The sequence below is a fragment of the Fructobacillus fructosus KCTC 3544 genome (genome assembly GCF_001438695.1).
Taxonomy (GTDB): domain Bacteria; phylum Bacillota; class Bacilli; order Lactobacillales; family Lactobacillaceae; genus Fructobacillus; species Fructobacillus fructosus.
This window is the reverse complement of sequence record NZ_JQBH01000010.1, coordinates 3,074-50,007: the sequence shown is the minus strand read 5'-3', so window position 1 is coordinate 50,007 and position 46,934 is coordinate 3,074. Positions and strand designations below refer to the sequence as shown.

Below are 46,934 nucleotides of genomic sequence, written 5' to 3'. Positions count from 1 at the left end.
GGTAGAACACCGCACTGTTAATGCGAAGGTCGCTGGTTCGAGCCCAGCCGGGACAGTCTGCGTCGCTCCATACGAGGAGGGGCTTTTTTTATTTTCTTCAAAATATTCGGCCTCGTTATAAAAGTTAACAAAAAAGGACCATTTATTCCTACAAGGGTTATAATGGCTATAATACATTGATTCTAAAAAAAGACATGGGGGAAAGAAAACAGATGTCCATGATTGAGTTCAAAGACGTAGAAAAGTACTATGGCGACTTTCACGCACTAAAAGACATTAACCTGAAAATTGATGCGGGCGAAACCGTTGTGTTGATTGGTCCATCTGGTTCTGGTAAATCAACGTTAATTCGAACGGTGAACGGGTTGGAAGAAATCCAAGAGGGTCAGCTCATTGTTGATGGTTTTGACCTTCATGATCCCAAGACGGATATGAATAAGATTCGTAAGAACGTTGGAATGGTCTTTCAGCATTTTAACCTCTATAACAATAAAACCGTGATTGAAAACATTATGTTGGCCCCCCGTTTGGTCTTGAAACGGGATGAAGCGGAAAACAAGCGCATTGCAATGGAGCTGTTGGAGCGTGTCGGTTTGGCTGACAAGGCGAATAACATGCCATCGGCATTGTCTGGTGGACAAAAGCAGCGCGTGGCCATTGCCCGTTCTTTGGCGATGAAGCCTAAGTGCCTGCTCTTTGATGAGCCAACTTCTGCCTTGGATCCCGAAATGATTGGGGATGTTTTGAAGGTTATGAGGGAAATTGCTGAAGATAGTGATATGACGATGTTGGTCGTGACCCACGAAATGGGCTTTGCAAAGGCCGTGGCCGATCGTGTAATCTTCATGGCGGATGGTCAGATTTTGGAAGATTCCTCAACGGAGCAGTTCTTTAAGGACCCAAGTAACGAACGAGCAAAGAAGTTCTTGAGTCAAGTGGCAAACCACTAAGGGAGGAGGCAAGATGGAAAAGAATAAAAAACGTCTTTTTGGGATTACTGCCTCCATTCTGTTAGTGCTGATTTTGATTGTTGCTGGTTTTTGGGCTGCAAACCGTGCTCATGAAAACCGCATGCATCAAGATACACTGGCCCGTGTTGAAAAGACCAAGACCATTAATTGGGGGGTTAAGACAGACACGAAACTCTTTGGTCTGGTAAATACCAAAACTGGGCAGTCGGAGGGCTTCGACGTTGATTTGGCAAAGGCGCTTACAAAGCAAATTGGTAAGCAATTGAACATGAAGCTGACCGCGACTTTTACACCCGTTAACGCCTCTTCAAAGGTTCAATTATTGAAGAACACGAACATTGATGGGGTGGCCGCGGTCATGACCATCACGAAGGAACGTGCCAAAATCGTTGATTTCACTGATCCGTATTTCCCAGCCGGAAATTCGCTTTTGGTTAAAAAGGATTCGGGTATCCAGTCGATTAAGGATTTGAATGATCCATCCAAGACCATCTTGATTGCCCTGGGAACAACGGCCGCGGATACTGTCAAAAAGGAAGCGCCAAAGGCTAAGGTTTTGGCCTTGCAAGATTATGCTTCGGCTATGCAGGCTCTGAAGGCCGGCCAAGGTCAGGCAATTGTGACAGATAACGCCATTTTGTATGGTTTGGTAACCGAAAACCCAGACTATCACGTGGTTGGTGGCATCATGGGCTACGCTCCTTATGGTATTGCCTTTGACCACAACCAGCCTGGTATGGTGAAAGAAAGTAATGAAGCGTTGGCCGCCCTCAAGAAAAATGGAACGTACAACGCCTTAATTAGAAAGTGGTTTGGTCAGGTACAGGGATTAGACGTTAGTCAATTGGAGGTGACACAATGACAATCTTTAATCATTATAGTTCCCTCTTTTACTCTGGATTTGGTTACACCCTTCTCGCTTCGCTCATCGCTTTGGTTGCTTCTCTCGTATTAGGGACGCTCTTTGCCTTGCTTCAGTTGTCGAAAAAACGCCTCTGGTCAGGTTTAGGGAACGCCTATGTGCAGTTCTTTCGAAACGTACCGTTGCTGATTATTACGCTCTTTTTCTACTTAGCAGTTGCCAAAGTCATTAAGATGACCGGCTTTGTTGCGGGAACTGTTGCCTTATCACTTTATACGTCGGCTTTTATCGCTGAGTCGGTTCGTGCCGGGATTTTGTCGATTGATAAGGGACAGATGGAAGGTGCCTTAGCCAATGGTTTATCCTATGGTCAAGCCATGCGGGTAATTGTCTTACCACAGGCATTCAAGGTTGCCATTCCATCTTTAGGAAATCAATTCATTAATTTGGTCAAGAATTCTTCCATTTTGGCCTTTGTTGGTGGCTTAGACTTGATGTATCAGGGAAACTTAGTGGCAGCTAGTTCGTTTGATACGTTCACGTCTTATATCATCGTTGGTATTTTCTACCTCGTCTTAACGTTGCCACTTAGTTATGGTATGCAGTACTTGGAAGAACGTCTGCAGGGAAATCGATAGGAGGGGATGACCAATGAATGACTTTTTAAATGCGTTAACACCCGATAACTTGGGTTATCTCATGCAGGGCCTATGGATTACCGTTGCGGTTTCTGTTCTTTCAATTGTGGTTTCCTTCATTCTTGGTTCCGTTATTGGAATTGTCATGTTTGAAAAGATTCCTTACTTTTCATCGTTAGTTGGTACTCTAAACAACATCGTGCGAAACTTACCACTGTTGTTGATTATCTTCTTCACTTACTTTGCTTTGCCTCAGATTGGGATTCGCCTACCGGTTTTCTGGTCGACGGTTGTCGCCATGTCCTTTTTCGAAGCGGCCATGCTGTCTGAAATTATTCGTGGTGGCTTGGACTCGATTGACAAGGGACAGTTCGAAGGTGCTCGTTCGACTGGTATGTCCAACCGACAGACCATGATGTACATCATCTTGCCCCAGGCATACAAGAAGATGATTCCGCCATTGATTTCGCAGTTGATTTCTTTGGTAAAGGATACCTCTTTGGCCTCTGGGATTGTGCTTGCTGATTTGACCTTTCGTGGTCAGGTTGTCTATGCACAAAACAGTCACTATATTGTACCCATTCTGGTCTTTATGACTTTCTGCTACTTTATCGCGAACTACCTCTTATCTTTGTTGGCCAAGCGTCTTGATCGCCGTTTAGCATAATCGAATCAATGAAAAAGTCCCGCTCTCACTAGTCGAGAACGGGACTTTTATAATGAATTAGTTTTTTCGATTATACCAGTACCAAGCACCGTAGAGGGCGTTTGCCAGCATGACGATTTGAAGCACCAGCATGGAAATCGCATAGGAGCCGTCGAGGACGAAAATGTTTTGGGCCCAGACGAGCACCTGAACGATGTCAACGGTAATCCAGGCGAACCACTGGGAGCGGTAACCATAGGTCATGAGTAACTGACCGATGATGTTCAGCGGGAGCACCGCGGAATCCAAGTAAACTTGCAGTCCGTTCAAGTGCTTTGAAATGGCTAAAACCACTAAGTAGGTCAGGATGGTCAAAGTTAAGACCGACCAAGCCAAGGTTTTGGACATCTTCTTGAAGACCAGCTCACCCTTTTCGCTGTTTCGTGCCCGAGCCCAGAAGTAAATCCCGGAAAACTGCATCAAAAAGGCGAATCCCTGGGCAAAAACGTCCCCGAAAGTTCGAGAGTGTAGAGCAACCATCAACCAGGCGGCCGTACAAATTAGGCCCCAAAAGAAGTTGGATTGCTTGCCCTGGTCAACTAAGGCCAGGTTAATCACCGCGGCCAAACCGGTCCAAAGGGTCAACCAGGCGAGACCGGATCGGTCGGACGAGAGCAGAAAGGTCAAAAGCTGGGCGAAGACCATTACGGAAAGCATTGCCTTTGTTGCCTTATTCAGTGAGATGAGGTCCGACCAAATCGCCTTGGGCGAAAAAGTCAGGGCCAGTGTGCTTGATTTTTGATTCATGATGAATCCTCCTATTGTTTTTTAGGTGCCGTCATCGGAAGCAACGCACCGTGTGTTTAGCGCTCACCGGAATTGGTAAACGTGTTGATTATAGCATTTTTGTGGGGATTTTCTTTTTAAAAGAGAAGCATCTGAATGGGTATAATGGAGGAAATTCTAATAAAACGAACGATTAGATAAATTTAATCAAAATGTTCGTTAAAACAAGGAAAGAAAGAGAGAGAAACTTAATTTGTTTACTTTTCACCGTGTATAATTGAGTTGTTATGCGAAACTGTCGGAATTACAGGGGGAAACGACATGTTCTATTTGTTGGTAAATGCGGTGGGACTACTGGTCTTTATCGGACTGGCTGTGCTGTTTTCAAAGAACCGTTCGAAGATTAACTGGCGCTCGATTGCCATCATGGTGGTGGTTAACTTAGTATTAGCTTGGTTCTTCACATCGTTCTCAATCGGTCGTGACATGATTGATGCGGCCGCTGGTGGCTTTAACGAACTAATTTCAGTGGCCAGTGTTGGAATTGACTTTGCTTTGAAGCCAACCGGCGCTAAGTTGCAGGGCACTTTCTTTACGTCCGTTTTGTTGCCAATTCTGTTGGTTGTGCCACTTTTCGATATTTTAACTTACTTTGGGATTTTGCCATTCGTCATTAAGTGGCTTGGAAAGGGGCTTTCAAAGCTCTTTGGCCAACCAAAGTTTGAATCATTCTTCTCAATTGAAATGATGTTTCTAGGAAACACGGAAGCCTTGGCCGTTTCTGCCTTGCAATTGAAGAAGATGAAGGCGGACCGGATGTTGACTTTGGCCATGATGTCCATGTCTTGTGTGACGGCCTCGGTTCTGGGTTCTTATACGTTGATGATGCCTGCTCGTTACATCTTGACGGCTGTTCCCATTAACGTTATTAACGCACTAATTGTGACGGCTATCTTGAATCCTGTTGAAGTGTCACCAGAAGAAGATACGATTGCAAAGATGGGACCTGCTCCGGCAGCAGCCGAGGATATCGACTCCGGATCAGAAGTCTTGGCTGAGTCCGAGGTGAAGGAAGCCGTTGTTGCCAAACGTGAGCCGTTCTTCTCATTCTTAGGTGATTCCATTCTTGGTGCCGGGAAGTTGATTTTGATCATTGCGGCCAACGTGATTGCCTTCGTTGCTTTGGCAGCGATGGTGGATAAGCTGTTGGGTCTTATCAACCCCTGGCTATCCCTCGAACATATCTTGGGAATCGTGATGTATCCATTTGCTTGGTTGCTCGGTGTGGGAGCACACTCCTTCGACTTGGCCCAGTTCATGGGAACAAAGTTGATTACGAACGAATTCGTTGTGATGGGGTCTGTGACTAACAAGATTAGCCACTTCCCAGAACACTATGCGGCAGTTTTGACGGTGTTCTTAACGTCATTTGCCAACTTCTCAACAATCGGAATGATTGTTGGTTGCTTCAAGGGAATGGTTTCAGACGATAAGAGCAAGGTCATTGCCAAGAACGTTGGCTACCTCCTCTTGTCTGGTATCCTGGTTTCGCTTTGTTCAGCGGCCATGGTGGGACTATTTGTTTGGTAAGCAGTTGATTAAAAAACGACCTGCGGGTCGTTTTTCTCTTTTGTAAAGTCAGTCGATCCCCTCGACTGACTTTTTTAATGATATTGGCTCTTTTGTTTCATTCCTGCTAGAATGAAAGTTGACAATAAACTTGATTGAAAGGAAATCGCTTATGGCAGAAGAGAAAAAGACGCCAAAAACAAAAAAGGATGTGGAACAAAACACATCTGAAGCGCAGCCGGTTGATTCAAAGAAAGAAAACACGGGTAACAACCGCATGGAAGAAGCGGCGGAAGCTGCACAAAAAGGTGCCCAAGCGGCGACGGATTCTGCTAAGCAGGCCTTTGTCAAAGTCAAAGAACGCTCCGAGTGGTCTAACCCCTTTGTTGTGGTGATTACGGCCATTGTTTTGCTCGTAGCCGTTCGTGTTCTTTTTGGTACTATCTTCGATAAGTTTTTCGGGTTCGTGGGTGAGTTGTTACTCGCAGCCGTTAAGCAAGGTGCTTGGCCCATTGTCTTTGCTGGTTTCATTATTTACTACCGCAAGGAAATTCGTGAACTTCTAAACCGTTTGGGTCGTAAGGACTAAACGCGAGAAAGGAATTTACATATGCTATCACGTTCAAAGCGTCGGAAAACCGACAAGCGCGGGATGACCTTTTATAAAAAATGGTGGTTTTGGCTCATCGTTGTGTTAATTGGTGGTGCCTTTGCCTTCTACATGGTTGGCGCGGCCTCATCGTCTTCTGACAATGATGATTCATCAACGCCGGATATTTCATACTCTTCAAAGAAGCATTCATCCTCAAAGAGCTCATCAACGTCAGATGATGACGATGATGCGAACACAGCATCGGCCAATGCAGCCGCAGCCGCAAGAGCTAGCTCCGAAGCGGCGGCCGATCGTGAAGCGATTGCAAGACAAAACGCACAATCAGCCGCAGCGGCAGCCTCATCACAAGCTGCAGCCGCCTCTGCAAAGGCAGCGGCAGCGGCTGATTCTTCAGCAAAGGCAGCCGCAGATTCCGCTTCCTCAAAGGCAGCGGCCGACTCTGCTTCAAGTGCAGCAGCCCAATCTTCATCTGCTGCAGCAGCCGCAGCTCAAAATCAGAACCAGAATCAAAACCATTAAGATGGTCAAGATTAGGTGGAAAGCAGACGATTTGATCGTCTGCTTTTTTATTCTAATTTAAAAGAAGCGTATAATGGGGGACATTAAGGAAAGAAATCAGGTTGAAAGATGAAACGAACAAAGTGGATTTGGCTAGTGGTTGTTCTGCTCGTGGCTGGGCTATCCGGGACGTTCGTCTGGCAAAAACACCAGTTGAATAAGAATGACCAAAAGCAGGAGACGGTAAGTAGTGTTCGCTCGTCAACAAGTAATGGTATACTCGCCCTAACTTCGGGGCAGTCTGGCACTATTAAGGGGTTAAAAATCAACGTTTTGTCCCTTAAAAAAACGGATTACAAGGCTTTCCATAGTCGAAGTGTTGTGAAAATCAAGTTGCAACTAAAGAACACGACTAAATCGAACCTGTACGTCGTTGCATCAGCGCCCAATGGGGCCTTTGATACGGGCTTTAAGAATACAGATAGTCGTAACATGACGGGCCTTGCCACCGATGACATCACGGCCACGGCCTGGACTTCCAGCGTGAAGTATTTTGAAAATGGTGCTGGTCAATTAAAAGATGATCAATTGATTAGTAACAAATTGCAAAAGAAGGGAGATGTCATCCTCGGCCAGTCCGGTAAGTACCGCTACCTTTGTTGGAAGCTAGCCCCAGGGCAGACGGTGTCCGGAAATGCTTATGGGCTTTATACAGAGAACAATGACCATCCGAAGGAATTACCGGTTTTGAAAGTCAATACTGAACAAATTGGCGTTTTGAAAGAGCAAATTGACCAATACCAGTCAACCTATGAAGAACAAGCTGGGAATAGTCAGTCTTGAGGATTAAGAAAGGCTTGACTAACCCCAAAAGACTTTGTACACTAAAGAGAACTTAGAGGAGTACGCAAGCGCTACTGATATAGAGAACCGTTGGTTGCTGGAAAACGGGCGAGTTAATGCGGAAGGTTGCTAAGGGTAAATAATTAATTTGAATGAAGTGGTGTTTTTCTGGCTTTTGCTAGGAAAACGCAATTTAGGTGGTACCACGTGCAAGCGTCCTAATCTTTTGATTAGGACGCTTTTTTAATATCATCTTAAAAAAAGCCATTTTGTAAAGTAAAGTGAGGACAGTCGATGCGTGATGTAAACATGTCAACCAAGTATGATCCAACCGCGGTCGAAGCGGGTCGCTACCAAGATTGGTTGGACAACAAGCTGTTCGCTCCCGAAGCGAACAAGGCGATTCAGGGAAACGAACCAGAACCTTATTCTGTCGTGATTCCGCCACCAAACGTGACGGGAAAGTTGCACTTGGGTCATGCCTGGGACACGACTTTGCAAGATATGTTGATTCGTCAAAAGCGGATGCAAGGCTTTGATACGCTCTGGTTGCCAGGAATGGACCATGCCGGTATCGCCACACAGGCCAAAGTGGAACAACGCTTGCGTGCCGAAGGCATCTCCCGTTACGATCTTGGTCGTGAAAAGTTCATCGAACAGGTCTGGGATTGGAAGAACGAATACGCTTCAACAATCAAAAAGCAGTGGGGAAAGATGGGCTTGGCCCTGGATTATTCCCGCGAACGTTTTACCTTGGATAAGGGGTTGAATGAAGCGGTTAACAAAGTCTTCATCGACCTTTACAACAAGGGTCTAATCTACCGTGGTGAATACATCATTAACTGGGATCCACAGGCTCGAACAGCTTTGTCTGATATCGAAGTCATTTATCAAGATGACGAAGGGGCCTTTTACCACGTTAAGTACCCATTCACGGATGGGACGACTTTGGATGGCAAGGACTACATCGAGATTGCCACAACTCGTCCTGAAACAATCTTTGGTGACGTTGCCGTTGCCGTCAACCCAACGGATGAACGTTACAAAGACATCATTGGAAAGACGGTTAAGGTTCCGCTCGTCGGTCGCGAAATTCCAATCATCGCCGACGAATACGTTGAAAAGGACTTTGGAACGGGAATGGTGAAGATTACGCCAGCCCACGATCCAAACGATTTCCAAGTTGGTAACCGTCATAACTTGGAACGCATCAACACGATGACCGAAGACGCTCACATGAATGCCAATGCCGGTAAGTACGAGGGCTTGGATCGCTTCGAAGCTCGTAAGGCCATGGTGGCCGACATGGAAGCCGCCGGTGACATGTTGAAGATTGAGCCATACACGCACTCCGTTGGTCATTCAGAACGTACTGGTGTTGCTATCGAATCACGCTTGTCAACGCAGTGGTTCGTTAAGATGGAGCCATTGGCTAAGCAAATCCTAGCGATGCAAGAAAACGCTGACGAAAAAGTCAACTTCGTCCCAGGTCGTTTTGAAGATACCTTCACCCGTTGGATGGAAAACATCCGTGACTGGGTTATCTCACGTCAGCTCTGGTGGGGACACCAAATTCCTGCCTGGTACAAGAACAAGGGGACGGATCAAGAAGAAATCTACGTTGGTGAAAAGGCGCCGGGGGATGATTGGGAACGTGATCCAGACGTTTTGGATACTTGGTTCTCCTCTGCTCTTTGGCCATTTTCAACGATGGGTTGGCCAAACAACTTGGACGAAGACTTTGCTCGCTACTACCCAACAAATACCTTGGTTACGGGTTATGACATCATCTTCTTCTGGGTTGCTCGAATGATGTTCCAAGGAAAAGAATTCACTGGTGAGCGACCATTCAAGAACGTGTTGATTCACGGTTTGATTCGTGATGGGGAAGGCCGCAAGATGTCCAAATCACTCGGAAACGGTGTTGATCCAATGGACGTCATCGAAAAGTACGGTGCCGATGCCTTGCGTTGGTTCTTGGCGACGGGATCAACGCCTGGTCAAGACGTCCGCTTTACTTACGAAAAGATGGACGCCGCCTGGAACTTCATCAACAAGATCTGGAACGCTTCCCGCTACGTTATTATGAACTTGGAAGACGATACAGTGGCGCGCATTCCCGATGAAGACAAGTTGTCTCTTGCGGACAAGTGGATTCTGGATCGTTTGAACAAAACGGTCAAGGAAGTTACAGAAAACTTCGATAAGTTCGAATTTGGTGAAGCGGGTCGTGATCTGTACAACTTCATCTGGTCTGACTTTGCCGACTGGTACATCGAAATGACGAAGGAATCGTTGAACGGGGATGGTGACAAGACGGCCGTTCAAGAAACCTTGGCCTATGTCTTGGACCAAACCCTGCGTCTCCTCCAACCAATCATGCCATTCATGGCTGAAGCCATCTGGCAGGAAATGCCAGAACAGGCTGGTAAGGATGCCCACTTAGGCATCCAAGCTTACCCAGTTTATAAGAAAGAATTGGAAAACGACGAAGCCGCTGCTTCCTTCAAGTCTTTGCAAGATTTGATTGTGGCGGTCCGGACGATTCGTGCCGAAGCGAAGGCGCCGATGTCCAAGGAAATCGACGTGTTGATTAAGGTAAAAGATGACCATTTGGTTACGATTTTCAACGACAACGCCGATTACATCCAGCGCTTTGTAAAGCCAAAGTCATTGACGATTGCAGAAGACGTTGATGTTCCTGATTTGGCCATGTCACAGGTGATTACGGGTGCTGAAGTCTACGTACCGCTTGCCGGATTGATTGACATCGATGCCGAAATCGAGCGTTTGGAAGGCGAATTGGCCAAGTTTGATAAGGAAGTCAAGCGTGGTCAAGGAAAACTTGCCAATGAAAAGTTCGTTTCTTCTGCTCCGGAAGCCGTTGTAGCCAAGGAGAAGGAAAAGTTGGCGGACTGGCAAGAAAAGGCCGCTGCCACGAAGAAGCGTCTCGACGACTTGAAGAAGGCCTAAAGAACACCTATAATAAGCATAGTTAGCTCCCTCATCGAAATGATGGTGGGGTTTTTATGTTAATTTAGTATAGACTCGCTACACTTACAGTGAGCCCTTTTTGAAGTAAAAAAGGAAGCTCCAACTTAGTATAGGAATGATTATGATTGGAAGTAAGATTTTGGCCACCGGCCACTATGTGCCAAAAGATATTGTGACCAATGATGATTTAGCCAAAGTCGTGGACACGAGTGATGAATGGATTGTTTCCCATACGGGGATTCGCTCACGCCGTGTTTCGCTTCGGGGTGAAAATACATCAGACCTGGCAACTAAGGCGGCAGAGATTGCGTTAGAACGGGCAGGTATTTCAGCCAAGGAATTAGGCTTCATTATTGTGACGACTTTTACACCAGATGGATTAGCTCCTTCGACAGCAGCGTTGGTTCAACGCAATTTGGGCGCTGATAAAGCCTGGGGCTTTGATTTATCAACGGCCTGTGCGGGCTTTGTCTTTGGCTTGTCAACCGCAGATAAATTCATTAAAAGCGGGGCGTACCAATACGGCTTGGTTATTGCCGCTGAGGTAAACTCCAAGATGATGGACTTTTCGGACCGAACATCGACCGTTTTCTTCGGTGATGGAGCCGGTGCGGCTGTTTTGGCGCCTAGCGAGGTCGGCGTTTTAACTGCTGAGGAAATGCACACCATTGGGGATGCCGAAGTGGTACACTCTGGACGCATTGCGCCTTTGACGAAATTATCAGCTGAGAACTACCCGACCATTGATGCTTTTGCTCAGGAGGGTCGGACGGTTTATAACGAAGTCACGACAAAGATTCCGAACCACATTCAAGACTTTTTGAAGGGGAAGAACCTAACCGTTGATGACGTTGATTACTTTGTCTTGCACCAAGCCAACTTACGGATGATCGAAAAAGTGGCTGCTAGTCTCGGTCAGAGTATGGATAAATTCATTACGAACCTAGAAGAATATGGCAATGCTTCTTCAGCAGGGATTGCCATGGCCTTTGACCAGTTGAACAGCCAAGTTGACCTGACTGGAAAGAAGGTGGTGTTAACTGGATTTGGCGCTGGTTTCACATACGGATCACTCTTATTGGAATTTTGATTTGCAAAAAGAGTTGATTTATTGTAATATGAACGTAACCTATGGGATGTTATGCAGTAATGCTGTTATCTTACAATAGGCATATCGATTGAGTACAGCCACTGAGTTGTACCCACTATCAATAAAAAATAAGTAGAACATAATTGGAGAGTCTCTCATGAAGAATAACGTTACTAAGACAATCTTGGCCACATTAGCTTCTGCTACTGCTTTTGCTGCAGCAGGTGCTCACGCTTCTGCCAACGACGTCACAATCAAGGCCGGTGACACACTGTCACAAATCGCTGAAGATAACAACACAACTGTTGAAGAATTGGTTGCTAAGAACAACATCGCCAACGCTGACTTGATCATCGCTGGTGACACAATCACAACTGACGGTGTTGCTGCTGCCGCTACAACTTCTGCAACGGCAACTGCTGCCACTGCTTCAGTTGCTGCTGCCGCTGATGAAAACGTGACGGCTTCAACGACTGATGATTCAGCCGCAACTGCTAACACACAAGCAACGACGAACACGAACACACAAGCTGCTGCTGCAACGACTGCTGCCGTTTCAAACACGACTTACTCAGCTGGTGCTGATGGTTCAGTTCAAACAATTATCAACGCAATGAACGCAAAGCGTGCAGCTGCCGGTTTGGCACCTGTTTCATACGATGCTTCATTGGCCGCAACGGCTGCTTCACGTGCAGCTAACGCTGTAGCAAACGGTGGATTGCCAACTGGACACTTCCAACAAGTTGCTGGTCCTGAAGTTGTTGCCATCGATTGGTCACCTTCATCAGTTGTTGATGCTTGGTACAACGAAACTGGCATGGTTGCCGCACCTGCACACCGTAACTGGTTGATGAATGCTTCATTCACAAAGGTTGGTTTCGGTATCGTTGACGGCACGATTGTTGGTATCGCTGGCTAATTTAAATTTAATTTTTTCAAAACGACTAGGCGTTGCCTGGTCGTTTTTTGTTTACTCAAAAACAAATATAAAGCTTTTCCTAAGATGTCTTAATTCGCCTGCTTTTAACGCCTGTTTAACATGCTATGTGATAGAATAATAAAAGTTAAGTGATAATTTTAAAAATCGGTAGAAAGCGAAGATCATTCATATGCAACAAGATCCAGATCAATTATCCCGGAAAGTTCGGTATGACGGTGTCCGCCAAAAGCGAAAGAAGCGGAGCCGTATTCGGAAGTGGATTCTTTCCATTCTGACGATTATTCTATTGGCGGTTGCTGGATGGGGAACCTATCTCTATGCCCAGTACAAGGGGTCAATCGATGATATCCAAAAGTCTGCCAAGATCTCAAAGACTCGCAATGTTTCGAATTTAATTGCCCGGGGTAAGCCTTTTTCAGTTTTGGTTATGGGAACCGACGTTGGGGAGTTGAACCGTAACGATCGAGAAGGTCTCACGGATTCCATGATGCTGGTGACGATTAATCCCAAGACTGATAAAGTCACGATGATGTCGATCCCTCGTGATATTATGACGGCCATTCCCGGTTATGAAGATTCCTTCCCTCAGAAGTTGAATGCTGCATATGCTTACGGTGGCGTGGGAGCAACTATGAAAGCCGTGCAGAATTACCTGAATGTTCCAATCGACTCTTATGCATTGGTTAACATGAAGGGGTTGACGACATTGGTCGATAAGGTTGGTGGTGTTTCCGTTAAATCACCAATGGACTTCCAGTATAGCCAAGATACCGCCCACGATTACGGTCCTGACCTGTATCGTTTCCATAAGGGTTCCACGAAGTGGGAGTATTCCGATGATAACGGAGCTACTTGGACATCATCTAAGACGAAGTTGACTGGGGAAGCGGCTTTGGCCTTTTCAAGAATGCGTTATGATGATCCACAGGGAGACTATGGACGTCAGCAACGGCAACGACTCGTTTTGCAGGCGTTGATTAAGAAATCTGTGAATGCAGAGACGCTTTTGAACGCTTCCTTCATCAAGTCTTTGTCGAAGTATGCACAGACAGATTTGTCATTCAACAATATCTTGAAGATTGCTCAAAACTACCGAAACGCAGCTAAGAACCAAGATTCTGATCACATGCAGGGAACCGGTGTCATGTACGATGGGGTTTCTTACCAAGCGGTAACGAACTCTGAAAAGCAACGTGTTACGAACAAGCTACGAAAGCAGCTTGGACTTTCTGAAAAAGAAACCGGAACACAGTTTGGTGGTGACGTACCATCCTCAGGAACAAGTATTGCAAATACGTATTTGTCACAAATCGGCGAGACGTTAGAACAATAGAATAAAAAGCATTAGACAGTCGTCTAATGCTTTTTTCTTTGGAGGAAATGGCTGTGTTATACTGGACAATAATCACTAAATGGGGCCATTATGCAAGAGAAAAACATCGCCATTATCGATTTGGGCAGCAACTCAGCACGACTAGTTGTTGAAAAAATAAAAGAAGACGGCTCGTATGAAGAACTCTATCGTGTGAAAGAAGACACTCGTCTTTCACAGGGGATGGGGGATAGTCTTCTTTTACAAGAAGAGCCAATGGAAAAAACAATCACGGTATTAAAGACCTACATGGCTTCTTTGCAGAATTTTTCGGTTGATGCTGTTTATGGCATTACAACTGCTGCGGTTCGTACAGCCAAAAATCAGTCTGAATTTTTAGCTCGGGTCAAGCAAGCGATTGGATTACAGCTGCGCGTTTTAACGGGTGAAGAAGAGGCTCATTATGACTTTTTAGGAGTCATTGCTTCTCTCCCCAAGGTGCATTCAGCCGTTATACTGGATACCGGAGGGGCTTCGGTTGAGTTAATTCCTTTTCACCATCAAGTGGCAGAAGTGGAGTTATCCCTACCCTTTGGTGCCGTTAATTTATCGGAAAAGTATCAGTTGGCGGATACGGTGGAAAAGTCACAAATTAAGGCGGCTTGTCAAAAGATTCAATCCGCCTACCAAGGTCTTCCCTTCATTAGACAAAATCAGGGTCAACCAATTATTTTGCTAGGTGGGGCCAACCGTTCACTGGCAAAAATGGCGGAAAAGAAGGGCTGGACCAAGCAGAACCAACCGACCTTGCATGGCCTTTATTTAACCAGTGCCCACGTAGAAGAAATCTTTGCAGAAATTGCTGAAATGTCTCGCGCGCAGCGGGAACACTTAGCTGGGCTGGAGAAAAACCGGGCAGATATCATTGTTTCCGGCTTGTTGCTCGTGCTCAATCTGGTCCGCGCCCTACAGGCACCACGGGTAATTTTTTCTGAATCGGGTGTGCGCGAAGGTTTGATTTATGAATTAATGAAAGAGGAATTTGGCCACTCATGACAAAGAAGTTTTACCAACTGTCAGCACGAGAACGGCTCGAAGCCATGGGCTTGACTCCATCTTTAACGGCTTTTTACCGGGAGCGACAATCCGATGAAATGCCCAACCTGATTGAAAATTACTTTGCTGATTTTACGTTACCGGAAGGACTTTTACGCCATCTAGTGGTCGATGGTCGCTCCTATCAGGTTCCCATGGTCACGGAGGAACCTTCTGTTGTCGCTGCGGCTAACAATGGGGCTCGTTTGGTCGGCCAAGCAGGTGGCTTTCAAAGTCACCAAACAAGCCAATCCCTTCTCGGAGGTCAAATTCTTTTTCAAGATGTGGCGATTGATGAGTTGTCAGCCTACGTTTCTGAACAGCGAGAAGCCATTTTTGAAGCTGCTAAGCTGGCTAAGCCTTCCATGGTTGAACGAGGCGATGGCCTCAAAGATGTCCAGATTCGACCGCTAGCAGGACGAAGGGCGTCGCTCGACCTAACCGTCCAAACTGGTGAAGCAATGGGCGCTAACGCCGTTAACACGATTCTAGAAGCCGTTAAAGCTGTTTTTCAGCCGTTTAACAAGAACATTGTTGCGGCTATTTTAACAAATGCCGGTCATGACGCCTTGGTGACCGTAACGGCCCACATGCCAGTGGCGCTGGTAGGCGGTTTAGCGGCTGCCAAAGCCATTGAGTCATTATCGGCTTTTGGAAAAGTCGATCCAGACCGAGCGGTTACTGAAAATAAAGGCATCTTCAACGGCTTGTCCGCTGTTGTCTTGGCCACCGGTAATGATTACCGTGCGGTGGAAGCAGCTGGCCACGCTTATGCGGGAAGTACGGGACGGTACCAGTCGTTGTCAACTTGGAAATTAGATGATACTGGCAAGTTCCTACTGGGCTCCTTAACGATGCCGGTCAACATTGGTCGTTTGGGTGGCGCCATTGCAGCCATGCCGATGGCCCAAAGGAACTTGGAATTGCTGGGAGCGCCTTCCCTAGATGCACTGAAGAAAGTCATCGTGGCCACTGGTTTAGCCAATAATTTGGCTGCCTTAAAGGCGGTGTCTGGTCCTGGCATTCAGGCAGGACATATGCGAATGCAGGCGCGAACACTCGCTGTCCAGGTGGGTGCCGTTGGTGATGAAGTCCTGAAAGTGGCCAATGGATTGGCAGCCGAGGGTGCAGTTGATCAAAATCATGCTAAAAAAATTTTAGGAGAAATACGAAAAAATGACGCCTAAATTACAAAAATTATTAGAACAAGTAAACGAAACCTATCCTGGGACGGTGATGGTTCGGACTGGTCAAGAAAAGTCGGGACGATTGCGACTGGATCAGGTTAAGCAATCCTTTTTAGCCGACCGTTTGTTGATTGAAGTGCCGGATGAAACGGAAGCCGACTTTGCCATTGGGGTCGAACTGATTCAGCTATTGTTGTCCTTGAATGGCATCGTGCCCCAAATTTTCTTTGGTCTTACTTTTGAAGATGAAACCCTTGATCAGCAATTGGTCACCATTGCGAGTCGCTTGCATCGGATGGTCATGCACGCCATTGCCTTCCGCGAAATGGGTAAGCAGGGTTATTTGAACAATTCGACAGCCACTGCTTTCCGCAACGGAATCGCAGACGAATTGTCCGATGAACAGGAAGAAATTGATGGGCAACATCTTTTCCGCCTGTTGTCCTTGGTAGATGCTCAAATTTTTAATGCCGTGTTGAAAGAGCGGGAATTGGCAGAAGAGTCGGCAGAAGCCGAACGTTTTTACCAAAGTCATTACCCAAGGGCAAATGCTGACGCCAAGGCGCTGGCTGAGCCAATCATGAGTGCTGATTTGACGGATTCACGAACGATTCGTAAAACCATTGTTCATTTATTTGCCGGCCTCGATGAACTGTTGGCAAAGGAAAACTTGCCAACTGTTAATGCCCAACAATACGTGACATTGGCTCCGGTTTTGTCCGAACGGCAACTGAATGGTCCCGTGAAAAATCTGTATGAAATTTTCCATTCTGAGATGACCGATTATGCTTCAAAGGAAAAGGCATACGTTGGGTTGGGTAAGCAAGATAAGCAGAACACCTTTGTGATTGCCGCGCCTAAAAACCCTGCCGATCGACCTAAGTTCTTTACGGAACTCTACGCACTATCTGTTCGAGAATTGCTGGAGAAGTTGGCGTTGCCTTATATTTTGCGAAAGTAAAAGAAGGAGGAGTCGTTCATGAAGATGGTAACTGAGGGCGTTCAACGAGCCTTTGATCAAGCAAAGAAAATCGTGTTTTTGACGGGAGCTGGTGTTTCGACGTTGTCGGGTATTCCGGACTACCGTTCTAAAAATGGGGTTTACCAAGGACTCGACTATTCGCCGGAGTACTTATTGTCGGACCAGGCCTTTGCTGAAATTCCAGACATTCAGTACGATTTCATGCAGCAAAATCTGTATTTTCCAAAGGCACAACCCAACGTGATTCATCAAAAAATGGCTGAATTTGTTACTGAGGGACGGGCAAAAGTCATTACACAAAACATTGATGATTTGGACGTTAAGGCTGGTTTATCTGATCAACAATTGATTCGCTTTCACGGTTCACTTTATGATTTATACAGTCCCAAAGACGGGCAAAAAGCCCGCTTAGAGGATTATCAGTGTTCGCTCTATCGACCAGAAGATGGGGCTAAGATTCGACCACGAATCACCTTTTATGGCGAGATCCCTTTTCGGGTAGAAGAGGCGGCTACCTGGGTTGCCCAGGCGGATCTGATTTGTTTAGTGGGGACCTCCTTTAAAGTCTATCCCTTCGCTGGGTTGCTAAGTTATGCCCAGCCCAATGTGCCAATTTTTGCCGTTAACTTGACACCGTTGCCAGCCATGGCTGGTGTGCAACAAATTATCGGAAATGCCGCTGACTTTTTCGGTGAATTAAAAAACTAAGTCCATATTTGGGCTTTTTTTTATTTAGAAAAAAGGTATGATACAAAAAGGAGGAAGAAAACTATGTCAACACAAGAAGAAGCGCCAAGACAAACGGCGGCTTCCCATGGAACTGTTCAACAAAAGGAAAATCATCTTCATCATCATGGCCATACACAGGGTGGGCAGCCCTCGCAAAAGCCGTATTTAATTGGGATTAGTCTGAACTTGATTTTCGTTTTGTCTGAATTAATTTTTGCCAAGTTAGCTCATTCAACCGCCTTATTCGCTGATGCCTTTCACAACCTTTCGGATGTGCTCGCGCTTGTTATCGCGTGGCTGGCCGTTTTGGTTTTTGGTATTAAGGCAACGCGTAGTAAGACATATGGCTGGCACAATGTTTCAATTCTGGCTTCGATTTTTAACACGGTTTTGCTGCTCTTTGCGGTGGGGACCATCCTAGTCGAGGGGGTTAACGACCTCTTGAATCCTTCCGGCATTCATACGAATGGTTTGATGATTACGGTTGTTGCGGCCATCGGAATCGTCGTTAATGTCTCAACAGCTCTGCTTTTTAAAGCTTCAGACGTGCCGGACGAGCACGGTCACAGTCATCATCATGACCAAGACTTAAATGCCAAGACAGCCTATATTCATCTGCTATCCGATGCTGGTGTTTCAATTGGTGTTATTTTAGCTGGATGGCTAATTAACCTAACCGGTTGGCAAATAATTGACCCCATTGTTTCGCTTTTGATTGGTTTGATTATCTTGCTAACGGCTTGGCCTGTCATGAAAGAAACCGTTAACTTAGCGATTAATGGGGTGCCAGATACCATTGATGAAGATGCCATCTATGACTATCTAGCAAAAAAAGAGGGCGTGGTGTCACTACACGATCTGCATATTTGGCCATTATCGACGACGGAAACGGCGTTGACGGTTCACTTGGCGTTGTCAGACGAAGCGTTACGAGGGGATCATGGACAAAAAGAGCTCCATGACATTGAAACTGCCTTAAAAGAAACTTTTGGTGTTAGCCACGTAACCATCCAGATTGAAGGGCAACAACACGAAGAAAACTGCAATACAATTTAATGACAAAATGTTTAAAAATCGCAAAAAATCCTTTTAAATAAGAATTATTCTCATTTAAAAGACCGTGTTACAGAATATAATTAAATTAAGATTAAATCATAAAAAGGGGTTGAGGCTTGTTCCAATGCCTTTTTTTATTTTTTTGTTCAAAAAAACCTGAAATAAATCAAAAAATTATGCTTGACCCGGACGCTGCATCGTGTAATATTAAGTCTAGACTTAGGTAAAAGTCATTGAGTTAAGTACCTTTCATAAGCTTTCAACAACCAAGTTGAATGAAATCCTTTATGAAAATTATTTAGCGCAAAATTGTGAAAATCTAGCTATTCTGCTACTTGAGAATAATTAAATGTCAAGCAAGGGGTTCTTGCGGTCTTTTTGCTTGAAATCATTTTTCTGCGTCGTTCAATGGCCTTCCTAAGGAGAAATCCAAAGGAGACAATTATGGACAATTCCGTAAATAAAAAGACTCATCATTCATTGATTGAGCACACCGGTGATAAGTCACTGGCTGAAGTAAACGGCTCCATTGAAGTTCCAAAGAATGGTTCTTTCTGGCGTCGATTGTGGGCTTTCTCAGGGCCTGGTGCCTTGGTTGCCGTTGGTTACATGGATCCAGGTAACTGGGTGACATCAATCAAGGGTGGAGCTGCATACCACTACTTGCTTTTGTCTGTTATCTTGATTTCATCATTGATTGCGATGCTTTTGCAGTACATGGCTGGAAAGCTTGGAATCGTTAAGCAAGAAGATTTGGCCCAGGCTACTGGTAACCGTACCAACAAGTTTGGCCGTTACGCACTCTGGATTATGACCGAATTGGCCTTAGTTGCAACGGATATCGCCGAAGTTGTTGGTGGTGCCATTGCCATGTCCTTGCTATTTGGTTGGCCACTGTTGGTTACCATCTTCTTGACGGCCTTCGATGTTGTGATCCTGCTTCTCTTGATGAAGTTCGGATTCCGTAAGATTGAAGCGATTGTTATGACGTTGATTTTGACCATCTTGGTTGTCTTCGTTTACCTAACTATTTTGTCAAAGCCAGACTGGATGGCCATCATGGGAAACTATGTGCCTCGTCCACAGACTTTGTCAACTGAAGCATTACATGGATTGGATAGCCCAATTACGTTGACTGCTGGTATCATTGGTGCCACGGTTATGCCGCACAACCTTTACTTGCACTCATCAATCTCACAAACGCGTAAGGTTAACCACGATGACCCTGCTGAAGTGAAGGATGCCATCAAGTTGATGACTTGGGATTCTAACATCCAGTTGACTTTGGCCTTCTTCATTAACTCAATGTTGTTGATTGTTGGTGCCGCCTTGTTCTTTGGTCACGCAACTGAATTGGATGGTTTCCACCAATTGTATGATGCTTTGAACAACCACAACATTGCCGGTGCGATTGCTTCACCAGTGTTGTCAACTTTGTTCGCCTTGGCCCTCTTGGCTTCAGGTCAGAACTCAACCATTACTGGTACGTTGACTGGTGAAATTATCATGGAAGGTTTCTTGCACTTCCGAATCCCAATGTGGCTTCGTCGTGTGATTACCCGTGGTATCGCCATCACGCCTGTATTGATCATTGCGATTATGTACGGTGGTAACGAATCACAAATGGATGCCTTGATTGAGTCGACTCAGGTCTTCTTGTCAATCGCCTTGCCATTCTCAATGGCCCCATTGATTTACTTTACTTCTTCAAAGAAGATCATGGGTGACTACGCTAACTCTGCTTGGGTAAAGTGGGTTGGTTGGCTCTGCTTCATTGGTTTGACGATTATTAACATCGTTCTTATTTACCAAATGTTTGCTGGCTAATTGAATAGGAGGCTATCATGACTGAATTAACAATGAATATTGAACCAAAGCAATTTAAGACGGTTTTGGTTGGTGTTGATGAATCAGAACAAGGCTACAAGGCCTTGGCTAACGCGATTCACCAAGCACGCGAAGATGATGCGCACTTGATTATCGCTTCCATTTTGGAAATGGGTGACTTATCAGCCATTGCCGCGCTACACCTTGATGTGATTAAGGAAAAGCGTGAAGAAATTGAAAAGAACTTGGAAAAGTACCGTCAATTCGCTGAAAGCCAAGGCATCAAGCAAGTTGATACTGTCTTTGATGATGGTGTGAAGGCTGGACAAATTCTTGCCGATGAAATTGCGCCACGTGTTAAGGCCGACTTGATTGTTGTCGGTGCACACTCTCGTGAAGGCTTCTGGGGATCAATTGGTTCACAGGCAGCTTACATTGCACGTAACTCACGGATTTCTGTTTTGATTGTTCAAGGCTAAAAATTAAAAGACCTTTGAAGTGATTCAAAGGTCTTTTTTGTTGACTTTTATCGGAAACAACTGAGGGGTAATTTGTTATAATAGCGCTATGCAAAAAGAAATTCAACTTGAACTAAGCCATATTTTTAAGTTATTAGCAGGCGAAAAACGTTTGGCCATTTTAATGCTATTGCAAGAGCGTTCTTATTCGGTGAATGAGATTGTTGAGGCACTGGGGATGGAACAGTCCGCCGTGTCACATCAACTGCGGAAACTGCGAGAGGATCAGGTTGTCACGGTCGAAAAAGTCGGCAGGACGGTCTATTACCGCTTAACGGACTCACACATTTTAGACCTGCTTGCGAATGCTGAACGGCACGTTGAGCACGTTGTGAATCATGAAAGTCATGCTGAATGGGAAGCTCAACATAAAGAGGATAAAAATGACTAAATTCGCTCTTTTTTATTGACAAGGTTTGCTAGCCTTGATAAACTAATAAAGTTGTAAAAGAGCAACGCCCTTGTGGCGGAATTGGCAGACGCGCTGGACTCAAAATCCAGTGGTGGCAACACCGTGTGGGTTCGACTCCCACCGAGGGCATGATTAAAAGGAAGTAACGAAGGTTACTTCCTTTTTTTGTACACAAAAAATCGGTTCCGCCTTAACGAAACCGATTGATTAACTGACTTTATTGAATGGTTGACGCGCCGGTGCTGTAATCGATCGTCACACCAGGCTGAACGTTAAATATCCAGTAATTAAAATCAAGCGAAGCACCATTGTCCTGGACAGATTTGGCCATGTAGTGGACACCACGAGGAACAAGCTCGTTACCAGAATAAATCGGTGTCACCTGACCGCGGATGGTGATGTTTGGATGTTGCTTGATTGCGTAGCGGATGTCATCCTCTGGTACAAGCTGTCCCGGGAAGGCGTTTTCCACGCGTGTCCCTGTCGTCATATTTTCAGTTACCATCGTGGGCATTCCAAAGAATTGATAACCGACAATATGCGATTTATTCCAGAGAGCCTGTTTGCTGCCACCAAGCGTGACCTGGGGGTTATGATGGGTACCGCCGACCCAAGACGTCCCGTTAAAATAATCATTTTGATTCCAACCAGATGGTCGGACTGACTTTGGTATTTGGGAAGGGCGCTTGGTAACCTGATCCATGGATGCTTTCGAAGCGATGAAGTTGCCTTGGCCGGAACGCCCCAATGAATCGAGTGGTGAAAGCGCTAATCCGTTGACGGGATTTAATTTAGATCCGTCAGCTGGGAAAGTCTGTGCTAGTTCAGTGGCGGTGAAAGTGGCCTTGTTACCATTGAGGTGAACAATGTCACCATCAAGGGTGCCATCCCACTGGATGGCTAAGAGATCCTGGTTGCCCTGTTCACCACTTTGGACTGTCGCGGAGTGCTTTGAGTTTTTGGCAGACTTGATTACCTTGGACTGCTGTTGGCTATTGTTCGGAGCGGTCTTTTCTTTTTGAAACGCTTGGTAGGACAAAACCGCCACCATGGCGATAACGATGGCGACGGTTTGTGAGAAGCGTTTTTTTGATTGTTTGCGACGTTTAACCATTAGAAAGACATTGCTCCCAAGAACTGCTTAATCCGTTTCTCGTTTGAATGGAAGAAGCCGTCGGTTGGTCCAGCGTAGCCAACGTGACCATCGTCAATAAAGACCACTTGGTCAGCTACTTGTTCTGCAAAGGACATGTTATGGGTGACAATGACCATGGAGACTTCTTTTTTCGCTAATTCCTTCAGTACCCGAAGCACTTGTGCCTCCAACTCTGGATCGAGGGCCGACGTTGGTTCGTCCAACAGTAGATACTTAGGGGACATGGCTAGGGCGCGTAGAATAGCCACACGCTGTTGTTGACCCCCGGAAAGTTGGTAAGGATAGCGATTAGCTAGTTCCGTCATGTTAAACTGCTTTAATAGTTCTTTGGCGGACGATTCGGCCTCTTCCTTACTTTTCTTCTGGACCTTAATGGGACCTTCCGTCAGGTTTTTTAGCACCGTGAGGTGGGTAAAGAGCGCCTTTTCCTGGAAGACCATGGCCGTCTTTTGACGAATTTGTAAAATTTGGCCGTTCGTTAATGGTTTGGCCAAATCCAAGATTAATTGGTCAATTTGCAGTGTACCAGTATCTGGGCGATCCAATAAATTAAGCGAACGTAGTAGCGTGGACTTACCAGAGCCCGATGGACCCACGATGGCTGTTGTGTGATCAGCCGGGAAAGTCAGGTTGATGTCTTCCAAGGCGACCTTGTCGGGATAGTGTTTACTGAGATTTTTAACTTGAATCATTGGGCAAACCTCGATGTGTACTTTTCTAGGTAGTGCTGACCAATTGAAAGAATTGATGTGAAGAAGGCGTAAACCATGGCGACCAGAATGTACATTGACAGAACCTTATAGTTTGCTGCCGCGATTTGTTGCGACAAATAGAAGATTTCCACAATGGTAATGACGGAAGCCAATGAGGTGTCCTTCAGCAGACCAATTAGTGAATTGGAAAGCGGTGGAATAGAGATTCGGGCAGCCTGTGGCAAAACCACGTAAAGGTAAACTTGTGCGCGGGTCATCCCCAACGATTCCGCTGCTTGCTTTTGAACTTCTGGAACGGAGGAAATCGATGCACGAATCGTCTCTGATGCATAGGCGCCGGTGTTCAGTGAGAAAACCGTGATAGCCGAAACCCAGGCAGACTGGAAGAGGGCGATGTGTGCGTTTGGCAAGCCGTAGAAGACGATGAAAAGTTGAACAATCAGTGGCGTTGACCGGAAGAACCAAACATATGCATTGGCAATCCACTTAACGATTTGGAGCAGGGCGGCTGCCCACTCGTTTTGAGGTAGCTTAGCCACTCGAACCAGTGCCGTTAGCGAGGCAAAAATCAACCCGAAAAAGAAGGAGATGGCTGTGAGTGGGAGTGTGTATTTGAGCGCTGTGAGAAAGAGCTCGGGCAGATATTGAACTGCCAGATTAAAAAAGTCTATCATACTTTCTTCCTATTTAGTGTAGCCGGATGGCTTATTCTTTGGTTAGGTCCTTGTTGAAGTACTTCTTTGATAACTTGGTCAAGGTTCCGTCTTCACGCAGTTCCTTGAGTGCCTTGTTGACCTTTTCTTGCAGCTTCTTGCTATCCTTGTTCATCAAGACACCATCGGGAGTGGAGCCCATTTGCTTTGAAATGTCGACGGCTTCAACGTCTGCATCAGGATTCGACTGCTTCCAGTTTTCAAAGGCGCCCATATCGTTCAACGAACCATCGGCACGGTTGGTTGTAATCAAGTTCATCGCTTCAATAATGCCGGCAACAGCCTTAATGTTGGCGCCTTCTTCCTTCGCCTTCTTACCATAGTTGGATGTGACGGACTGAGCCATTGTCTTCCCGTTAATATCCGAAAGGCTGTTCAATGATGTATCACCAGTGCGACGAATCAAAGCGGCCTTTGGATAGAGGTAAGCAGTTGACATGCGGTAGTTTTCCTTGCGCTGATCGGTGATTCCGATGTTGTTAATGACAGCATCGTAACGCTTAGCATTCAAGCCAGCGATAAGGGAATCCCACTTTGATTGGACAAAATTGACTTTCATGTCCATTTTCTTGGCCAAAGCGCGCGCAATTTCAACTTCGAATCCGGTTAATTGCCCCTTATCGTCGTGGTAAGAAAAGGGGGCGTAGGTTCCTTCTAGTCCGACCGTGAAGGTGCCGGCCTTGATGGTTGTGTTGTCCTTGCTAGACGAGGTCATCTTACTAATGCCGAACACAGCACCGATAATAATAACGAGACCAGCGATGATAATTGCAATTTTCTTGTTCATGTTTTTGTACTCCTAAATTTACTCAAAAGAAAAAACCACCCCGGGGCAGGATAGATGTCGCCCTAGGGTGGTTTTTAGCCTATAAACGCCACCCTAAAAAAGCGGTGCGCAACAGCAAACCGTTTGAGTCATCGTGTTTTGTTGTGAGTTTCGAATGTTCGCGTTCATAGGTTCCTCCTTATAATCTGTATTTAGTGTAACGGTGGGGCTATTCTTTGTCAATAATGATTCAATGGTTAGAATTGTTTTTTTAATAAATTGGTCTGAAAATTGTTAATCGATAAAGTCTTATGGTAAAGGCGTTTGTGCTAAGAGAATCGAAACTGGTTTATTAGGACTTTGTAAGTTGAAAGTCCTGACGCTGCTGGTTTGCCTCGTTTGATTTTGGTATACTAATGAAGAGAACAGGCACCATTTGCCAGGAAAGGGACTCATATGTCAGACAAAAAAAACTTCTATATTACGACCCCGATTTACTATCCATCTGGAAAGTTGCAATTGGGAAACACTTACACGACGGTTTTAGCCGATGCGGCTGCGCGTTACCACCGCTTGCTTGGTGAAGACGTTTTCTTCTTAACTGGAACCGACGAACACGGTGAAAAGATTCAGAAGAAGGCTGCCGCGGCCGGCACGACGGAAAAGGAATACTTGGACAAAATGGCCAAGGACATCAAGGAACTCTGGTCTTTGATGCACATTTCTTATGACAAGTTTATTCGAACGACCGACGTGGACCACGAAAAAGCCGTGCAAAAGATTTTCCAACAGCTGCTCGATCAGGGTGATATTTATAAGGGACAGTACGAAGGTTGGTACTCTGTTTCGGACGAAGAATACTTTACGGAATCACAACTGGCTGAAGTTTACCGTGATGAAAACGGTAAGATGATTGGTGGGAAGGCTCCATCAGGTCACGAAGTGGAAAAGATTCAAGAAGAAACCTACTTCTTCAAGATGTCGAAGTACGCCGACTGGCTGGTGGACTACTACAAGAACCACCCAGACTTCGTTCAACCAGAATCTCGAATGAATGAGATGCTACAGAACTTCATTCTTCCTGGCTTGGAAGATTTGGCCGTTACCCGTACTTCCTTTGATTGGGGGGTACCGGTTCCTGGTGACGAGAAGCACGTGATTTACGTTTGGATCGATGCCTTGGCCAACTACATTACGGCACTCGGCTATGATTCGGCCAATGACGAACTATTTAAGAAGTTCTGGCCTGCCAATATCCAATTGGTTGGAAAGGAAATTGTCCGTTTCCACATTATCTACTGGCCAATTATGCTCCACGCACTTGGCTTGGAGTTACCAAAGGAAATCATCGGCCACGGTTGGTTGGTGATGAAGGATGGTAAGATGTCCAAGTCGAAGGGAAACGTCATTTACCCTGAAGACTTGACGGAACGCTACAGTTTGGATGCGGTCCGTTACTACTTGCTGCGCGCCATGCCATTTGGAAATGACGGGGTCTTCTCACCGGAAGACTTTGTTGACCGCGTGAACTTCGACTTGGCCAACGATTTGGGCAACTTGTTGAACCGAACGGTTGCCATGATTAATAAGTACGAAGGTGGCGTTTTGCCAGAATTCGTTTCGGATAAGACCGACTTTGATGCTGACTTTGAAGAACTAGTGGCCGAAAAAATTGCGTCCTTCAACGATCAGATGCAAGCTGTCCACACGGCCGATGCTCTCGAGTCAGTGTGGGCCATTGTTCGTCGGGCCAATAAGTATATTGATGAGACAGAACCATGGGTTTTGGCTAAAAAAGCTGGGGAAGATGCAACCGCTAAGGAAACGTTGTCCGCTGTGATGGCGCATCTAGCCGCCAGTCTGCGTGTTGTGGCGGCCATGTTGCAACCAATCATGGTCAATGTGCCAAAGCAAATCTTTGCACAACTTGGTTTGACTTTGCCAGCTGAAGGATTGTCTTTGGTTGATTTGGCCATGGTGGACTTGCCAGCAGGTGCTCAGGTCGTCGAGAAGGGACAGCCAATCTTCCCACGCTTGGATGTGGAACAAGAAGTAGCCTTCATTGCCGGCTTAGTATCGAAGGATACCAAGGGCAAGGGTCGTGCAGTCAAGGAAGCGGCCAAGCAGGCTGAACAAGAAAAGGAAGCAGCGGCCGTGGAACACAAGGCAGCCATTGAATATGATGACTTTGATAAGGTTGAGATCTTAGCTGCTAAAATTACAGCGGCAGAAATTTTACCAAAGTCAAAGAAGTTAATTAAATTTACTTTGGATGACGGTTCGGAAAAGCCACGTCAAATTCTTTCGGGAATTCGTCAGTGGTATCCAGAACCAGAAGAATTGGTTGGTAAGACAGTGGCGATTGTTGCGAACATGAAGCCCCGTAAGATGGCCGGCGAATTGTCTGAAGGAATGGTACTTTCTGCTGAAAAGAACGGTATCGTAACGGTGACCGTTTTGCCCGATTCAATCGAAGCGGGATCAGGAATTGAATAATTAAAAAAAAGCCTCGTTCCATGGAACGAGGTTCTTTTTGCTTTAAAAACAGTAATGAATTTTAGCCTAAGTAGCCCAAAGCTGAGTAACCAATGGTTGGGAAAATGGTCACGAGGCGCTTGAGTTGCTCGGCTGTATAACCGAATTCAATGGCGGGCAAGAGTGCGTTGACCACGTCATCAGCCTTGTCAGAAATTTCAATCACTCCGACCAACTGCTTGTTCTTGTTATAAATCAAGGTACGTTGGCCGGCACTTTCAAAGTCGACCAGACGGTACCAGTCATCTGCCACTTGTTGTTGGACAATGTCGTATTTGTCGGGTGCGGCTTTTGCTTCGGCAATTGTAACACCGGCCTTTGCCAAGCGTGGTGTGGCAAAAACGTTTTCAGCGATGGCTGGGTAGTTGATGGCCTCCGTCTCTTCACCAAGAATGTGGGCGACGATGTATTGTGATTCAAAGGTAGCCGTTGGCGTGAGCTTTGGCTGTTCTTTTTTAATCACATCACCCGAAGCATAAATGTTTGGCTGGCTGGTTTGGAGGAATTCGTTCACTTCGATTCCCTTCTCGTCATAGTTGATGCCGAGGGTGTCGAGGTTGAGCCCGTCAGTGTTTGGTATCCGTCCCGTCGCATCCAAGATATAGTCAGCCGGGTATGAACCAGTTGAGGTTGACACCGTGTAAGCGGAGCCGTTTTCTTCCACGGATTGCACTTGGCTATTCTTGATGAAGACGACACCTTGGGCAGCCAAATGCTTCATTAGTTGGTCACTGTATGCTTTATCAAAGGCAGGGAGTGCTTCAGAGCCACGCATGATAACGGTGACTTGTGATCCAGCAGTTTGCATGATGGAAGCGGCTTCCAAACCAATGAAACCAGCCCCAATAATGACCATTTTGCCAGGTACATCCGGAATACTCAAAAAGTCCTTTGAGTCATGGAGGAATTCTTTTCCTGGAATGGCCAGGCGGTGTGAATGCTGCCCCGTGGCAATCACAATTTTATCCGCTGTGACTTGGCGATCGCCGACAGACACTGTGTGCTCATCCACAAAGGAAGCATGGCCAAAGATAAAGTCGATACCGGCCGATTCCATGCCAGCTTGAATGGCGGGTGCAAAGCCATCGACAATCTTTTGTTTGCGTTGCATGGCTTTTGGCCAATCAATTTTAGCAGTATCGGTAATGACACCGTCCGACTGCTTAATGGTCTGTAAGACTTTGGCAGGGGCTTCTAGAATAATTTTGGCATTGCAGCCCCAGTTTGGGCAGGTACCACCAACACGATCTTCTTCTACAAAGGCCACTCGCTTGCCTGCGGCAGTGAGGGCGGGTGCGCCATCAAAAGAACCGTGTCCGGCTCCGATGAAAAGAACGTCATAATCAAATGTGTGTGACATGAATTTCCTCCTTCTTAGTTCTTTCTATTATCCCACGCTTTATTTGGAAATAAAAATATTAAAGGAAAGTAAAAAGCCTGACCGGTTAAGATCAGACTTTTTTGGACATGGTTAGCGTGACGCTAGTTGCTTCTTTAGGACGGGTAGAATGGCAAGGGCGACAATGGCACCAAAGAGGCATTGGCCGAAGTTACCAAAGATTGACGCCCAACCGGCTGCCCAATTGTATAGGAAGGAACCGGCCAAAACATACCCAATAATCATCACAATCGATGCCAAAATTAAAGCAATGGCTTGTACAAGTCCTGACCGCTTAATGGCTAGGCCAGCAATGTAACCTTCTAGTCCATGAATAACGAAGGAAAAAAGCAACCACTGTGGGTAACCAGCAAAAAGGTCAAGTAGGGCACCGGAAAAGGCCCCGACTAGAAGACCGGCCCCTGGTCCCATTGATAGGGCCGCGATAAAGATACCGGCTTCGACTAAGTTAACGAAACCAGAAGTGGCGGGAATTGGAATGTGCACCACGTATGACAGCGCGACGTTTAAAGCAATGATGGCAGCAAGAATGGCAATCCGTTTACTCGACCATTTTGACATAAGACTCTCCTCCAAATAAAAAACTCTCGAATGTTAAATATTCCTTTTATTTTACCATGTTATCTTGGTAATAGGCCAAATATACACAAATGGTATGGCTTACCTTGTGAGAAAATGGCTAAAGGAGTTGCACTGCTGGGAGGCCATTGTGTTATAATGTTTGTGTTGACACAGGTCAAAAATTTATTTGGAGGTCTACACACATGACTGTGAAGATTGGTATTAACGGATTCGGACGCATCGGTCGTTTGGCATTCCGCCGCATTATGGAATTGGGTGACACAGCTGCTGATGTTGAAGTTGCCGCAATTAACGACTTGACGAGCCCATCAATGTTGGCATACTTGTTGAAGTATGACTCAACTCACGGCACATTGGATGCTGAAGTTTCAGCTGATGAAACTGGTATCATCGTTAACGGTAAGCACTACACGGTTTACTCAGAACGCGATGCTAAGAACATTCCTTGGGTTAAGAACGATGGTGTTGAATATGTTATGGAAGCTACTGGTTTCTATACTTCAGCCGAAAAGGCACAAGCTCACTTGGATGCCGGTGCTAAGAAGGTCTTGATCACTGCTCCAGCTGGTGACGTACCAACTGTTGTTTATGGTGTAAACCAAGACATCTTGAAGCCAGAAGACAAGATTGTTTCTGCTGGTTCATGTACAACACAATCATTGGCACCAATGGGTAAGGTATTGGTTGACAACTTCGGTGTTGAAATTGGTACGATGACAACGATTCACGCCTTCACTTCAACTCAAATGATTTTGGACGGTCCAAAGTCAAAGAAGTTCCGTTCAAACCGTACGGCTTCAGTTAACACAATCCCTCACTCAACGGGTGCTGCTAAGGCCATCGGTCTTGTTGTTCCTGAATTGAAGGGTAAGGTTGACGGTCACGCACAACGTGTTTCAGTTGTTGATGGATCAGTTACTGAATTGACTTCTGTTTTGTCAAAGAAGGTTACTGCTGAAGAAATCAACGCTGCCATGAAGGCTGCTGCTTCTGATTCATTCGGTTACAACGAAGACGAAATCGTTTCATCTGACATCATTGGTGACACACACGGAACGACTTTCGATGCAACGCAAACACAAATCATCGAAGCAGGCGACAAGCAATTGGTTAAGACTGTTTCATGGTATGACAACGAATACGGTTTCACTTCAAACATGATCCGTACGTTGTTGCACTTTGCACACATCGGTTAATCACTCAAAAATTAACTTTTTCAAAGATCCGCTTCGGCGGGTCTTTTTTTGTGTACAAACAATCAACGGAAAAGAGTGGTCGTTCGTTGACAGTTAATTAGAATCAGACTAAGATGAAGGTGTTCAGATAATTGACATAATTGATTATTCTGCATCGATAAATAATATAGAGAGAAGGTTGTTCAAGTGAAGAAGAGAATGAATGGTAGTGGGAAACGAACCGAAAGGCGTTTGCTAACGATTTGTGTGGCTGCAGGTCTCATGGTTGGACTAACTGGAACTGCGACTGTTTTATGGCAGAAGACGGTCAGTGGACCGGCAGTGGCAACCGCTGCTGAGACTGGGGCGACTTATCAATATGGTCAGTTAGCAAAGCGGGGGGATGTTTCCAATACGACTGTGTCCTGGCAGCATCAAGATGGCGACCAATTACCAACTGGTTCGATGGATTACCTTCAGAATCAACAGAATGGTCAAACCAGTGTGTCTTTTCAATTAAAGGCGAACTGCCTGCTAAAGGCTGGGGATGTGATTAAAGTGCCGGTATCAACCAATCTTGCTAACCAGGCCTTTACGCAGGGATTTAACATCAGCAACTTGAACAATGAATTGTATGATAACGGCACCCATGAACAGCTTTCGAAAAACGTCCACTATGACGCCAGTCAGCAAGCCATTCTAGTTCCGCTGGACGGTCGCGACTTTTCAGTTAAGCAAAGTCGTAACGTGACCCTGACTTTTAATACCGCAGGCGGAATGGTCTTCCCAAAGACGGCTTCCAATGGTGGTGACTTGTCCTTCTCCGAAACGGTTGCGGATCAAACGCACAATTACCACTGGGCGCCAAAAGCAACGGTGGCGAATTTTAAGGAGAATAATCAAGTCGGGAAAATGCAGTCCTTCTTGACGGACAATAAACCGGAAGGATTATCCGTGCGAACGCGGATTAACAACGTGGATAACGCAGCCTTTACGAAAGCGGTTAACTTAAACGATGGTCAGGACTACGTGCAAACCATTGATATCAAGGCTAGCACGCAACGCAATTGTGGCATGGTGCCGGTTTATATTGAAGCGAAGGACTTTGCTCCTTACGTTGTTGCCGCAACAAACATCGGACCCGCAACTAATTCAGTCGGCTGGACTGATCAAGCGGCTAATAATTGGGGCGGTACTTCCAACGCAACGAAGCGAATCAGTAGCTGGTTCACGCAGAGTCAGGGAACACCAGCTGCCAATCAGTATCAGGTCATCCGTGTATCGGCTAGTGAGTTGAAGCTAGTGATTAACTTTGGAAAACAGCAGGCCTTAGAAATTCCAATGACCCAATTTGAGACGTTGATGAAGTCGCAGTATGCCCATGTTTCTGACGTCCTTATTCAGCAGATGGAGGCCCGCTACATGGCTGAAGACGGTAATGTCGTGCTACCATATACGGTCATGGCCAACATGTCGATTGTCAATCCAAATAACGTCAATGATAAAGTCCAGTACAATACGACCTTCTCTGATAACCGTGGCGTTGTGAGTCAGCAAAGCGCAACGAATACTAAACGCAATTACAATTTTGCTGACGTGTCGTGGGATTAATTTGATAGTGGTTACCATCATCGATTTTTAAAGATTCGCCTTGGCGGGTCTTTTTTATTGAGGGAGAAGCTCGCCTTTTTTCGCCGATTACTGGCTATGCTATACTACAGGCAGTGAAACAGGAGGAATTGTCATGCGTCTAGCGGTTATTTCGGACTTACATTTAGATATCAATCGATTAGATGTACCCGAAGTGGCACACAAAATGGCCGACTATCTGCTAAAAGAACAAATCGCTGTCTACGTCTTGGCGGGCGACAGTTTCAATTCCCTAGTTAAGACTAGGGAGTTTGTCAGACAATTGAACGCCTTACTGTCTGGTAAAGTACGGGTATTTTACTTGGCGGGTAACCATGAAATGGGGGATGGCCTTTCATTTGAGAAATACGAGGAGCACCTTTCTGACGGCTACTTGCACAATCAAAGCATTGACCTTGGCGCCTATCGGATTATCGGCAACAACGGTTGGTATGACTATTCCTTCGACCATGGGCAGCATGATGCGGCCACCATTGGGCGGTTTAAAAAGTCATTTTGGTATGACAGGCGGATTAAGCAAACGATGACGGATCAGAAACGAGCCGTTCTTAGTCAGCAACAAGTCAAACGAGCAGTGAACGAGGCGCGACGGGCTGGGCAAAAGCCACTAATCATCACCCACTTTTCCCCAGATGGGCAGTTGGTTGAGACGATTCCCTTTTCAAAGTCGAAACTCGCCATTTTAAAGGCTTATCTTGGTTCAGAGGCTTTTGGAGAACAGCTGGTGGCCGCCCACGTTCCCGTTGTGGTTTCAGGTCATATCCATTGGCGGATGCCAAAGCATCGGATCGCTGAGACCACTTTTTACAATGCCTCGCTTGGATACGAAACAAAACGAATCCATGAATGGTCACAAAAAGACTTTATGACCGAGTGGAAGAAGCGGTTATTGATTTTAGACTTATAGATATAGTTTGTTTAAAAATTCCTTCTGTAATGAGATAGTTTGACTATCGAAGTATTTCTTGTTAGACTAACCATATCGTGAAAAAATCTTTATTGTAGGCCTTTTAGGTCTTAGAAAGGACAACTAATGCCAGTGTTAACAACGACGGAAATCATGGATTTGATTCCGAACCGTTATCCAATTCTTTACATGGACTACGTCGAGGAGATGGTGCCCGATGAATCGATCGTTGCCGTCAAGAACGTGACGATTAACGAACAATTTTTCCAAGGACATTTTCCGGGTAACCCTGTGATGCCTGGCGTTTTGATTATTGAATCATTGGCACAAGCTGCTTCAATCTTGATTTTGTCTTCACCCCAGTTTAAGGGAAAGACGGCCTACATGACTGGTATCAACGATGCCAAGTTTAAGAAAATGGTCGTTCCTGGTGATGTTTTGAAGTTGCACGTAACCTTTGGTAAGGTTCGTGAAAACATGGGGACGGTCGAAGTTGTGGCCAAGGTTGACGGAAAAGTCGCCACAAAGGCGGAGCTGATGTTTGTGGTGGCTCCCGATGAAAAAGAATAGCGAAACGGCTCCGGCCGTTCATTATAGGACGGCGAGTCAAACGCTGATCGACCTATTGGCTAATGCGGTCTGGGTTGAGGAAGGTGCGTTGAAACGCGGTCCTTTCGCTGCCCTGACAGTGCGTGATGTGCACACGATTTATGCCATTTCGATGTATGAGGAAAAAACAGCCTCGCAATTGGCACGAATGGTACATCTTTCACCGTCCGCCATGACAACGGCGATTGATCGTCTTGTGCAAAAGGGCTATGTTGAACGTCGGCGCTCCAAAAGTGATCGGCGGGTGGTTAAGTTAGGACTCACCCACCAGGGCCGGATTCTTTACCGTGCCCACCAAGCCTTTCATTTGAAAATGACCCAGGCCATGTTTCATGGCTTTTCTGACGATGCAGCGGGTATTTTGGAAAAGGCATTGGATAATTTAAAGAACTACCTTCAGGACTTACTGAAAGAGTAAGCAAAAGGATGAATGATGGAAAAGATGAAAATTGTAGCCACCGCTCGGCAGGTGCCTGAACGAGTGGTAACAAATGATGAGTTGACGGATTTGATGGACACGTCGGATGAATGGATTTACCCAAGAACGGGTATCCATAACCGGCACGTTGTGACGAATGAAAATACGTCGGATTTAGCAACGAGTGTCGCCGAAAAACTGTTGGCGGAGAGTGGTTGGTCAGCAAATGACCTCGACTTTATCATCGTCTCGACCATGTCACCGGACGCTTTGTCACCGCACACGGCGGCCATTGTTCAGGGAAACATCGAGGCGACCAACGCTTTTGCCTTCGATGTGAACGCGGCTTGTTCTGGCTTTGTTTACGGACTGTCCGTCGCTTCTGCTTTCCTTTCATCTGGTCGCTACCAGAAGGGGATGTTTATCGGGGCCGAAGTGTTGTCGAAACTAGTCGACTGGAAGGACCGCACGGTTTCCGTACTCTTTGGTGATGGTGCTGGTGGTGTTTTGCTCGAGAAGACTGAAGAGCCAAAGGGCTTGTTAGCAGAAGAGCTTCAAGCTTATGGTGATCGTGGTGAAGCGATTTTGACCGGTCGCTTTGCGAACAAAAACGCCTTTGCTGGTGAAATTTCGCCACTCGATCCGTACTTCCATCAGGACGGTCGGGGTGTTTATTCCTTTGCTACTCGTGAAGTACCGAAGGTACTGAACAAGGCACTTGAAAAAGCCGGTTTGACGGCTGATGATGTGGACCTCTACTTAGCCCATCAGGCGAACCATCGGATTATTGAATCCATGGCGAAAAACTTTGGTCAACCGATGGAAAAGTTCCCAACGAACATGGTGGAGTACGGGAACACTTCGGCTGCTTCGACGGCTATTTTGCTAGACGAACTGCAAAAAACTGGCAAAATCAAACCAGATATGACGGTCGCTTTCGTTGGCTTCGGTGGTGGTTTAGCCATTGGGGCTCAAATTTGGCAGTTTTAAGGGCTGTCGACTTTTATCATTAAAGTAGAATACGGTGTAGTAGGCTGCACCGTAAAAATCAAACGTATTGCAATACGAAACCTATAGGAGAATGTGCTCATGACACAAGAAGAGATTTTTGACAAGGTAAAGGACATCTTGGTTGACCAATTTGATTTGGACGACTCAGAAGTAACGATGACAACGAACATGACGGATGACATCGATGCCGATTCATTGGACTTGTTTGAAGTTTTGAACCAAGTTGAAGACGAATTTGACATTAAGTTGGAAGATACTGAAGAAGTATCAACGGTTGCTGACTTGGTAAACAAGATCAAGGAACAAACTGACAAGAAGTAATTGCAATACTTCTTATTAGGCGGCGCTTGTCGCCGCATACATAACATTTAAAGGGTAAGGCGGATTTTATGACTGTTAAAGTGGGAAACGAAATTTTTGATAAGCTTGGGATGAAGTACCCAATCGTTGAAGGTGGGATGACTTGGGCCGGAACGGGTGCCTTGGCTGCTGCCATTTCTGAAGCAGGGGGACTTGGTTTCATCGGAACTGGTTACTGGCACGGTGATGATGTTCGCAAGGAAGTTCGTCGCGCTAAGGCTTTGACCGATAAGTCTTTTGGTGTGAACGTCATGTTGATGTCTCGTCACATTCGTGAAGTCTTCGACGTCATTTTAGAAGAAGGTGTTAAAGTCGTGGCCACTGGTGCCGGCGATCCTTCCCCATTCTTGGATGAATTGCACGCCGCTGGTATCGTTGTGATGCCTGTTGTGCCATCCGTTTCATTAGCTAAGATGATGGAACGAAAGGGTGTTGATGCCGTGATTGCCGAAGGAATGGAATCTGGTGGCCACATTGGTCAGATGACGACGATGGCTTTGGTTCCACAGGTTGTCGATGCCGTGAACATTCCGGTTATCGCTGCCGGTGGAATCGCTGATGGTCGTGGGGCCGCCGCCGCCTTTGCTCTTGGAGCTTCTGGTGTTCAGATGGGAACACGATTCCTTGCCTCACCGGAATCAGAAGTGCACGAAAACTTCAAGAAGAAGATTTTGAAGGCTCGTGACATCGATACGATTGTGACTGGAAACATTGCTGGTTCCCGTGCCCGTGTCTTGAAGAACAAGATGGCCAAGGAATACGTGAAGAAGGAAATCGAAGAAGCGCAAAAGCCTGCTCCTGATTACGAAACGGTTGAAAAGCTGGAATCTGGAACACTTCGTGCCGCCGTACAACAGGGCGACAAGGATGGTGGGGCCTTCATGGCCGGTCAGATTTCTGGAATGATCAAGGAAGAAAAGCCAGTTGCTGATATCTTGGCCGATACATGGGCCCAGGCAACAGACATTCTTGGTATTCCAAACACAACGAAGTAAGGTAGGAAGTTTCTATGCGCATCGGATTGTTATTTAACGGTCAAGGTTCACAAAAAGCTGGCATGGGTCAGGATTTGTATGAGCACTTGCCCGCGTTTAAAGAACGAATCGACCGAGCATCCACTGTTTTAGGCTATAATCTTGTGGATGTTTGGAATGACGAAGAAAAGATTAGCCAAACAAAGTGGGCGCAGCCTGCCATTGTTGCCTTTGATGCTGCATTAGCCGCTTGCTTAGTCGAAGCGGGTGTGCAAAACGTCGTTGCTGGCTTGGGTCTTTCCCTTGGGGAATACCCAGCATTGGTTGCCAACGGCATGCTGACTTTTGACCAGGCGATTGCCTTGGTCAAGGATCGTGGCGCTTACATGCAAGCGGTTGGAGATGAAAATCCCGGTAAGATGGTCGCGGTTTTGGATGATAACCAGGACATGATTGTGGCTACCATTGAAAAGATGCAGCGAGAAGGATTGGAAGTATACGCAGCTAATTTTAATACCTTCAACCAGCTGGTTATTGGTGGAAAGGAATTGGCTGTTGATCAGGCCGTTCAGGTTTTGACGATTGATGGTGTCAAGAAAATCGTACCGCTACCTGTTTCTGGTGCGTTTCATACGCCACTTTTGAAGGAAGCGGCCGATAAAATGGCCGTTCGTTTAGCAGACGAACCAATTCACGAAGCTCAGTATCCGGTTTATTCAAATACCACGAAGCGTGTCTTTGAACCGGAGTCGTTGAAGGAAACGTTAACAAAGCAAATCGTGTCACCAACCTACTTCGCCCAGTGTTTAGACGAAATGGTGACGGACAATCAGGTGGACACTTTGATTGAAATTGGTCCGGGTGTTACGTTGTCGAAGTTTGCTCGTAAAATTGTTTCCAAAGAAATTACCCGTTATTCCGTAACGGACTGGGAAAGCTTTGAAAAAGTCATTGCCCAAGTGAAGGAAGAAGGATAAAAATGGATTTTAGTAACCAAACCGTTCTTGTAACTGGTTCCTCACGTGGAATCGGTTTAGCCGTGGCCCACGCTTTTGATCAGGCTGGAGCGAACTTGATTTTGCACGGTCGTTCGCCTTTGAAGGAAGAAGTGATTAACTCTTTCTCAAAGAAGCCAAGGACTTTGCAGTTTGACATCGCCGATGGCGAAGCAGCGGAAGCGGCTTTGAAGGCCTTGTACAAGGAAGAAGACTTTGACGGCATTGATATCCTAGTGAACAACGCCGGAATCACAAAAGATCAGTTGGCGATGGGTATGAAGTTGGAAGACTTCGCGGCCGTGGTCAACACGAATCTGACGGGCACTTTCAACGTGACTCAGCCGGTCTTTAAAAAAATGATTCGCCAAAAGCACGGTGTCATCATTAACATGGCTTCTGTTGTTGGGCAGATGGGCAACATTGGTCAGGCTAACTACGCCGCTTCAAAGGCGGGTGTGATTGGCTTGACCAAGTCGCTGGCAAAGGAAGGTGCCCGCCGTAACATTCGTGTGAATGCCATTGCGCCCGGCATGATTGTTTCAGACATGACGGATGCCTTGTCAGATAAGGCCAAGGAAGCCATTCTGAACGAAATTCCGCTTTCCCGTTTCGGAACGGTGGAAGACGTGGCGGACGTTGCCCTCTTCTTAGCGGGTAACGATTACATCACTGGCCAAACCATTACGGTCGATGGCGGACTTTATATCTAAACAAACGGATAAACTGAGCTCTTGAAAGGAAATAACATGACACGAGTTGTAGTGACTGGAATGGGTGCAATTGCCCCAAACGGAAATGACACAAAGGCATTTTTGGATGCCATCTTTGCAGGACAAAGTGGTATCAAGCCAATTACAAAGTTCGATGCAACCGAAACAGGAATCTCGGTTGCTGGACAAGTTGACGGCTTCGATGCCAACGAACGCGTTGGTAAGCGTGCTGCTCGTAAGTTGGATTTGTTCTCACAGTACGCCATTGATGCTGCAACGCAGGCAATGGAACAGGCTGGTTTGATGCCAGATGAAGACTCCGAAGAACGCTCAAAGGTGAAAAACCCAAACCGTTTTGGGGTTATCTTGGGTAACGGAATCGGTGGGTTGACGACCATCCAAGAACAAGTGATTAAGATGCACGACAAGGGACCACAGCGTGTCTCACCACTTTTCGTGCCAGAATCAATTCCGAACATGGTTTCTGGAAACGTTTCATTGCGCTTCGGTGCTAAGGGAACGAACATGACCATCGTCACGGCCTGTGCCTCTGCAACAAACGCCATTGGGGAAGCTTTTTGGCGCATTGAATCCGGTCGCGAAGACGTTGTCTTGACTGGTGGATCTGAAGCAACGGTTAACGAAATTGGAATTGCTGGTTTCGCTGCCCTAACTGCTTTGTCAAAGGAAAAGGATCCAAAGGAAGCTTCCAAGCCGTTCGATAAGAACCGTCATGGTTTCGTTCTTGGCGAAGGTTCTGGTGTGTTGGTGCTTGAATCATTGGAACACGCACAGGCGCGTGGCGCTAAGATTTTAGCTGAAGTTGTTGGTTATGGTGCCACTGCTGATGCATACCACATGACGTCTCCAGCCCCAGATGGTGAGGGAGTTATCCGCGCCTTTGAAGAGGCCTTGGCTGATGCCAAGATTAAGCCTGAGCAGATTTCATACATCAACGCTCACGGAACGGCAACGGGGGCCAACGATTCTGGTGAAGCCGAAGCCATTGCTGCTGTCTTTGGTGAAAACACCGTGCCCGTCTCATCAACGAAGGGAATGACTGGCCACTTGCTTGGTGCCGCCGGTGCCATCGAAGCCGTTGCTTCAGTCGGCGCCATTGACCGTGGTATTTTGCCAGAAAACATTGGGTTTGACGAACCTGATGAGCACACAAAGAAGGTTAACTTGGTTAACAAGAATAACCAGAACGTGGCACCAGAATACGTGATGTCAGCCAACTATGGATTCGGTGGTCACAATGCCGCCGTCATCTTCAAGAAGTTTTAAGGGGAACGCTCCAATGAATTTAAATGTCCAAGAAATCCGTGAATTGATGGCTGATTTAGAAAAGTCATCCCTGCGCGATATCGCCATTTCAGATGGTGACTTTTCATTACACCTTTCAAAGAATGAACAAGTGGCTACGCCAGCAGCTCCTGTGGCTGCTCCCGCTGCCGCACCAGCTGCACCAAGTGTGACGAACAATGTTTCGGCCGCACCGGTTGCAAGCGAACCTGCCGCACCCGCCGCACCAGCTGCCGGTAAGGAAATCAAGGCACCGATGGTTGGAACGGTTTACTTGAAGCCAAAGCCTGACGAACCCGACTTTAAGTCCGTTGGGGACAAAGTCGAAAAGGGTGAAACAGTTGCCATCATCGAAGCGATGAAGTTGATGACGGAAATTAAGGCCGATGTTTCTGGAACAATTTCAGAAATTTTGGTTGAAAACGAAGAAGTTGTCGATTACGACAAGCCACTTTATCGCGTAACGGTTGATTAAGAACCGAAACGTTGATTTAGTCATAAGCCTGCTCGGTTGTCGAAGACCGTTCAGGCATACATAGGCACAAAAGGAGAATAAAAATGTCTTTAATGAACGCGCAAGAGATTCAAGAAATCCTGCCACATCGCTACCCAATGCTCATGTTGGACACGGTGGAAGAACTGGTTCCTGGTGAAAAATGTGTAGCCATCAAGAACATTTCAATCAACGAAGAAATCTTCCAAGGCCACTTTCCCGGTAACCCGACTTTTCCAGGTGCTTTGACTGTTGAAGCACTGGCACAGTGTGGCGCCGTTGCCTTACTTTCCATGCCTGAATTTAAGGGTAAGACTGCTTACTTTGGCGGCATCAAGAAGGCCCGTTACCGTAAGATGGTGCGTCCTGGTGACCAAGTAAAGCTCGAAGTCGTTTTGGATCGCTTGCGTGGCCCCGTTGGTTCTGGAAAAGGGATTGCCTGGGTAAACGGAAAGAAGGCGACGACGGCTGAACTAACCTTTATTATTGGAGACTAAAATGTTCAAAAAAGTATTGGTAGCAAACCGTGGTGAAGTCGCGGTTCGAATCATTCGTACCCTGAAAGAAATGGGAATCAAGGCCGTTGCCATCTATTCGACGGCGGATAAGAATTCCTTGCACGTTCAGATTGCGGATGAAGCAATCTGTGTCGGAGGACCGAAGCCGGCCGACTCCTATATCAACATGAAAAACGTGATTTCGGCTGCTGTTTTAACAGGGTCTGAGGCCATTCACCCGGGTTACGGTTTTTTGTCTGAAAACGCGCTTTTTGCTGAAATGGTCGGGGATGTCGGGATTAAGTGGATTGGTCCCCGCCCTGAAACCATCGATTTGATGGGAAACAAAGAACACGCACGAAATGAAATGCGTCAAGCCGATGTTCCCGTCATTCCCGGTTCATTAGGCTACATTCACAACGTGGATGAAGCTCGCGAAGTGGCCAACGAAATTGGGTACCCAGTCTTGCTGAAGGCCGCTGCCGGTGGTGGTGGTAAGGGAATGCGTTTCATTTACGCTGACGATGAGTTGCAAGAAAACTTTACCAATGCCCAGGCCGAAGCCAAGTTGAACTATGGCGACGAACACATGTACATTGAAAAAGTCATGCTTAACTGCCGCCACATTGAGATGCAAGTGATTCGTGATCAACAGGGTAACGTCGTTTGTTTCCCAGAACGTAACTGTTCCCTGCAGCGTCGTAACCAAAAGGTGATGGAAGAGTCGCCGGCGGCTTCAATGACGACTGATATGCGTGAAGACATGATTGATGTCGTTACCAAAGCCGTGAACGCCATCGATTACGAAAACACCGGAACGATTGAATTCTTGCAAGATCAATCTGGTCAGTTCTACTTCATGGAGATGAACACGCGTATCCAGGTGGAGCACCCCGTAACTGAAATGGTGACGGGCCTTGACTTGGTTCGCCTGCAGGTTCAAGTGGCCGCCGGTGAAACTTTGCCATTGAAGCAAGAGGACGTCAAGATTCAAGGTCATGCTGTCGAAATGCGTTTGACCGCCGAGAAACCTGAAGCCAACTTTGCCCCATCAGCTGGAAAAGTCGACTTTGTCTTTCTGCCAACCGGTGGACCCGGTGTTCGAATCGATTCCGCACTGTATAACGGCGACATGATTCAACCCTTCTACGACTCAATGATTGCCAAGCTGATTGCTCACGATGAAACGCGTGAAGAAGCCATCGCCAAGTTGGCTCGAATGATTGATGAAACGTCAATCGTCGGTGTGTCGACTTCTAAGAATTTTCAAGAAGCCTTGTTAAAAGATGAGGGTGTGCTAACTGACCAGTTCACGACCAAGTACTTAGAAGAGCATTTCTTGCCGGAATGGGAAGCTAGTCTGGCAACTGACGTATAAGGTCTTTTCAACGGTTAGGTTGTAACTAACCAATTGAGAAAGGAGCGGGCTTTGCCCACATAATATGGATTTGTTTTCTTCCGACAATAAAGTCGATAATAATAAGTTTAAGGTAACGGACGAAGTTCGTGACCGAATCCCAGATGGTTTGTTTTTAGCATGCCCCTACTGTGGTACGCAGATTTACAACAAGCAATTGGGTGATTACCGTGTTTGCCCGAACTGTAACTATGGTTTCCGTTTGCAGGCGCGCGAACGTGTGGCCCTCTTTGCCACGGATTTCGTTGAAATGAACGCGGATTTGACGATTGATCAGACCGACTTTCCGGGGTACCAAGGGAAGCTCGATCGGGCCAAGAAACAAACGGACATGAATGAGTCGGTTTTGACTGGAACCGGAAAGATTGATGGTCAGGAAGTGGCCCTTGGCATCATGGATTCTTATTTCATGATGGGGTCCCTCGGTTCACAAACGGGTGAAAAAATTACCCGCCTCTTCGAACACGCAACGGCTCATCGTCTACCAGTCGTACTTTTCACTGCGTCTGGTGGTGCCCGGATGCAAGAAGGGATTAACTCCCTCATGCAGATGGCGAAGATTTCGGGTGCTGTAGCTGCTCATCAAGAAGCTGGCTTACTGTACTTAGTTGTGTTGACTGACCCAACAACTGGTGGTGTTACCGCTTCTTTCGCCATGCAGGGTGACGTGACTTTGGCTGAACCACACGCTCTTGTTGGTTTTGCCGGTGCCCGTGTCATTGAATCAACCATTCACGAAAAGTTACCAAAGGATTTCCAACGGGTAGAAACGCTCCTGGAAAACGGCTTTGTTGACAAAATTGTGCCAAGACAAGAATTGGCTGGCATCATTGGTCAGATTGTTGCCATGCACCAGCAGGAGGTTGCCGATGTTTGAGTTCGTTAAAACAATCTTCAAAAAAGATGTCAATCCGGCTGAAGTTGTGAAAAAGTCTCGTGAAGACCGTTTCCTGGCCCGCGAGTTAATCAACGGTTTGGTTTCTGACTTTATCGAGTTTCACGGGGACCGCCTGTCTGCTGACGATACATCAGTCATTGGGGGAATTGGTCGCTTGAAAGGGCGTCCGGTTACCATCATTGCCATCGATAAGGGTGTTGATATTCACGATAAGTTGTCAAAGCGGAATGGTTCCCCACAGCCATGGGGCTACCGAAAGGCCCAGCGCCTGATGAAGCAGGCCGCCAAGTTTAACCGTCCGATTATTACACTGATTAACACTCCGGGTGCTTTTCCCGGAATGGAAGCGGAAGCGCAAGGGCAGGGAGAAGCCATTGCACAGTCCATCCTTGAATCCATGAAGTTGACCGTGCCAATGATCGCCATCATTTATGGTGAAGGTGGTTCTGGTGGGGCTTTGGCATTGGCCACAGCCGACCAAGTGTGGATGTTTGAAAACGCCACCTACTCAATCCTTTCACCCGAAGGTTTCGCCTCTATCCTCTGGAAAGATGCCAAGCGTTCGGAAGAAGCGGCTGCCATTATGGGTATTACTCCTGCAGACTTGTTAGAGAAGCATGTCATTGACCAGATAATCCCTGAGGGCCGCCACCATGCCAAGATTTTTGAAGGCATGCAGGAAAAGTTAGTTGAGGAATTCGATGCCATGCAGGCGCTGCCAAAGCGTGAACTCATCGAAAGCCGTCGAGCACGTTACCGTGCTTTCTAATTTGAATCGAGTGGTTCTTTCCAAAGAAGAACTTTGCTATAATAGTGCTGAGGAACTTTTTCTCAGCGCTTTTTATTTGGGCTCGTCCCGGAATTCGACAGGCTATTACGAGCGCTAGCTGCATTCCGCCATCTGGGCGTTAAGCAGGCAGACTATTTAACTGCAAAAAACAATAACTCTTACGCTGTCGCTGCCTAAAAACCAGTGACACGTGGGTATACTCGTTAGGCTAACATGGTGAGTATACTCTTATAAATGGTTAGCTCGGTTGCATGACGATGTCGGCGCGATGTAACTTAAATCAATTCGATCCCAGCCAAAGTCAAGTTCTGGACAATGGCTGCTTTGGTTGCGGTAACAATGATTGCCCTATGAATGTAGACGCTAGCGTGGCGGATGGTTTGGACAGGGGTTCGACTCCCCTCGGGTCCATTGGTAACATCAGGAGACGTCAAGAGGCGTCAAAAATCCCACTCTTAAGCTATTTTGATTTTTTGACCGTCACTGAACGTCACTGACAATCAACAAAAGTAGCGGAAAAAGTAGCGGATAAAATAAAGGTTGCACCCCAGCAATGTAACGGCTTTTATAGCCGTTTTTATTTTGCCTAAATAGCAGAAAAGTAGCGGAAAAAGACGGATAAAAGCGGAAAAATTGTTATTAGCGCGCTAAAGTACAAGGATCAGTACCGCAGTAAGGAACAACAACACGGCTTGAAATTGTAGCGGAAAAAGTAGCGGATATTTTTATATTGCCATAACTCAACGATAAAACGCCTTCCAGCAGTAACGAATATTTTTGTATTGTCCAGTAGTGGACAACTAACAACCGTACCTGAAAGTACGCTTGTTTGATTTTCAGGGTGTGGTTACATCCACGCACCTATTGACCTCCGTGTCTGCAAGCGCGCTGGTGCACCGAATTAGTGCGTCGGGTCTTCTTGTATAATTGTCTTAAAAGTCTTTGTGGGGGATGACATGAACAAAAGGGAAATACTTAGCCAATACTTTACAGGTTGCAATGGTTGGACGTTGGAGAACATCGAACAATTAAAAAGGGCAGGTTTTAATAATCGTTTCGCAGAAGAAAACTGTAACTTGTGGGAAGAAATACATCGGACGCTTGACCCATATGTGGCTACGCTACCGCCTGAAATCGTGCAAATGCAACATGATCACTACAAACACCGTAAACCATTTGGTGAGTATTACAACATAGTAGCGCCTACTGCCGTTATACAAGAGGTCAATAATGAGCTAAACAGGCTAGCCAAGTCAATTAAGTTATCAGAAAGAGCCAAGGGCAGCAAATTAATTATAATGAAGCAATATTAGAGTTAATAGGCCTTAAATAAATACGCCATATAAAGCCCGTATAGGCTTTTTAATTTGTTCTAGTATGATTGGACGTAAACAGAACTAAAACAAAAAAGCCCCTGCCCCTTGTCTGTTTGATGACAATATGTGTGTGTCGTATTAAATAATCAAGATAGGGGGGCGGTGATTTGCCGACGCCTTTGCCAAAAGTGGCGAAAACAAAAAGGAGTGTCCAAAATAGACACCCCTTTGACAACCGTGGATCTATCCACACTTGTATTTTGACTTACAGTGTTCAAAGTTGACCCGCCATAACAAAACGTTACCCCAGCTTTCTGCCAGAAGTGGCAGACCTGATACTGTGATTTACCGAGTCAGGTCAGGAAGGCAACCTGTCCCTACATGTAGTCGGTGCAGGTCACGACCTAGGTTTAATCTAGACCGACATAGGGGAGTAACGAAACGCGACACTCTAAGTTTAATTTAGACCGTTCCCCATCAGTGGGGAAACATTGCCAGAACTGGCAACGAAAACAACTACTTGTTTTCATTTTCTCCACTTGTGTGGAATGTTCCCAAGAAGTTGGGAAAGACATTAAAAGCGTGAACGTTACAAAGTAGCAAGCATGTAACGGGGATGGGTACACTTTAAACTTCGCTATTTGTATGTGGGCATGCGTAAAACATCCCCAATAACAAAAGCCTTACTCAAACGAGTAGGGCTATTTTTGTGCCTATGATCTTGCTAAAACCTGCCCTAAAAACCTATGCCTAAACCTCAGAAAATCTGTTATAAAAACTATGCCTATACGATCAAGAACGCACTTAAATAGTGTTGCAACGTTGCAAAAGGTTGCACCCTAAAAGTTACATGGTTACAGGCTTATAGAGGTTGATATAATAACGATAGTAGACTAAAGAGCTTTAAAAAGTGTGCAACAAGGTTGCAAAATTTGCTTATTGTTTTAGACATAAATTAAGGGTTGCAATGCAAAAGGTCACAAGCTATCCAAAACTAAATATCAAGGAAATAGACTTTAGCAAACCTCCCCGTGCTCATCTTGTTAAGTGGCAGGGGCACAAGATAGCTTTAGCAACAACTAAACCTAATTATGGCGGTAAACGTTTTTGGTTTGTTTGTCCTTACTGTGAGAAGCGAAAAGGGGCATTGTATCAAGTAGGTCGGGCAGTAATATGCCGAGTGTGTGCGGGGTTGTATTACGCTGGGCAAGATAATAAAGCCAGACGTCACACTTTCACTAAAATTATGGCATTACACGATAAACAGCTAAATCTTATTAACAATCTAGACCCGGGTTTGTATAACAGTTATGTGGGCTTAGGCCATCTATTAGCCTGTGATCTAGCTTATAGACTGTACATTACACCAAAACGGCCGAAGGGGATGCACTGGGCTACTTACAATAAGAAAATGGATGAAATATGTAGCATAGGCCGACAATTAAGTAATCTGTATGCACTTTACGGAAAGAGAAAGGAAGCGCATGACAAGGCAATTAAAGAGCAATGGGAGCAAGCTCAAAAGGCGTTCAGTTAGTAAGTCACAAGGTCACACCTAAAAAGTCACAAACCACATCCCCAGAAAAGGGTAGTATTTTTTAGTGATTGTGTACATCTCCAATATAAAAAGCCTACTTGTCTGAGTAGGCTAATTACATAATTTATGAATGTTCTCGTTTTGCGATAATGGAATAGGTGGGCATCCATGGACCTGTCCACCAGCCAGATACACCGTATGTTTTAGCTTCTATGACTTTAAGCCCCAAGCTAGCGAGCGCGTCTGTGTATTCTTTTTTGTGATGGCCAGTGTCTACAATGATTAGAGAACCATTGTCACTAAGAACACGTACAGCTTCTTCTAGTGCATGTATTCTTGCGGAAGCCGGCTTTATATTGTGGAAGGCTAAACTGGATACGACATAGTCAAACTTTTTATCTGCAAAAGGAAGGCTGATCATGTTCGCCGTTTTGACA

46 protein-coding genes, 1 tRNA gene, 1 other RNA gene and 1 pseudogene are annotated in these 46,934 nt (G+C 46.1%); 41 read left to right on the top strand and 8 right to left on the bottom strand.

Annotated features, from left to right (window positions below; genetic code table 11):
• Nucleotides 1-212: 212 nt before the first annotated feature.
• The 4 genes from IV71_RS05685 to IV71_RS05670 are packed head-to-tail and all read left to right on the top strand — an operon-like array spanning nucleotide 213 to nucleotide 3,138.
• Complete coding sequence (locus tag IV71_RS05685) at nucleotides 213-950, top strand: amino acid ABC transporter ATP-binding protein (protein WP_033444860.1); 738 nt, start codon at nucleotides 213-215, stop codon at nucleotides 948-950.
• Nucleotides 951-963: 13 nt separating this feature from the next.
• On the top strand, nucleotides 964-1,833 hold the full coding sequence (locus IV71_RS05680) for a transporter substrate-binding domain-containing protein (protein WP_010690991.1): 870 nt from the start codon (nucleotides 964-966) through the stop codon (nucleotides 1,831-1,833).
• The gene (locus tag IV71_RS05675; protein ID WP_010690992.1) at nucleotides 1,830-2,471 is read left to right on the top strand and encodes an amino acid ABC transporter permease; all 642 of its coding nucleotides are present in this window, start codon (nucleotides 1,830-1,832) and stop codon (nucleotides 2,469-2,471) included. Before IV71_RS05680 ends, IV71_RS05675 begins: the two co-directional genes overlap by 4 nt.
• A gap of 13 nt (nucleotides 2,472-2,484) precedes the next feature.
• A complete protein-coding gene (locus tag IV71_RS05670) occupies nucleotides 2,485-3,138 on the top strand; it encodes an amino acid ABC transporter permease (RefSeq protein WP_010690994.1) in 654 nt (217 codons plus the stop codon).
• 57 nt (nucleotides 3,139-3,195) lie between these two features.
• Here IV71_RS05670 and pnuC read toward each other — a convergent pair whose 3' ends face one another.
• On the bottom strand, nucleotides 3,196-3,924 hold the full coding sequence (pnuC, locus tag IV71_RS05665) for a nicotinamide riboside transporter PnuC (RefSeq protein ID WP_010690996.1): 729 nt from the start codon (nucleotides 3,922-3,924) through the stop codon (nucleotides 3,196-3,198).
• Between the two features lie 300 nt (nucleotides 3,925-4,224).
• On the opposite strand from pnuC, the gene IV71_RS05660 reads away from it, so the two are divergent.
• From IV71_RS05660 to IV71_RS05580, 17 genes are all read left to right on the top strand, one after another.
• A complete protein-coding gene (locus IV71_RS05660; RefSeq protein ID WP_010690998.1) occupies nucleotides 4,225-5,493 on the top strand; it encodes a NupC/NupG family nucleoside CNT transporter in 1,269 nt (422 codons plus the stop codon).
• 151 nt (nucleotides 5,494-5,644) lie between these two features.
• On the top strand, nucleotides 5,645-6,061 hold the full coding sequence (locus IV71_RS05655; RefSeq protein WP_010690999.1) for a hypothetical protein: 417 nt from the start codon (nucleotides 5,645-5,647) through the stop codon (nucleotides 6,059-6,061).
• Between the two features lie 21 nt (nucleotides 6,062-6,082).
• Entirely contained in the window at nucleotides 6,083-6,604 is a 522-nt protein-coding gene (locus tag IV71_RS05650) for a hypothetical protein (protein ID WP_056995035.1), read from the top strand.
• A 108-nt stretch (nucleotides 6,605-6,712) separates the two neighbouring features.
• The gene (locus tag IV71_RS05645) at nucleotides 6,713-7,426 is read left to right on the top strand and encodes a hypothetical protein (protein ID WP_010691003.1); all 714 of its coding nucleotides are present in this window, start codon (nucleotides 6,713-6,715) and stop codon (nucleotides 7,424-7,426) included.
• A gap of 294 nt (nucleotides 7,427-7,720) precedes the next feature.
• Complete coding sequence (locus IV71_RS05640; RefSeq protein ID WP_010691004.1) at nucleotides 7,721-10,399, top strand: valine--tRNA ligase; 2,679 nt, start codon at nucleotides 7,721-7,723, stop codon at nucleotides 10,397-10,399.
• A 142-nt stretch (nucleotides 10,400-10,541) separates the two neighbouring features.
• Nucleotides 10,542-11,510 carry a beta-ketoacyl-ACP synthase III gene (locus tag IV71_RS05635; protein ID WP_029489811.1) on the top strand — a complete coding sequence of 323 codons (969 nt, stop codon included), beginning with the start codon at nucleotides 10,542-10,544 and terminating at the stop codon, nucleotides 11,508-11,510.
• 157 nt (nucleotides 11,511-11,667) lie between these two features.
• Nucleotides 11,668-12,429, top strand: a complete 762-nt coding sequence (locus tag IV71_RS05630; protein WP_010691006.1) for a CAP domain-containing protein — start codon at nucleotides 11,668-11,670, stop codon at nucleotides 12,427-12,429.
• A 190-nt stretch (nucleotides 12,430-12,619) separates the two neighbouring features.
• Nucleotides 12,620-13,783, top strand: a complete 1,164-nt coding sequence (locus IV71_RS05625) for an LCP family protein (protein WP_010691011.1) — start codon at nucleotides 12,620-12,622, stop codon at nucleotides 13,781-13,783.
• A 90-nt stretch (nucleotides 13,784-13,873) separates the two neighbouring features.
• On the top strand, nucleotides 13,874-14,818 hold the full coding sequence (locus IV71_RS05620; RefSeq protein ID WP_056995034.1) for a Ppx/GppA phosphatase family protein: 945 nt from the start codon (nucleotides 13,874-13,876) through the stop codon (nucleotides 14,816-14,818).
• Nucleotides 14,815-16,044, top strand: coding sequence for a hydroxymethylglutaryl-CoA reductase, degradative (locus tag IV71_RS05615; protein WP_010691015.1), 1,230 nt, complete (start codon nucleotides 14,815-14,817; stop codon nucleotides 16,042-16,044). The genes IV71_RS05620 and IV71_RS05615 overlap by 4 nt, the downstream gene beginning before the upstream one ends.
• Nucleotides 16,034-17,005 carry a hypothetical protein gene (locus IV71_RS05610; protein WP_010691017.1) on the top strand — a complete coding sequence of 324 codons (972 nt, stop codon included), beginning with the start codon at nucleotides 16,034-16,036 and terminating at the stop codon, nucleotides 17,003-17,005. The genes IV71_RS05615 and IV71_RS05610 overlap by 11 nt, the downstream gene beginning before the upstream one ends.
• An 18-nt stretch (nucleotides 17,006-17,023) precedes the next feature.
• Nucleotides 17,024-17,734: a Sir2 family NAD-dependent protein deacetylase gene (locus tag IV71_RS05605; RefSeq protein WP_010691019.1), complete on the top strand. Its 711-nt coding sequence runs from the start codon at nucleotides 17,024-17,026 to the stop codon at nucleotides 17,732-17,734.
• Between the two features lie 63 nt (nucleotides 17,735-17,797).
• Entirely contained in the window at nucleotides 17,798-18,811 is a 1,014-nt protein-coding gene (locus IV71_RS05600; protein ID WP_010691021.1) for a cation diffusion facilitator family transporter, read from the top strand.
• Between the two features lie 444 nt (nucleotides 18,812-19,255).
• Nucleotides 19,256-20,638 carry an Nramp family divalent metal transporter gene (locus IV71_RS05595; RefSeq protein ID WP_010691023.1) on the top strand — a complete coding sequence of 461 codons (1,383 nt, stop codon included), beginning with the start codon at nucleotides 19,256-19,258 and terminating at the stop codon, nucleotides 20,636-20,638.
• A 17-nt stretch (nucleotides 20,639-20,655) separates the two neighbouring features.
• Nucleotides 20,656-21,117 carry a universal stress protein gene (locus tag IV71_RS05590; RefSeq protein ID WP_010691025.1) on the top strand — a complete coding sequence of 154 codons (462 nt, stop codon included), beginning with the start codon at nucleotides 20,656-20,658 and terminating at the stop codon, nucleotides 21,115-21,117.
• Between the two features lie 88 nt (nucleotides 21,118-21,205).
• Nucleotides 21,206-21,547: an ArsR/SmtB family transcription factor gene (locus IV71_RS05585; protein WP_010691027.1), complete on the top strand. Its 342-nt coding sequence runs from the start codon at nucleotides 21,206-21,208 to the stop codon at nucleotides 21,545-21,547.
• 66 nt (nucleotides 21,548-21,613) lie between these two features.
• Nucleotides 21,614-21,697, top strand: a tRNA-Leu gene (locus tag IV71_RS05580).
• An 88-nt stretch (nucleotides 21,698-21,785) separates the two neighbouring features.
• Here IV71_RS05580 and IV71_RS05575 read toward each other — a convergent pair.
• From IV71_RS05575 to IV71_RS05560, 4 genes are read right to left on the bottom strand one after another with little or no spacing between them, the layout of a single operon-like run.
• The gene (locus IV71_RS05575; protein WP_010691029.1) at nucleotides 21,786-22,682 is read right to left on the bottom strand and encodes a DNA/RNA non-specific endonuclease; all 897 of its coding nucleotides are present in this window, start codon (nucleotides 22,680-22,682) and stop codon (nucleotides 21,786-21,788) included.
• On the bottom strand, nucleotides 22,682-23,416 hold the full coding sequence (locus tag IV71_RS05570) for an amino acid ABC transporter ATP-binding protein (protein WP_010691031.1): 735 nt from the start codon (nucleotides 23,414-23,416) through the stop codon (nucleotides 22,682-22,684). The genes IV71_RS05575 and IV71_RS05570 overlap by 1 nt, the downstream gene beginning before the upstream one ends.
• On the bottom strand, nucleotides 23,413-24,111 hold the full coding sequence (locus tag IV71_RS05565) for an amino acid ABC transporter permease (RefSeq protein WP_010691034.1): 699 nt from the start codon (nucleotides 24,109-24,111) through the stop codon (nucleotides 23,413-23,415). Before IV71_RS05565 ends, IV71_RS05570 begins: the two co-directional genes overlap by 4 nt.
• Nucleotides 24,112-24,142: 31 nt before the next feature.
• Nucleotides 24,143-24,937, bottom strand: a complete 795-nt coding sequence (locus IV71_RS05560) for a transporter substrate-binding domain-containing protein (protein ID WP_010691037.1) — start codon at nucleotides 24,935-24,937, stop codon at nucleotides 24,143-24,145.
• Nucleotides 24,938-25,363: 426 nt separating this feature from the next.
• Between IV71_RS05560 and metG the strand changes: the two are divergent.
• Nucleotides 25,364-27,412: pseudogene (metG, locus tag IV71_RS05555) on the top strand (methionine--tRNA ligase); the annotation flags it as partial.
• A gap of 61 nt (nucleotides 27,413-27,473) precedes the next feature.
• Here the strand turns inward: metG and IV71_RS05550 are convergent.
• Nucleotides 27,474-28,811 carry a dihydrolipoyl dehydrogenase family protein gene (locus IV71_RS05550; RefSeq protein WP_010691038.1) on the bottom strand — a complete coding sequence of 446 codons (1,338 nt, stop codon included), beginning with the start codon at nucleotides 28,809-28,811 and terminating at the stop codon, nucleotides 27,474-27,476.
• Between the two features lie 111 nt (nucleotides 28,812-28,922).
• The gene (locus tag IV71_RS05545; RefSeq protein WP_010691040.1) at nucleotides 28,923-29,411 is read right to left on the bottom strand and encodes an ECF transporter S component; all 489 of its coding nucleotides are present in this window, start codon (nucleotides 29,409-29,411) and stop codon (nucleotides 28,923-28,925) included.
• Between the two features lie 203 nt (nucleotides 29,412-29,614).
• On the opposite strand from IV71_RS05545, the gene gap reads away from it, so the two are divergent.
• The 19 genes from gap (at nucleotide 29,615) to IV71_RS05455 (ending at nucleotide 46,497) form a co-directional block, all read left to right on the top strand.
• Nucleotides 29,615-30,628: a type I glyceraldehyde-3-phosphate dehydrogenase gene (gene gap, locus IV71_RS05540; protein WP_010691042.1), complete on the top strand. Its 1,014-nt coding sequence runs from the start codon at nucleotides 29,615-29,617 to the stop codon at nucleotides 30,626-30,628.
• A 186-nt stretch (nucleotides 30,629-30,814) separates the two neighbouring features.
• A complete protein-coding gene (locus IV71_RS05535) occupies nucleotides 30,815-32,218 on the top strand; it encodes a hypothetical protein (RefSeq protein WP_141559884.1) in 1,404 nt (467 codons plus the stop codon).
• 133 nt (nucleotides 32,219-32,351) lie between these two features.
• Complete coding sequence (locus IV71_RS05530) at nucleotides 32,352-33,164, top strand: metallophosphoesterase (protein ID WP_010691045.1); 813 nt, start codon at nucleotides 32,352-32,354, stop codon at nucleotides 33,162-33,164.
• Nucleotides 33,165-33,290: 126 nt separating this feature from the next.
• Nucleotides 33,291-33,734, top strand: a complete 444-nt coding sequence (fabZ, locus tag IV71_RS05525; RefSeq protein WP_010691046.1) for a 3-hydroxyacyl-ACP dehydratase FabZ — start codon at nucleotides 33,291-33,293, stop codon at nucleotides 33,732-33,734.
• Nucleotides 33,721-34,191 (top strand): MarR family winged helix-turn-helix transcriptional regulator, encoded by a 471-nt coding sequence (locus IV71_RS05520; RefSeq protein WP_010691047.1) that lies wholly within the window; start codon nucleotides 33,721-33,723, stop codon nucleotides 34,189-34,191. Before fabZ (IV71_RS05525) ends, IV71_RS05520 begins: the two co-directional genes overlap by 14 nt.
• Nucleotides 34,192-34,206: 15 nt before the next feature.
• Nucleotides 34,207-35,181 (top strand): beta-ketoacyl-ACP synthase III, encoded by a 975-nt coding sequence (locus IV71_RS05515; protein ID WP_010691048.1) that lies wholly within the window; start codon nucleotides 34,207-34,209, stop codon nucleotides 35,179-35,181.
• Between the two features lie 99 nt (nucleotides 35,182-35,280).
• Complete coding sequence (locus IV71_RS05510) at nucleotides 35,281-35,523, top strand: acyl carrier protein (RefSeq protein WP_010691049.1); 243 nt, start codon at nucleotides 35,281-35,283, stop codon at nucleotides 35,521-35,523.
• A 68-nt stretch (nucleotides 35,524-35,591) separates the two neighbouring features.
• On the top strand, nucleotides 35,592-36,557 hold the full coding sequence (locus tag IV71_RS05505; protein ID WP_056995032.1) for a DUF561 domain-containing protein: 966 nt from the start codon (nucleotides 35,592-35,594) through the stop codon (nucleotides 36,555-36,557).
• Between the two features lie 14 nt (nucleotides 36,558-36,571).
• Nucleotides 36,572-37,513 (top strand): ACP S-malonyltransferase, encoded by a 942-nt coding sequence (locus IV71_RS05500; RefSeq protein ID WP_010691051.1) that lies wholly within the window; start codon nucleotides 36,572-36,574, stop codon nucleotides 37,511-37,513.
• A 2-nt stretch (nucleotides 37,514-37,515) separates the two neighbouring features.
• Complete coding sequence (fabG, locus tag IV71_RS05495; RefSeq protein ID WP_010691053.1) at nucleotides 37,516-38,244, top strand: 3-oxoacyl-ACP reductase FabG; 729 nt, start codon at nucleotides 37,516-37,518, stop codon at nucleotides 38,242-38,244.
• A gap of 36 nt (nucleotides 38,245-38,280) precedes the next feature.
• On the top strand, nucleotides 38,281-39,531 hold the full coding sequence (gene fabF, locus IV71_RS05490) for a beta-ketoacyl-ACP synthase II (protein ID WP_010691055.1): 1,251 nt from the start codon (nucleotides 38,281-38,283) through the stop codon (nucleotides 39,529-39,531).
• Between the two features lie 13 nt (nucleotides 39,532-39,544).
• Nucleotides 39,545-40,024 carry an acetyl-CoA carboxylase biotin carboxyl carrier protein gene (accB, locus tag IV71_RS05485; RefSeq protein ID WP_010691057.1) on the top strand — a complete coding sequence of 160 codons (480 nt, stop codon included), beginning with the start codon at nucleotides 39,545-39,547 and terminating at the stop codon, nucleotides 40,022-40,024.
• Between the two features lie 83 nt (nucleotides 40,025-40,107).
• Nucleotides 40,108-40,539, top strand: a complete 432-nt coding sequence (gene fabZ / locus IV71_RS05480; protein WP_010691059.1) for a 3-hydroxyacyl-ACP dehydratase FabZ — start codon at nucleotides 40,108-40,110, stop codon at nucleotides 40,537-40,539.
• Nucleotide 40,540: 1 nt separating this feature from the next.
• Nucleotides 40,541-41,917 carry an acetyl-CoA carboxylase biotin carboxylase subunit gene (locus tag IV71_RS05475; protein WP_010691061.1) on the top strand — a complete coding sequence of 459 codons (1,377 nt, stop codon included), beginning with the start codon at nucleotides 40,541-40,543 and terminating at the stop codon, nucleotides 41,915-41,917.
• Nucleotides 41,918-41,981: 64 nt separating this feature from the next.
• Nucleotides 41,982-42,833 carry an acetyl-CoA carboxylase carboxyltransferase subunit beta gene (locus IV71_RS05470; protein WP_010691062.1) on the top strand — a complete coding sequence of 284 codons (852 nt, stop codon included), beginning with the start codon at nucleotides 41,982-41,984 and terminating at the stop codon, nucleotides 42,831-42,833.
• Nucleotides 42,826-43,623, top strand: coding sequence for a carboxyltransferase subunit alpha (accA, locus tag IV71_RS05465; RefSeq protein WP_010691063.1), 798 nt, complete (start codon nucleotides 42,826-42,828; stop codon nucleotides 43,621-43,623). The genes IV71_RS05470 and accA overlap by 8 nt, the downstream gene beginning before the upstream one ends.
• 78 nt (nucleotides 43,624-43,701) lie before the next feature.
• Nucleotides 43,702-44,058: a transfer-messenger RNA gene (gene ssrA / locus IV71_RS07760) on the top strand.
• 542 nt (nucleotides 44,059-44,600) lie between these two features.
• Nucleotides 44,601-44,957 carry a hypothetical protein gene (locus IV71_RS05460; protein WP_010691064.1) on the top strand — a complete coding sequence of 119 codons (357 nt, stop codon included), beginning with the start codon at nucleotides 44,601-44,603 and terminating at the stop codon, nucleotides 44,955-44,957.
• 970 nt (nucleotides 44,958-45,927) lie between these two features.
• On the top strand, nucleotides 45,928-46,497 hold the full coding sequence (locus IV71_RS05455; protein ID WP_029489826.1) for a hypothetical protein: 570 nt from the start codon (nucleotides 45,928-45,930) through the stop codon (nucleotides 46,495-46,497).
• Between the two features lie 124 nt (nucleotides 46,498-46,621).
• On the opposite strand, the gene IV71_RS05450 is transcribed toward IV71_RS05455, so the two are convergent.
• On the bottom strand, nucleotides 46,622-46,934 hold a 313-nt coding region (locus IV71_RS05450), incomplete at its 5' end, for a class I SAM-dependent methyltransferase (protein ID WP_156405641.1).

What these genes read in the sequence shown, in the direction of transcription:
- IV71_RS05590 (WP_010691025.1), top strand. Translation starts at nt 20,656, where the DNA reads ATGACTGAATTAACAATGAATATTGAACCAAAGCAATTTAAGACGGTT.
- IV71_RS05620 (WP_056995034.1), top strand. Translation starts at nt 13,874, where the DNA reads ATGCAAGAGAAAAACATCGCCATTATCGATTTGGGCAGCAACTCAGCA.
- fabF (WP_010691055.1), top strand. Translation starts at nt 38,281, where the DNA reads ATGACACGAGTTGTAGTGACTGGAATGGGTGCAATTGCCCCAAACGGA.
- IV71_RS05470 (WP_010691062.1), top strand. Translation starts at nt 41,982, where the DNA reads ATGGATTTGTTTTCTTCCGACAATAAAGTCGATAATAATAAGTTTAAG.
- IV71_RS05565 (WP_010691034.1), bottom strand. Translation starts at nt 24,111, where the DNA reads ATGATAGACTTTTTTAATCTGGCAGTTCAATATCTGCCCGAGCTCTTT.
- IV71_RS05675 (WP_010690992.1), top strand. Translation starts at nt 1,830, where the DNA reads ATGACAATCTTTAATCATTATAGTTCCCTCTTTTACTCTGGATTTGGT.
- IV71_RS05685 (WP_033444860.1), top strand. Translation starts at nt 213, where the DNA reads ATGTCCATGATTGAGTTCAAAGACGTAGAAAAGTACTATGGCGACTTT.
- fabZ (WP_010691046.1), top strand. Translation starts at nt 33,291, where the DNA reads ATGCCAGTGTTAACAACGACGGAAATCATGGATTTGATTCCGAACCGT.
- IV71_RS05500 (WP_010691051.1), top strand. Translation starts at nt 36,572, where the DNA reads ATGCGCATCGGATTGTTATTTAACGGTCAAGGTTCACAAAAAGCTGGC.
- IV71_RS05530 (WP_010691045.1), top strand. Translation starts at nt 32,352, where the DNA reads ATGCGTCTAGCGGTTATTTCGGACTTACATTTAGATATCAATCGATTA.
- IV71_RS05640 (WP_010691004.1), top strand. Translation starts at nt 7,721, where the DNA reads ATGCGTGATGTAAACATGTCAACCAAGTATGATCCAACCGCGGTCGAA.
- pnuC (WP_010690996.1), bottom strand. Translation starts at nt 3,924, where the DNA reads ATGAATCAAAAATCAAGCACACTGGCCCTGACTTTTTCGCCCAAGGCG.
- IV71_RS05520 (WP_010691047.1), top strand. Translation starts at nt 33,721, where the DNA reads ATGAAAAAGAATAGCGAAACGGCTCCGGCCGTTCATTATAGGACGGCG.
- IV71_RS05655 (WP_010690999.1), top strand. Translation starts at nt 5,645, where the DNA reads ATGGCAGAAGAGAAAAAGACGCCAAAAACAAAAAAGGATGTGGAACAA.
- IV71_RS05670 (WP_010690994.1), top strand. Translation starts at nt 2,485, where the DNA reads ATGAATGACTTTTTAAATGCGTTAACACCCGATAACTTGGGTTATCTC.
- IV71_RS05650 (WP_056995035.1), top strand. Translation starts at nt 6,083, where the DNA reads ATGCTATCACGTTCAAAGCGTCGGAAAACCGACAAGCGCGGGATGACC.
- IV71_RS05545 (WP_010691040.1), bottom strand. Translation starts at nt 29,411, where the DNA reads ATGTCAAAATGGTCGAGTAAACGGATTGCCATTCTTGCTGCCATCATT.
- IV71_RS05680 (WP_010690991.1), top strand. Translation starts at nt 964, where the DNA reads ATGGAAAAGAATAAAAAACGTCTTTTTGGGATTACTGCCTCCATTCTG.
- fabG (WP_010691053.1), top strand. Translation starts at nt 37,516, where the DNA reads ATGGATTTTAGTAACCAAACCGTTCTTGTAACTGGTTCCTCACGTGGA.
- IV71_RS05475 (WP_010691061.1), top strand. Translation starts at nt 40,541, where the DNA reads ATGTTCAAAAAAGTATTGGTAGCAAACCGTGGTGAAGTCGCGGTTCGA.
- IV71_RS05515 (WP_010691048.1), top strand. Translation starts at nt 34,207, where the DNA reads ATGGAAAAGATGAAAATTGTAGCCACCGCTCGGCAGGTGCCTGAACGA.
- IV71_RS05560 (WP_010691037.1), bottom strand. Translation starts at nt 24,937, where the DNA reads ATGAACAAGAAAATTGCAATTATCATCGCTGGTCTCGTTATTATTATC.
- IV71_RS05455 (WP_029489826.1), top strand. Translation starts at nt 45,928, where the DNA reads ATGCAAAAGGTCACAAGCTATCCAAAACTAAATATCAAGGAAATAGAC.
- IV71_RS05635 (WP_029489811.1), top strand. Translation starts at nt 10,542, where the DNA reads ATGATTGGAAGTAAGATTTTGGCCACCGGCCACTATGTGCCAAAAGAT.
- fabZ (WP_010691059.1), top strand. Translation starts at nt 40,108, where the DNA reads ATGTCTTTAATGAACGCGCAAGAGATTCAAGAAATCCTGCCACATCGC.
- IV71_RS05625 (WP_010691011.1), top strand. Translation starts at nt 12,620, where the DNA reads ATGCAACAAGATCCAGATCAATTATCCCGGAAAGTTCGGTATGACGGT.
- IV71_RS05630 (WP_010691006.1), top strand. Translation starts at nt 11,668, where the DNA reads ATGAAGAATAACGTTACTAAGACAATCTTGGCCACATTAGCTTCTGCT.
- accB (WP_010691057.1), top strand. Translation starts at nt 39,545, where the DNA reads ATGAATTTAAATGTCCAAGAAATCCGTGAATTGATGGCTGATTTAGAA.
- IV71_RS05460 (WP_010691064.1), top strand. Translation starts at nt 44,601, where the DNA reads ATGAACAAAAGGGAAATACTTAGCCAATACTTTACAGGTTGCAATGGT.
- IV71_RS05550 (WP_010691038.1), bottom strand. Translation starts at nt 28,811, where the DNA reads ATGTCACACACATTTGATTATGACGTTCTTTTCATCGGAGCCGGACAC.
- IV71_RS05660 (WP_010690998.1), top strand. Translation starts at nt 4,225, where the DNA reads ATGTTCTATTTGTTGGTAAATGCGGTGGGACTACTGGTCTTTATCGGA.
- gap (WP_010691042.1), top strand. Translation starts at nt 29,615, where the DNA reads ATGACTGTGAAGATTGGTATTAACGGATTCGGACGCATCGGTCGTTTG.
- IV71_RS05585 (WP_010691027.1), top strand. Translation starts at nt 21,206, where the DNA reads ATGCAAAAAGAAATTCAACTTGAACTAAGCCATATTTTTAAGTTATTA.
- IV71_RS05595 (WP_010691023.1), top strand. Translation starts at nt 19,256, where the DNA reads ATGGACAATTCCGTAAATAAAAAGACTCATCATTCATTGATTGAGCAC.
- IV71_RS05610 (WP_010691017.1), top strand. Translation starts at nt 16,034, where the DNA reads ATGACGCCTAAATTACAAAAATTATTAGAACAAGTAAACGAAACCTAT.
- IV71_RS05575 (WP_010691029.1), bottom strand. Translation starts at nt 22,682, where the DNA reads ATGGTTAAACGTCGCAAACAATCAAAAAAACGCTTCTCACAAACCGTC.
- accA (WP_010691063.1), top strand. Translation starts at nt 42,826, where the DNA reads ATGTTTGAGTTCGTTAAAACAATCTTCAAAAAAGATGTCAATCCGGCT.
- IV71_RS05505 (WP_056995032.1), top strand. Translation starts at nt 35,592, where the DNA reads ATGACTGTTAAAGTGGGAAACGAAATTTTTGATAAGCTTGGGATGAAG.
- IV71_RS05645 (WP_010691003.1), top strand. Translation starts at nt 6,713, where the DNA reads ATGAAACGAACAAAGTGGATTTGGCTAGTGGTTGTTCTGCTCGTGGCT.
- IV71_RS05570 (WP_010691031.1), bottom strand. Translation starts at nt 23,416, where the DNA reads ATGATTCAAGTTAAAAATCTCAGTAAACACTATCCCGACAAGGTCGCC.
- IV71_RS05615 (WP_010691015.1), top strand. Translation starts at nt 14,815, where the DNA reads ATGACAAAGAAGTTTTACCAACTGTCAGCACGAGAACGGCTCGAAGCC.
- IV71_RS05510 (WP_010691049.1), top strand. Translation starts at nt 35,281, where the DNA reads ATGACACAAGAAGAGATTTTTGACAAGGTAAAGGACATCTTGGTTGAC.
- IV71_RS05605 (WP_010691019.1), top strand. Translation starts at nt 17,024, where the DNA reads ATGAAGATGGTAACTGAGGGCGTTCAACGAGCCTTTGATCAAGCAAAG.
- IV71_RS05600 (WP_010691021.1), top strand. Translation starts at nt 17,798, where the DNA reads ATGTCAACACAAGAAGAAGCGCCAAGACAAACGGCGGCTTCCCATGGA.